Origin of the sequence: Enterobacter cloacae complex sp. IR53041 (assembly GCF_049238285.1) — a bacterium.
Lineage (GTDB): Bacteria > Pseudomonadota > Gammaproteobacteria > Enterobacterales > Enterobacteriaceae > Enterobacter > Enterobacter roggenkampii.
Genome location: NZ_JBMKHB010000017.1, coordinates 1 through 56539, shown reverse-complemented (window position 1 = coordinate 56539; position 56539 = coordinate 1). Strand labels below are relative to the sequence as shown.

The window sequence follows — 56539 nt, the reverse complement described above, 5'->3', positions numbered from 1 at the left end:
AGATCGGCCACCTGGTAAAACTCCAGACGCTGCACGATACCGAAGCGGTCGCGCAGTGGAGAGGTCAACGACCCGGCTCGCGTCGTTGCGCCAATCAGGGTAAACGGCGGCAGATCGATTTTGATGGAGCGCGCAGCCGGACCTTCACCGATCATGATATCCAGCTGATAATCTTCCATCGCCGGATAGAGCACCTCTTCCACCACCGGTGACAGGCGGTGGATCTCATCGATAAACAGCACGTCATGCGGTTCGAGGTTGGTCAGCATGGCCGCCAAATCGCCCGCCTTCTCCAGCACCGGGCCGGAGGTGGTGCGCAGGTTCACGCCCATTTCATTAGCAACGATGTTCGCCAGCGTGGTTTTGCCTAAACCCGGCGGGCCAAAAATCAGCAGGTGATCGAGCGCATCGCCGCGCAGTTTTGCCGCCTGGATAAAAATCTCCATCTGGGAACGAACCTGCGGCTGGCCAATGTACTCATCAAGCAGTTTTGGGCGAATCGCGCGATCCACCACATCCTCTGCCTGAACAGTGCCTGCCGAAACCAGGCGGTCTGCTTCAATCATCCTTTACCTCACAATGCAGCGCGCAGCGCTTCACGAATCAGGGTTTCACTGCTGGCGTCCGGTTTGGCAATTTTACTTACCATGCGGCTGGCCTCCTGAGGTTTATAGCCCAGTGCCACCAGCGCGGCAACCGCTTCCTGCTCCGCGTCATCATCCGCCGCAGGCGCACCTGGCGAGGTCAGTACCAGATCGGCCGCCGGCGTGAAGAGATCGCCATGCAGGCCTTTAAAGCGGTCTTTCATCTCGACAATCAGGCGCTCTGCCGTTTTCTTACCGATGCCAGGAAGCTTAATCAGCGCCGCAGGATCTTCACGCTCAACGGCATTCACAAACTGTGGTGCAGACATGCCGGATAAGATCGCCAGCGCCAGCTTCGGCCCGACGCCGTTGGTTTTAATCAGCTCGCGGAACAGGGTGCGTTCCTGTTTGTTGTTGAAGCCGTACAGCAGCTGAGCATCTTCACGCACCACAAACTGGGTAAAGACAATCGCCTCTTTGCCCGCGTCCGGCAGCTCGTAGAAGCAGGTCATCGGCATATGGACTTCATAGCCCACGCCACCCACTTCCAGCAGCACTAACGGGGGTTGTTTTTCAATGATGATGCCTCTGAGTCTGCCTATCACGTGACGCTCCTGCGTTCTGGAAGAAATTAACTGCCGACATAATAAAAAAAGGCTGGATAAACATCCAGCCTGATTTGTCATTATCGTAACCTGCCTCGCGCCAGATTGAGCCGCGATTCGCTCATTTGCATCGCGTTCTGGCTGACGTGACAGTGGGTAATCGCAATCGCCAGCGCATCGGCGGCGTCGGCCTGTGGGTTCGCAGGGAGCTTGAGCAGGGTCCGCACCATGTGCTGCACCTGACTTTTCTCCGCGCTACCGATGCCCACCACCGTTTGCTTAACCTGCCTTGCCGCGTATTCGAATACCGGCAAATCCTGGTTCACCGCAGCGACAATGGCCACCCCGCGCGCCTGACCGAGCTTTAGCGCCGAATCGGCATTTTTCGCCATAAAGACCTGCTCGATGGCGAAATAGTCCGGCTGAAACTGGGTGATGATCTCCGACACGCCCGCATAGATGAGCTTCAGGCGCGACGGCAGATCGTCCACTTTGGTGCGAATACAGCCACTGCCCAGGTAGGTTAACTGGCGTCCCACCTGACGGATAACGCCATAACCGGTGACGCGTGAGCCTGGGTCAATCCCGAGAATAATCGACATCACGCATCTCCTGTAACGGGTTTACACGCTCTCATCAGAGAGTCGCTGCAACCTCATCAGAGATTTCACCGTTGTGGTACACTTCCTGCACGTCGTCGCAGTCTTCGAGCATGTCGATCAGACGCAGCAGTTTTGGTGCCGTTTCTGCATCCATGTCCGCTTTGGTGGACGGGATCATGGAGACTTCAGCGTTGTCCGCTTTCAGGCCCGCCGCTTCCAGCGCATCGCGCACGGCACCCATCTCTTCCCAGGCGGTATAAACGTCGATAGCGCCGTCGTCGAAGGTCACTACGTCTTCCGCACCGGCTTCCAGCGCCGCTTCCATGATCGCATCTTCGTCGCCTTTCTCGAAGGAGATGACGCCTTTTTTGCTGAACAGGTAAGCAACGGAACCGTCAGTGCCCAGGTTGCCACCGGTTTTGGTGAACGCGTGGCGCACTTCCGCAACGGTACGGTTACGGTTGTCGGACAGGCACTCAACCATCACCGCCGTACCGCCTGGACCGTAACCTTCATAAATGATGGTTTCCATGTTCGCGTCTTCATCACCGCCCACGCCACGTGCGATAGCACGGTTCAGGGTGTCACGCGTCATGTTGTTAGACAGCGCTTTATCCACCGCCGCACGCAGACGCGGGTTAGACGCCGGGTCGCCGCCGCCCAGACGCGCTGCCGTCACCAGCTCGCGAATGATTTTGGTAAAGATCTTACCGCGCTTGGCATCCTGTGCCGCTTTGCGGTGTTTGGTGTTGGCCCACTTACTATGACCTGCCATAAAAATATCCTCAAAGAGCGCGCCTTTTCAGGCAGCGTTAATTACAAATTCTTCAATCGCCTGCCGGTTGCTCCACGACTTGGTCAGTGCGGCGGCATCCGCCGCATTCACCCAGCGGTAGGTCAGGTGTTCGGTAAACACGATCTCCCGTTCATGGGGGAGCGCGAGACAGAACCAGGACTCCGTATTGCGCTCGGTACCCGGCGCGTAGCGATGACGTAAATGGCTAAAAATTTCGAACTCCACCGTGCGCTGACAGTCCTTCAGGGTCAGTTGCTCGCGGGCAACGTCAATGGCGACCTCTTCCTTTACTTCACGCGCGGCGGCCTGCGGCGCGGTTTCCCCCTCTTCCAGACTGCCGGTAACCGACTGCCAGAATTCAGGGTCATCGCGCCGCTGCAACATCAGCACCCGCTTCGTGTCTTCTGCATAAATGACCACCAGGACCGAAACGGGGAGCTTATATGTCATATCAGTTTTTCTCTTCCTTCTTCACCACCTCAATGCCCAGCTCAGCCAGTGCGGCCGGGTTGGCAAAGCTTGGCGCTTCGGTCATCAGACACGCTGCAGCAGTGGTTTTCGGGAAAGCGATAACATCACGGATGTTATCGGTGCCGGTCAGCAGCATGGTCAGACGGTCAAGACCGAAGGCCAGACCCGCGTGCGGAGGCGTACCGTATTTCAGCGCGTCCAGCAGGAAGCCGAATTTCTCGCGCTGCTCCTGCTCGTTGATGCCCAGGATGCCGAACACGGTCTGCTGCATTTCACCGCTGTGAATACGCACGGAACCACCGCCCACTTCGTAGCCGTTGATGACCATATCGTAGGCGTTGGCGACGGCCTCTTCCGGTGCCGCTTTCAGCTCGGCGGCCGTCATGTCTTTCGGCGAGGTGAACGGGTGGTGCATCGCGGTCAGGCCGCCTTCACCGTCGTCTTCAAACATTGGGAAGTCGATAACCCACAGCGGCGCCCATTTGCTCTCGTCGGTCAGATTCAGGTCTTTACCGAGCTTCAGACGCAGCGCGCCCATCGCATCCGCAACGACTTTCTTGTTATCTGCACCAAAGAAGATCATGTCGCCGTCCTGCGCGCCGGTGCGCTCCAGGATCGCTTCCACGATGTCCGCGTTCAGGAATTTCGCAACCGGGCTGGTGATACCTTCCAGCCCCTTCGCACGCTCGGTCACTTTAATATAGGCCAGACCTTTCGCGCCGTAGATCTTGATGAAGTTGCCGTAGTCGTCGATCTGCTTACGGCTCAGAGCCGCTCCGCCCGGTACACGCAGCGCGGCCACGCGGCCTTTGGCGTCGTTAGCCGGACCCGCGAAGACCGCGAACTCCACGTTTTTAACCAGATCAGCTACGTCCACCAGCTCCATCGGGTTACGCAGGTCGGGTTTGTCAGAGCCGTAGCGACGCTCGGCTTCCGCGAAGGTCATGATTGGGAAATCGCCCAGCTCAACGCCTTTCACGTCATTCCACAGGCTACGTACCAGGGCTTCCATCACTTCACGCACCTGCTCGGCGGTCATGAAGGAGGTTTCCACATCGATCTGGGTAAATTCAGGCTGGCGGTCAGCACGCAGGTCTTCGTCGCGGAAGCATTTCACGATCTGATAGTAGCGATCGAAGCCGGACATCATCAGCAGCTGTTTGAACAGCTGTGGAGACTGCGGCAGCGCGTAGAATTTGCCTTTATGGACGCGGGATGGCACCAGGTAATCGCGCGCGCCTTCCGGCGTGGCTTTGGTCAGCATCGGGGTTTCGATATCGAGGAAACCGTGGTCATCCATAAAGCGACGCACCAGGCTGGTGATTTTCGCACGGGTTTTCAGGCGCTGAGCCATCTCCGGACGACGCAGATCCAGATAGCGGTATTTCAGACGCGCTTCTTCAGTGTTGACGTGGTTGGAGTCCAGCGGCAGCGCTTCAGCACGGTTGATGATCGTCAGATCGGACGCCAGCACTTCAATGGCACCCGTCGCCATGTCGGCGTTAACGTTTTTCTCGTCACGCGCACGCACGGTGCCGGTGACCTGAATGCAGAACTCATTACGCAGCTCAGAGGCCAGCTTCAACGCATCTGCGCGATCCGGATCAAAGAACACCTGAACGATACCTTCGCGGTCGCGCATATCGATGAAGATAAGGCTACCAAGATCACGACGACGATTGACCCAACCACACAGGGTGACCTGCTGTCCGACGTGGGACTGACGCAGCTGCCCGCAATATTCTGTACGCATGAGATATCCCTTAATTAGCCGCAGGCTAAATGTCGCCTGGTATGCAGGCTACTATGTCGCAGCTTTCTGTATGTCACAACTGGATGAAAAAAGGCGGCTATTATACTGGAAATTCCGCCGGACGATAAGAGCGAACCACGGCCAGGCGGTCGTTTGCTGCACTCTTATTGCGCATTCTCACAAAAATTAACAAAATTATGCGACCAATAACAGGCCATCGCGTCGTATGGTGTGTGGAAGTGATTCATTTAACGGGAGTAACGATGTTAACCCTTGATGCCAGCAAAACCGCGCTTGTGGTGATTGATTTACAGGAAGGCATTTTGCCCTTCGCCGGTGGCCCGCACACCGCGGACGATGTGGTCAGCCGCGCCGCCCGCCTGGCGGAAAAATGCCGTGCCAGCGGTGCGCCTGTTGTCATGGTGCGCGTCGGCTGGTCTGCGGATTACGCCGAAGCGTTAAAACAGCCCGTTGATGCCCAGGCCCCTACACGCGCCCTGCCTGAAAACTGGTGGACGTACCCGGCCTCACTCGGCAAACGCGACGGCGATATTGAAGTGACCAAACGCCAGTGGGGCGCCTTCTACGGGACCGATCTCGAGCTGCAGCTCCGCCGTCGCGGCATTGACACGATCATCCTGTGCGGCATTTCCACCAACATCGGCGTGGAGTCGACTGCCCGCAACGCGTGGGAGCTGGGCTTTAATCTGGTGATTGCCGAAGATGCGTGTAGCGCGGCCTCGGCGGAACAGCACCAGGGCAGCATGACGCACATCTTCCCGCGCATCGGTCGCGTGCGCAGCACGGACGAGATCCTTAGCGCGTTATGATGTATGTGGGCCTGCCCCAGTGGTCGCACCCGAAATGGGTGCGTCTGGGCATCACCAGCCTTGAGGAGTATGCCCGACACTTCAACTGCGTCGAGGGTAATACCACCCTGTATGCGCTCCCTAAAGCCGAGATTGTTGCGCGCTGGCGGGAGCAAACAACCGACGACTTCCGCTTCTGCTTCAAGTTTCCGGCGACCATTTCTCACCAGGCCGCGCTGCGAAACTGCGGTGAGTTGACCGACGAATTCTTTGGCCGGATGGCGCCTCTGGCAAACCGCATCGGCCAGTACTGGCTGCAGCTTCCGGCCACGTTTGCTCCGCGCGACCTGCCTGCGCTCTGGCAGTTCCTGGATGCCCTGCCCCGGGAATTTACCTACGGCGTGGAGGTTCGACACCAGGACTTCTTTGCGAAAGGCGAAGCGGAAAAAGCGCTCAACCGCGGCCTGCTTGAGCGTTCCGTTAACCGTGTGATCCTCGATAGCCGTCCGGTGCACAGCGCGATACCGCATAACGAGGCCATCATTGAAGCTCAGCGTAAAAAACCGAAAGTGCCGGTCCACGCCATCGTGACCGCGAAGAACCCAATGGTCAGGTTTATCGGCAGCGATAAAATGCCGCAAAACCAGGCAATGTTCGCCGTCTGGCTGGAAAAACTGGCCTCGTGGGAACACACCACCACGCCGTATCTCTTTTTGCACACGCCGGATATTGCCCAGGCCCCTGAACTGGTCGATGCTCTGTGGCAGGCCTTGCAGGCTGCGGTGCCATCCGTGGGCAGCGCCCCTTCCATCCCACAACAATCTTCTCTTTTCTGATATCACCCCCTATCATAGGGAAGTGCCATCTGCCAAAAACAGGGAGTTTGTATGGTCAGCGCGCTGTACGCGGTGTTAGGTGCATTACTGCTGATTAAGTTTTCATTTGACGTTGTGCGCCTCAGAACGCTCTACCGCGTTTCTTACGGTGACGGCGGATTTTCCGAGCTGCAAAGCGCTATCCGCATTCACGGCAATGCGGTCGAATACATCCCCGCGGCCCTCATCCTGCTGCTGTTTATGGAGATGAATGGCGCAGAAACCTGGATGGTGCACATCTGTGGCCTGCTGCTTATCGCTGGCCGCCTGATGCATTATTACGGCTTTCACCACCGCTTAATCCGCTGGCGTCGTTCCGGCATGAGTGCAACCTGGTGTTCGCTTTTGCTGATGGTGCTGGCTAACCTGTGGTATATGCCGTGGGAGTTGGTTTTCTCCCTCCATTAGCGCACAATACGCCACTTTATTTTTCCCGGATTTTTACGTTATGTCAGATCGCGACACGCTTTTTTCCGCGCCTATCGCCAGCCTGGGCGACTGGACCTTCGATGAACGGGTAGCCGAAGTCTTCCCGGATATGATCCAGCGCTCTGTTCCCGGTTATTCCAATATTATCTCTATGATCGGCATGCTGGCTGAGCGCTTCGTTCATCCCGGCACGCAGGTCTATGACCTGGGCTGCTCGCTCGGCGCGGCAACGCTGTCGGTACGTCGTAACGTTCATCACGAAGGCTGCCGAATCATTGCCGTGGATAACTCTCCGGCCATGGTGGAACGCTGCCGTCGCCATATTGACGCCTACAAAGCCCCTGTTCCGGTTGACGTGGTGGAAGGCGATATCCGTGAGATCGAGATCCAAAACGCCTCGATGGTGGTGCTGAATTTCACCCTGCAGTTCCTGGTGCCGGAAGACCGCCAGCTGCTGCTGGACAAAATCTATCAGGGGCTGAATCCTGGCGGCGCGCTGGTGCTCTCGGAGAAATTCAGCTTCGAAGATGCCGAGGTTGGCGAGCTGCTGTTCAATATGCACCACGATTTCAAACGGGCGAACGGCTACAGCGAGCTGGAGATCAGCCAGAAGCGCAGCATGCTCGAAAACGTGATGCTGACGGACTCCGTAGAAACCCATAAGGCGCGCCTGCGTCAGGCCGGATTTGAGCATAGCGAACTGTGGTTCCAGTGCTTCAACTTTGGGTCTCTGGTGGCGCTGAAAGCGGGGAAACCCGCATGATCGCGTTCAGCAACTTCTATCAGCTGATTGCCAAAAATCACCTCTCCCACTGGCTGGAGACGCTGCCTGCGCAGATTGCCGCCTGGCAGCGGGATCAGCAGCACGGTCTGTTAAAGCAGTGGTCAAATGCGGTGGAGTTTCTGCCGGAACTGACCCCGCATCGTCTGGATCTCCTGCACAGCGTCACCGCAGAGAGTGAAGAACCGCTTCCGCCAGGGCAGATCAACCGTATCGAAACGCTGATGCGCAACCTGATGCCGTGGCGTAAAGGGCCGTTCTCGCTGTACGGCGTGAACATCAATACCGAATGGCGCTCAGACTGGAAATGGGATCGCGTTCTGCCGCACCTTTCCGACCTGACCGGGCGCACCATTCTGGACGTGGGCTGCGGTAGCGGCTATCACATGTGGCGCATGATTGGCGCGGGCGCGCATCTGGTGGTCGGTATCGACCCGATGCAGCTGTTCCTGTGTCAGTTTGAAGCGGTACGTAAGCTGCTGGGTAACGACCAGCGCGCGCACCTGCTGCCGCTGGGTATTGAGCAGCTGCCCGCACTGAAAGCCTTTGATACCGTGTTCTCCATGGGCGTGTTGTATCACCGCCGTTCCCCACTGGAGCACCTGTGGCAACTGAAAGATCAGCTGGTCAGCGGCGGCGAGCTGGTGCTGGAAACGCTGGTGATCGAAGGCGATGAACATGCCGTTCTGGTACCGGGCGATCGCTACGCGCAGATGCGCAACGTTTACTTCATCCCTTCCGCGCTGGCTCTGAAGAACTGGCTGGAGAAATGCGGATTTGTGGATGTGCGAATTGCCGATGTCAGCGTGACCTCTATCGAAGAGCAGCGCCGGACCGAGTGGATGATCACCGAATCGCTGGAGCAGTTCCTCGACCCGGCCGATCACAGCAAAACCATTGAAGGCTATCCGGCCCCGATGCGAGCGGTGTTGATTGCGACGAAGCCGTAGCCTGTTAGCCGGGTGGCGGCTGCGCCTTACCCGGCCTACTCCCGATTTCCCAGGTCCGGTAAGCGAAGCGCTACCGGGCGCAGGAGAAAAAAAGGCCCCTGTGTAATTTGCAGGGGCCTGGTACAAGCAAGCATCATATTGGGCGACATGATGCGCGGTAAAAATCGGTACGTTGCTACACGTGATGGCGCTCAATCAGCGACTTCATTTCCGCAACCGACTCTCCCTCTACGCCGTAGCGTGAATACTCATCCGCTTCAGCATCCGTCGACATTGACAATCCTGTATTGCGATAACGCATGGGTGACGGCATCCATTTGCCTGCCGAGCTGTGCAGCTCTTCTACCCCGGCGTTTAAAAACCGTTCCAGATTGCTGGCACGGACTCCCGCACCCGCCATTATTATTGGAACACCGGAATGTGCTTTTAGTTCCGTAATTAATTGCAGTCCTTTTTCAGCGGACGGCTGTTGACCCGATGTCAGAATGCGCGCCACGCCAAGTTCTCCAAGCGTTTCAAAGGCCTGAAGCGGATCTCTACACATATCAAATGCGCGATGAAAAGTGACGGCGAGCCCCTGCGCGGCGCTCATGACCTGACGCATGCGCGGGAGGTCGATATTGCCGTCTTCATCCAGCAGGCCGGTGACCAGCCCGGGGAACCCCAGGTCGTGCACGAGGGCGATATCATCAAGCATGGCACCGAACTCGCCCGCCGTGTAACAAAAATCACCGCCGCGTGGACGAATAATCGGGTGAACGGGAATCGTGACGGCCTGACGGGCAGCCTTCAGCACGCCGTAAGAAGGCGTCAGCCCGCCCTCTTTGGGTGCCGCACACAGTTCAATGCGGTCAGCCCCGTAATTTTGCGCGGTGACGGCACACTCCACGCTGTAACAGCAAATCTCCAGCAGCGCCATGTAATCCTCCTTAAATTCCACCAAACGCACCATCATGACACGCCGTCTGTTTTCAGTCCCGGCGGGAACTCACATCTCTTGCGCCTCACTGGCAACGATCTGCTCAATGGTCCAGGGATGAAACTTCACCGTGACCTGCCCGTCCGTGACGGCCAGCGTCGGGTTGGGTAACCGCTCGCGTTCGCCTTTGGGCGAACTGGTCTTCACAAAAATCCCCGGCTGGCTTAAGCCTTCGTCAGCTAACAGGGCCAGCGCGCGCGCGTTTAATGTTTCCGGCTCACCCGGCAGGACAATTTCAATGTGCTCCCACCCTTCGTGCGGATAGCGCTTCTCGCCCGGCCACGGCAGTTCAACCACGGTGAATTGCCAGTGGGCCACGTTCACCGGCTCACGCAGCCTGAACAGGCAGATGGGGCGACCGTTAATGATATTCTCGGACAGTAACTCGCCGCACTGTTCAAATCCGCGACGCCAGCGCTCTGCGGTAGCATTCTGATGGCAGCGCAAAGAGATGTGATCGGCCTCGAGCGGCGCGATATCCAGGCCGAGACGGGTGGCAAGTTCTGTGAACGCCTGGGTGAAGCGCGGTAAATCTGCGGAAATATCATGCAGTTCGTCAATGGATTGCCAGTTCGCCATAAGTCACTCTCTTTTCGTGTCGCAAAGCCGCTAATTTACTCTGTTGCTCTGTTTTGACCAACCGCAGAATCCGGCTTTTTACGACTGCATGTTTATGCACACCTTCTTAGCCTGGATTCTGAGCGATCTTCAGGCCCCGCGATGCTGACGGCAGAAGGCATTTGCAGTATACTCCCGCCCTAAATTCTCTAACTGGCGCGGGTGGTTGTGAGCCCGCATCAAAAAAGTAAGGTATCCAGGTGAATATTCAGGCTCTTCTCTCCGAAAAAGTCAGTCAGGCACTGATTGCCGCAGGCGCGCCTGCGGATTGCGAACCGCAGGTTCGTCAGTCAGCAAAAGTACAGTTTGGCGACTATCAGGCTAATGGCGTGATGGCAGTGGCTAAAAAACTGGGTATGCCGCCGCGACAGCTCGCTGAGCAGGTACTGACGCATCTGGATCTCGCCGGCATTGCCAGCAAAACCGAAATCGCCGGCCCGGGCTTTATCAACATCTTCCTTGAGCCTGCCTTCCTGGCAAGCCACGTTGACGCGGCGCTGAAATCCGATCGTCTGGGTGTTTCCCAGCCGGAAGCGCAGACCGTCGTGATCGACTACTCTGCCCCGAACGTGGCGAAAGAGATGCACGTTGGCCACCTGCGCTCCACCATCATCGGTGATGCCGCGGTGCGTACGCTCGAGTTCCTCGGTCACAAGGTGATCCGCGCGAACCACGTGGGCGACTGGGGTACCCAGTTCGGGATGCTGATTGCTTACCTGGAAAAACAGCAGCAGGAAAATGCGGGCGAAATGGCGCTGGCGGACCTGGAAGGGTTCTATCGCGAAGCCAAAAAGCACTATGACGAAGATGAAGCCTTTGCCGAGCGCGCGCGCAGCTACGTGGTAAAACTGCAGGGCGGCGATCAATACTTCCTCGAGATGTGGCGCAAGCTGGTTGACATCACCATGTCGCAGAACCAGCTTACCTATAACCGTCTGAACGTCACCCTGACCCGTGACGACGTGATGGGTGAAAGCCTGTATAACCCAATGCTGCCCGGCATTGTGGCGGACCTGAAAGCGAAAAACCTGGCGGTTGAGAGCGAAGGCGCAACGGTGGTGTTCCTTGATGAGTACAAAAACAAGGAAGGCGAACCGATGGGCGTGATCATCCAGAAAAAGGATGGCGGCTACCTCTACACCACGACCGACATTGCCTGCGCGAAATACCGTTACGAAACGCTGCACGCCGACCGCGTGCTGTACTACATCGACTCCCGTCAGCACCAGCACCTGATGCAGGCGTGGACCATCGTGCGTAAAGCCGGGTACGTACCGGACAGCGTTCCGCTGGAACACCACATGTTCGGCATGATGCTGGGTAAAGACGGCAAGCCGTTCAAAACCCGTGCGGGCGGGACCGTGAAGCTCTCCGACCTGCTGGACGAAGCGCTGGAACGCGCCCGTCGTCTGGTGGCCGAGAAGAATCCGGACATGCCGGCCGACGAGCTGGAAAAACTGGCGAACGCCGTGGGTATCGGCGCGGTGAAATACGCGGACCTGTCCAAGAACCGTACCACCGACTACATCTTCGACTGGGATAACATGCTGGCGTTTGAGGGCAACACGGCGCCGTACATGCAGTACGCTTACACCCGCGTGCTGTCGGTCTTCCGCAAAGCCAATATCGACGAAAGCGTGCTGGCGAATGCCACCGTGACCATCACGGAAGATCGTGAAGCGCAGCTGGCGGCGCGTCTGCTGCAGTTCGAAGAGACGCTGACCGTGGTCGCGCGTGACGGCACGCCGCACGTGATGTGTGCTTACCTGTACGATCTGGCGGGTCTGTTCTCCGGCTTCTACGAGCACTGCCCTATTCTCTCTGCGGAGAATGAATCGGTCCGCAACAGCCGCCTGAAGCTGGCGCAGCTGACGGCGAAGACCCTGAAGCTGGGTCTGGATACTCTGGGTATCGAAACCGTAGAACGTATGTAATACAAAAACCCGGCAATCGCCGGGTTTTGTTTTTTTGCAGTCCTGACAATTCAACCGTCAGCGGTAGTTCACGATGACAGAATTACTCTGCACCTTCAGCGCCGGGATCAAACGTCCCCCGCCCGGCACTTCCCAGATGAAACGCAAAGGTTCAATAGCCGGCACGCCGTTGAACGCCTGCGTTGTTCCATTTTCGCCGTCGATTTCCGTGCAGCGCGTCTGAGAGCAGAGGCGCACCCGCAGGCCCGCTGGCGTTGGGCCAATCAGCCGGTAGTTCCAGACCACCAGGCCCATCAGACCGGAAACCTCTTCAGCAGGCGCCAGCGGGTTAGACGACATGGCAACACCGCGGTTGCTGAGGGTCACCCCCATGCTGCTCGCCTGCCAGGCGCCTCCCCCGGCAGCCTGTGCCACCAGCGGGAAGAACAGCAGCCAAAGCCATTTACGCATTATTTTCCTCCAATCGTCGCGGTCATGCGGATATGACGGTTATCCGACAGCTCCAGATTCGACAGCACGACCAGCTGGCTCAGGCTGCGGCGCAGGAAGCGGGACAGCAGCGGACGCAGCGCGTGGTTCACCAGCAGCACCGGCGGCGCGCCGAGCATCTCCTGACGCGCCAGCGCCTCCTGGGTTTGCGCCAGCAGGCGATCCGCCAGGCCCGGCTCCAGGCCGCCCCCACCCTGCAGAGCCTGCAGCAGCAGACGCTCAAGCGGCGTATCGAGGCCGATCACCTGCACCTCCCCGGTTCCCGGGAACCACTGCTGGGTGATTGCCCGTCCCAGCGCCACGCGCACCACCGCCGTCAGCTCGTGCGGATCGCTTTGTATCGGCGCGTGCTCGGCAAGGGTTTCCAGAATGGTGCGCATATCGCGGATCGGCACCTTCTCGTCGAGCAGGTTTTGCAGCACCTTATGCAGCGTGGTTAAGGTCAGCACGCCGGGGACCAGATCTTCCGTTAGCTTCGGCATCTCCTGCGTGACGCGGTCCAGAAGCTGCTGCGCTTCCTGACGGCCAAACAGCTCCGCCGAGAATTGCCCAATCAGGTGGTTAAGGTGGGTTGCCACCACGGTACTGGCTTCAACAACCGTGTAACCCTGGATCTGCGCCTGCTCTTTCAGCGCGCTTTCAATCCAGATCGCGGTCAGACCAAAGGCCGGATCGATGGTTTGCTCGCCCGGCAGCGTGCCTGCGGCGGTGCCGGGGTTAATCGCCAGCCAGCGGCCCGGATAGGCATCACCGCTGCCAATTTCAACGCCTTTCATCAGGATGCGATAGCGCGCGGGCGGCAGGTCCATATTGTCGCGGATGTGTACCACCGGCGGCAGGAAGCCCATGTCCTGGGCGAATTTTTTACGGATACTGCGGATACGGCCGAGCAGCTCGCCGTCCTGCTGGAAATCGACCATCGGGATCAGGCGATACCCGACTTCCATTCCCAGAGAATCCTCCAGCTGAACGTCGTTCCAGGTCGCTTCGACGGCCTGATTATTCTCCGGCATTTTGACCGGAACAGGTTCCGCTGCCGGTTTGGTTTCACGGCCACGCATCCACCAGGCAAGGCCCAGCAGCGCCGCCGTAAACAGCAGGAAGACGAGGTTTGGCATACCCGGCACCAGGCCGAGCAACCCGAGCACCGCCGCGGCCAGCAGCATCACGCGCGGGTTACTGAACAGCTGTCCCACCATCTGCTCGCCAACGTCCTGATCGGTGCTCACGCGGGTCACGATGACACCCGCCGCAGTGGAGATCACCAGCGCCGGGATCTGCGCGACCAGACCGTCACCGATGGTCAGCAGCGTATAGCTTTCCGCCGCGTGGCCCATGTCCATCCCGTGCTGCAATACGCCCACCAGCAGGCCGCCGACCACGTTAATCACCATGATCAGAATGCCCGCGATGGCGTCACCACGCACAAACTTACTCGCACCGTCCATGGAGCCGTAGAAGTCCGCCTCCTGCGTCACTTCCGCACGGCGCTTTTTGGCTTCATCTTCGGCGATTAGCCCGGCGTTCAGGTCGGCGTCGATCGCCATCTGCTTGCCCGGCATCCCGTCCAGCACAAAGCGCGCGCCCACTTCCGCAATACGCCCTGCACCCTTGGTGATGACCATAAAGTTGATGATCACGAGGATGACGAACACCACGATACCGATAGCGAAATTACCGCCCACCAGGAAGTGGCCGAACGCTTCCACCACTTTACCTGCCGCTGCCGCCCCGGTGTGGCCTTCCATCAGGATGATACGCGTGGACGCCACGTTCAGCGCCAGTCGCAGCAGGGTGGTAAACAGCAGAATGGTCGGGAACGCGGCGAACTCCAGGGTACGCTGGGTGAACATCGCCACCAGCAGCACCATAATGGACAGCGCGATATTGAAAGTGAAAAGCAGGTCGAGGATGAACGCCGGGAGCGGCAGTACCATCATCGACAGAATTAGCAGGATCAGAATCGGCCCGGCCAGGATCTGCCATTGGGTCGATTTCAGGTTGCCGGGCAGGCGCAACATTGCCACCAGATTAGCCATCAGTGTCCTTCTCGTTCATAAAATCCAGCGCGGCAGGCACCGGAAGGTTCTCAGGTTTCACAGGCCGTTGACCGCCGGCCAGACGCCAGCGCTTCAACTGCCATACCCAGGCCAGCACTTCCGCCACGGCGGCGTAGAGTTGTCCCGGGATCTGTTGTCCAATATCCGCATGGCGGTACAGGGCACGCGCCAGCGGAGGGGCTTCGAGGATCGGCACGCGGTGTTCGGTGCCAATTTCACGGATACGCAGCGCGATCAGTCCCGCCCCTTTCGCCACCACTTTCGGCGCGCTCATTTTGTTTTCGTCATAGCGCAGCGCAACGGAATAGTGTGTCGGGTTGGTAACGATGACGTCGGCCTTAGGCACATCGTCCATCATGCGGCGACGGGCGGCGGCACGTTGCATCTGGCGGATGCGCCCCTTCACGTGCGGGTCACCTTCCATCTGCTTATATTCGTCACGGATATCCTGACGCGACATCCGCAGCTTCTTGAAGTGGGTATAGAGCTGGAAGATCACGTCAAAACCCACCATCGGGATAATGCTGAGCACCACCAGCAGCGCGCAGAGCCCGACCAGATTCAGCGCGTTGCTCATCGCGGTGAGCGGCGATTCGCTGATAAGACGCATCATTTCCGGCCAGTGGTACCAGAGGTAAAACCCCGCGGAGCTGCCCATCAGCACCGATTTGAGAATGGCTTTGAGCAATTCGGCCCCGGTCTGGGCAGAGAACATTTTCGCAATACCCGGCAGCGGGTTGAGTTTGGAAAATTTCGGCTGCAGCGATTTGGCGCTGAAGACCAGACCGCCGAGCATCACCGGCGAGACCAGCGCGACCAGCACAACCCCGGTAATGAGGGGCAGCAGCGCAACCATGGCCCCTTTAATCAGCTGAATAATCTGGCTGAGGATCAGATTCGGATCGTTGACCATACTGTGGTCAAAACGTAAGCCGGTTGAGAGCATGCCCGCCAGCTTGCGGGCGAGCGACTCCCCGCCCCACCAGATAATGCACACCCCTACGATAAGGATCAGCAGGGAGGTCAATTCTCGGGATCGGGGGATCTGCCCTTCCTCACGCGCCTTTTCTAGTCGGTGGGGTGTGGGGGCTTCCGTTTTGTCGTCGTTCTCTTCTGCCACTGTGCACGCTCAGCCCATTACGTCACGGGTATCATGCCAGCGCAGCGGAAATCCAATGGCGGGAAAAGCCCGTTTATTCGGGCTCTTTTCGGTGATTTTGTCGCAAACCGCCCCAGGCAGCGTTAACCCCCTGAAGCGGAATGGACCATCAGAAGCCGAGGCTGTCCAGCAGGTCGTCCACCTGATCCTGGCTTGCCACCACGCCCGCCTTGCTGGCGTCGAGCTGTGGACCATTGAGCAGGCTTTCGTTCTCGCGTTTTGGACGGGCTGCCGGTTCCGGGATGTTCTCCAGCAGCACCATCAGCAGCTGGCGCTCAATCTCCTGGATCACATCCATCATGCGCTTGATCACCTGACCGGTCAGGTCCTGGAAATCCTGCGCCATCATGATGTCCAGCAGTTGGGCATTGGTGAAGCTGGTGTGACCCGGCACATCCCCCAGGAACTGACGGGTGTCGGTCACCAGTTCGCGGGCATCCGCCAGCTCGATTGGGTTCTCAAACCACTCGTCCCAGCGTTTGGTCAGCGCTTTCGCACCCTTTTCCATCGCATCCTGGTGCGGTTGTGACGCTTCAACGCTGTTCAGCGCACGTTCCGCGGCCTGAGCGGTCATCTGCACGACGTAGTCCAGACGATCGCGTGCATCAGGAATCGCTTCCGCCGCTTCGGCAATTGCCTGATCCAGACCCAGCTCACGCAGGCTGTCACGCAACATGCGCGTCAGGCTGCCGATGCGGACGATAATGTCGCTCGGCGAGTGTTCTTCAACGGGTTTCATAGCAGGTTGCATCATAACCAACACCTCACATGCCGAGTTTCTCGAAGATCTTACCGAGCTTCTCTTCCAGGGTCGCCGCCGTGAATGGCTTCACCACGTAGCCGCTTGCGCCCGCCTGTGCAGCGGCAATGATGTTCTCTTTTTTCGCTTCTGCCGTGACCATCAGAACCGGCATGGACGCCATTCCCGCATCAGCACGAATGGTTTTCAGCAGTTCCAGACCGTCCATGTTTGGCATGTTCCAGTCGGAGATCACAAAACCAAACCCGCCCGCCTGCAGTTTGTTCAGCGCATCCACGCCGTCTTCTGCTTCTTCAACGTTATTGAAGCCCAGCTCTTTCAGCAGGTTGCGCACAATGCGACGCATGGTGGAAAAGTCATCCACAACCAAAAACTTAAGCTCTTTATCCGCCATAAAATAATACTCCTGAGTCAAATACGTATTGCCTGTCCGGCACTGATTTTCGCCAGCATCTGCTGGCTTACCTGGCTAAGATCGACCACTTCGCTCACGCCACCCATATTGATGGCCTCGCGCGGCATGCCGAACACCACACAACTTGCTTCATTCTGCGCAATCGTCCAGGCGCCAGCCTGGTGCATTGCAAGCATTCCGGCGGCCCCGTCGTTGCCCATCCCCGTCAGGATCACCCCAACGGCGTTGCGCCCCGCATGTTTCGCCACCGAATGAAACAGCACATCCACCGACGGACGGTGCCGGTTGACCGGCGGTCCGTCATGAATTTTGATTTGATAGTTAGCGCCGCTGCGCGCCAGTTCCATATGCTTGTCGCCAGGGGCGATATAGGCATGTCCCGGCAGCACGCGCTCGCCGTCTTCCGCCTCTTTCACGCTGATCTGGCACAGCTTGTTCAGGCGTTCGGCGAACGAACGGGTAAAGCCTGGCGGCATATGCTGCGTGATCAGAATACCCGGACTTGAGAGCGGCAATGGCTGGAGTACATGACGAATTGCCTCTGTTCCTCCGGTTGACGCGCCAATGACCAGCAGTTTTTCCGAGCTGAGTAAGGGACCGGCCTTCAGGGTCGCAGGCGCGGCCATCGGCGTATGGGCGGCAAGCTTTGCCCGCGACGCGGTGCGGATCTTCTCGGCGATCATCTCGCTGTACGCCAGCATCCCCTCGCGAATGCCGAGCTGCGGCTTGGTGACAAAATCCACCGCTCCCAGCTCCAGCGCGCGCAGGGTGATTTCCGATCCTTTCCCGGTCAGGGAGGAGACCATCACCACCGGCATGGGCCGCAGCCGCATTAATTTTTCGAGGAAATCTATGCCATCCATGCGCGGCATCTCGACATCCAGCGTTAGCACGTCGGGGTTATATTTTTTAATTAAATCCCGCGCTACCAGCGGATCGGGGGCGGTTGCCACCATCTCCATGTCGCTGTGGCTATTGATAATTTCAGTCATGATCTGACGCATCAGCGCTGAATCATCGACGGACAATACCCTGATTTTACTCATGCTTTTTCCTTACTCAGCGCATATACCGTTTGCCCACGCAGGCTAAACTCACGCACGAGGTTGCTGAAGTTTTCCGAGTGCCCGGCAAACAGTAAACCGTCAGGCTTGAGCAACGGAACAAACCGACGCAAAATGTCCTGTTGCGTCGTTTTATCAAAATAGATCATGACGTTACGGCAAAAAATGGCGTCGAACGGCCCCGGCACGTTGTACTGCTTATCCAGCAGGTTAACGGGCGCGAATTCGACGCAGTTCGCCAGCTCCTGGCGTACGCGTACCAGGCCTTCATGCGGGCCCGTGCCGCGCATGAAATAACGCTGCAGCTGCTGCGGCGACAGCGTTTTCAGTTCATCCTGGCGATAAACGCCGTTACGCGCCTTCTCCAGCACTTCGGTATCGATATCGCTGGCGTAGACCTTCCAGCGTCCCGGCGCCATCCCCAGCGTATCGGCAAGGGTGATCGCCAGCGAGTACGGCTCTTCACCCGTCGAGGCGGCCGCACTCCAGACGCGATACTCCCCGGTGCGACGGCGCGCATGCTCGGCCAGGACCGGGAAGTGGTGAGCTTCACGGAAAAACGCCGTCAGGTTGGTGGTTAACGAGTTAATAAAAGCCTGCCACTCGGCGCTGTTCTGGTTCGCCTCGAGCATGCTCAGATAGCGACCAAAATCATCCAGCCCCAGCGTACGCAAGCGCCGCACCAGACGGTTGTAGACCATGTCCCGCTTATGATCCGCAAGGACGATCCCCGCACGCTGATAGATTAACTGACATATCCGACGAAAATGCGCGTCGGACAGCGCGAGGCGCTGTGTCATCTGCAACAATAATGACGTTTGCCCAGGGGGCATTGGTGATGTCATAGCGCCTTCTTAATTACACTCAGGATACAACTGGCACGGCCTGCGACCGCCCGACTTCTGTTACTGCTTCAACGTGCTCTTTCACATTAAATACCGCGACCAGCCCGGTCAGACGATCCGCCTGGCTGGCCAGCTGATCGGTTGCCGCTGCCGCTTCCTCAACTAACGAGGCGTTCTGTTGCGTCACCTGATCCATCTGGGTGACCGCCTGAGCAACCTGCTCAATCCCGCGACGCTGTTCATCCGACGCCGAGGCAATCTCGCCCATGATGTCGTTCACCCGCGTCACCGAGGTGACGATTTCGTGCATGGTTTGTGCCGCCGTATCCACCAGGGCAGAGCCTTGCTGAACCCGTGACACCGATTCTTCAATCAGCACCTTAATTTCTTTCGCCGCGTTGGCGCTGCGGCTCGCCAGGTTACGCACTTCACCCGCTACCACCGCAAACCCGCGCCCCTGCTCCCCGGCACGCGCCGCTTCAACGGCAGCATTCAGGGCCAGAATGTTGGTCTGGAATGCGATACCGTCAATCACGCTGATGATGTCACCAATTTTCTGTGAACTGGTGGCGATCTCCTGCATGGTGCTGGCGACATGGGACGCCTGGTCGCCGCCCTTCTTCGCCGTCATCGCCGCCTGTTTTGACAGGTCAGACGCCTGACGCGCGTTATCGGCGTTCTGGCTAACCGTCGCGGTCAGCTGCTCCATGCTGGCTGCCGTCTGCGCCAGCGAGGCCGCCTGCTGCTCGGTGCGGGATGAGAGATCGTTGTTACCCGCCGCAATCTCTGAGATCCCGGTGTGCATGGCATAACTGCCCTGACGCACGTCGGATACCGTTTCCCTCAGCGATCCCTGCATCGCCTTCAGGCTGGCAAAAATTGCCGAAATTTCGTTCTTGCCGAACACCGCCACCGGACGCGCCAGGTCGCCTTTCGCAATGCTGTCGAAGTGGCTGCTGATAATCGCCAGCGGCTGCACAATCATTTTGCGTGACCAGAGCAGCGCGGCGCCGGTCAGCAAGCCCGCCAGAATCACCATCACGCCGAAGATGACGCCCGACATGTGATAGCTGGTGCGGCTTGCTTCACCGGCGCGCAGAACAGACTGATTGATATCCTGCTGCCATGCGTCAAAGCTGCCGTCAAACGCCGCCTGCGAGGCCTGAACCGGCGCTGTCATAAAGTCCGACAGCTGGTTGTTCTCAAGCCACGTCGCCTGATGGTCGAGATCGCTGTACCACTGTTCAAAATGGGTCTTCATGGCGGCCTTCAGCGCTTTCTCTTTTTCGCTGCCGGTGGCCTGTGCCGCAAAGGCCTTAAACTGTGCGTCAGCCTGTTTCAGGCTGTCGCGCGCGGTGGCCATCAGCGCCTTAATGTCATCCGGCGGATAACTTAGCGCGGTTAAGGTTCCCGCCTTGTTCAGCGCAGTGCTTGCCTGCAACAGCACGGCACGGGTTTGTGCCAGTGCGGAGCGCTGCTGATTACTCGCCTCAACGTCCTGCAAATTCTGATAGCCATCGCGAAACGCCCAAAAAGACAACCCGTTACTGCCAACCTGCAACACACCGCAAAGGATCAGAATCAAAAACAGTGTGGTCGAGATACGAATACGATTTAACATCCACGCTCCCATCAAGCGGCAAGCAGCCGCGGTTTAATTGTCAGTCAAAATGTTTCCCAGTTTTCATCTTGTCCGGTCGCCGCGGTACGCGTACGGTTGGCAGCCGGTTCAGCGGCTGGCGCGCGGTACGTCGCCTGCGGGGTGACCGTGTTTCCAGCGAGTGAAGCGAGACGAAACGCCGAGACGGCCATCTTCAGACGGCTCGCCTGGTCTTCCAGCGCAGCGGCCGCCGCAGCGGACTCCTGCACCAGGGCGGCGTTTTGCTGTGTCACGCGATCCATTTCCGATACCGCCAGGGCAACCTGGTCGATACCACGACTCTGCTCATCAGACGCAGAGGCGATTTCACCCATGATGTCCGTCACGCGGGTGACGGCATTCACGATGTCATTCATGGTCTCCCCGGCGCTTTCCACCAGCACGGAGCCGGTATCGACGCGGGAGACGGAATCTTCAATCAGCGATTTGATCTCTTTTGCCGCGTTGGCGCTGCGGCTGGCCAGGTTGCGCACTTCCCCGGCCACCACGGCAAACCCGCGTCCCTGTTCGCCCGCGCGCGCCGCTTCCACGGCGGCGTTCAGCGCCAGAATGTTGGTCTGGAAGGCAATGCCGTCGATGACGCTGATGATGTCGGCGATTTTCTTGGAGCTCTCGGCGATGTCGTGCATGGTTTTCACTACGCCATCCACCACGCGACCGCCGCGCTGCGCCGTCTCGGAGGCGCTTTCCGCCAGCTGAGACGCCTGGCGGGCGTTATCGGCGTTCTGCTTCACGGTCGCGGTGAGCTGCTCCATGCTGGCCGCCGTCTCTTCCAGGGCGGACGCCTGCTGTTCAGTGCGCGATGAGAGGTCGTTATTGCCCATCGCAATTTCGCTGGTGCCGGTATAGATGGCATCCGTGCCGCTACGCACGTTGGCGACGGTATCGATAAGCGAACGCTGCATATGGTCAACGCTGTTTGCCAGCTCGGTGATCTCATTGCGCCCGGACACGGTCAGCGTTTTGGTCAGGTCACCGCCGGCAATGTCACGAATATGGGCGATGACGCGACCGAGAGGGTTCAGCAGGATATGGCGAATGCCGTACCAGACCGCGATCAGCACAATGACCAGCGCCAGCGCCAGCACCGCCATCTGCCATTTCGCAAAGCGGTAGTCATTCTGGCTTTCAGCAAACGCGGAGTGATACAGATCGCCACTGACCTTTGCATATTCCCCCAGCGCCGCGCCGAGGGCGTTTTGCATCCCCTGCGTCGGCTGCGCGAAATAGGCGTCCATGTTGCCGCTCTCCAGGAACTGAATCAGCTCTGCCAGACCGGCATGGTAGGCGTTGTATTTTTCGTCGATATTCTGGCTCACCTGCTCCATCGCAGGCTGCGGGGTGATTTTCTTAAAGGCCTCGTAATGCTTTGCGGCATCCGCAAGTGTCGCCCGGGCATTTTTCAGCAGATCGGTTTTCGCGCTGCTCTGCTGATTATTGGGATCCATCATCATGCGCGCGGACGAGCGGCTCAGGTTGATACGCGTTTGCAGCATCAGATCCCACGTTGAGGTGAGTTCACTCTGCTGCAGGCGGAGATCGTTCGAGGCCGCAAAGCTGTCCTGGTTCTGTTTTAATGACGAGAAAAAAAGCCCGCCGGAGATAAGCTGAAGTAGTGCGAAAATGACCAGCACCATCATAAGCATTGTGACAACGCGGATACGGTTCAACATACAACACCTTCTCATAGATTTATTAACGGTGTTATCGGCACAGCCAACAGGAACTTTACATTTGAGAAAGGGAAAAGCGCGGGGTTAGAAAGCCACGTCGACAATCAGCGTATCGGTGTAGGTTCCGGCGGGTGGCGTGGCCTGATTAGTCAGCACTTTCGCGGTGTAGTTGTAGGTACGCAGTAAACCGTCGGTACTGACCTGCGACGACGTCGCGCTGGTCCAGCGTTCGCTGCCGCTGCCGCCCCAGCGGTTACCCGTGGCTTCTTTATAGATGTCATAACTGAGGTAGTTACTGCCGCTTACCATCCGGCGCACGTTATTCAGCGCGTTAGAACCGTTGTTAATGCCGATGGTATAGGTACTGCCTTTGGTACAGGTGACGGCAATCGCCTGTGAGACGGTGGGGAAACTTTGTACCAGCGGCGCGCTGTTGAAGTTGACGTCCGGCGTGGTCATGGCGCTGCAGTCGTTGGTGACGGTCATATCCAACAGGATGGTGGTTGTTGAGGTTCCCGTCTGGGCATTCGTACAAAGGCTTCCAACACCGAAGGCACAGACGCTGTAGCTGATGCTGAAGGTCAACTGCACCTGGTAGGGACCGGCAGTGACGTTTTGTCCAGCGACGGTGCGAAAATAGAGCGGAATGTTATACTGCCTTGTCCCCAGCAGCCCCAGCAAGGTATTCCCGCTCCAGGTATACGTTTTACTTATCTGCACCTCGCTGCTGCTCGCACAAGCCGATAATCCGCACAGCCGGGTGGGGATTACGTCCGTAATGGCGGCATTATCCGTACGTTTCATGGTCGCGCGACTGTTGCCCGAAACTGACGCCGCGGTGTAGCTCAGGGTCACCGAATCGTTGGTCAGAACGTTGAGCACGGTATCACACGCCACAACAAGCCTGCCGGTGGTTTCCACCTCCCCGGTTCCGCTGAGCGCGAACGAGGTGACGCTGCCAAACGACGCATTAACCGTACTGACGGTACACGCCGCCCAGCCGCCGCCGGAGAACAGCAACAGCATTAACAGCAGCAGGCGCTTCATGGCGCCTCCCGGCACACCAGCGGACCGTAGGTTTGCAGCTTGTGCTCCGGGTTGGCTCCCACGGTCAGGGTGACCTTGCAGCGTTTTCCGTCAGGCGCGATCACCTCCAGCGGATTCACATCGCTAAGGTTTTCCAGCCAGGCAATACCGTCATACCCCACCACCGCATTGCTGCGCGAGGCACGCCGGACCTGGCTTCCCACCGGCAGCGCCTGGCCGCGCGCATCGTGGAGGATGACGCTTGCCACCCTCTCCTGCTCCATCGGGAAATCGACCAGATAGCCGCTGTAACGCCGAATCGCAATTCGCCGCTCGGTCTCTTTCAGCCGGGTATCCGCCGGCAGGTTCAGGGTATCAATGCGGTAGCTTGCCGGGTAATACGCCGACACCCCGCTGACCAGCAGGTAACCGTTGTTATTCGTTTTGCCAACGGGCTGGTTCTCATAGCTGACGGGCACGTCCGGATGACCGTCGGTACTGATGACCACAAACGCATCGTTGATCTTATTCGCCGCGAACAGCTCGCCGTCCATCAGAACAATCGCGCCCATCGCCTCGCCCCACCAGGTCATCATGTCCCTTTCGCCGTAGCCGCCGCCCTGCAGTTCAATATTATTATTACGCCAGCCCAGCGTGCCCTGCTGATAGTCACTGGATTTTGACTGGTTGGCCCAGGCCATGTTCCAGCTAAAGCCGCCGTCAGACGGCATGGAATGGTTGTAGTTAATGCGCTGGGTGTTGCCCGCATCCGGGGTGTTTTCGACGGTGAACGCGGCGCTGTCGCGTGCCCCCAGCGGCACCTGTAGCGACAGCGCGACCGTCCAGTCTCCCCGCTGCTGGTCCCGGCTCCCGGCGAGGTAAATACTGCTCGCGCCCCACAAATTACGGCTCCATGAGAGATTAAGCAGCTCGGTTTTTTGACTGTCAAAACTCTCCACGCCAATCCAGGCTGCGCCGATGTTGCCGTACTGTCCCAGGTTGAAGGTCAGAGAATACTGGTCCGTATTGCGGCTGAAGCTGGCGATGGGTTTATCGTTATCGTCATACACCGTAGGCTGGTCGTACAGGGCCAGATTGCCAAAGCCGCGGTCCCGACGCGTGTGCTGGGTGGCCACGCTGAACTCGCTGGTGCTGTACTGGTAACCCCAGTTGATTTGCCCGCCCGCCTCCCCGCGCATGCGGCTTTGCGAGTAAGAGGTATTCACCACGCCAAACTGGCCGAGTTTAATCACCGTCCCAGCCCCGCCCAGCGCCAGTTCCTGCGCCCCTTCGGCATGACCCTCCAGCGTCAGCCAGTCCGTCACCCCGTAGCGATACGAGCCGCTGCCTGCCGCCGGGCCGTAGTCAAAATTCTTGATACCGTAATTACGCCGCAGGCTGCCCAGCGTCACGGCGCCGTCGCTCAGCCCTTTTTTGAGCAGGTCGCTGGAGACGTAAAACGGCAGCGTGGTGCTGACCTGGCGCCCCAGTGCATCCGTCGTGACCAGTACCGCATCCCCGGCGCCGTTGATATAGGGCAGATTGGTCAGGGTGAAGGGGCCCGGCTGAAGCTGGGTTGAGCCGGACCGATAGCCGTTGATAAAGAGATCCACCGAGGTGGGCACCGCCGCTTCCCCCGCGAATTCGGGCAGCGGCCACGTCACCAGGTCAGGGCGCAGGGAAAAATCCCGCCCGACGCTGATCCCTCCCATCCGCACGCTGGAGCTCCAGCTCAGGGCATCGCTGATCACGTCCCCGACGCTCCAGCTCATTGCGTCATCCTCGTTAGTGAACAACAGGGTCGTGTCATAGCGGACATACCCTTCCTGCTGACCGTCGTTACCGGTGAAATTTTCCCGGGCATAGCCCGTGGAGGAAAACGAGCCGTTCTCATTGAAATAGCGGAATTCATGCCAGAGGGACGCCTGTCCGCCGATATGCTCCGTGTGGTTGGTGTAGAGATCGTAATTGAGCAGCGCGCCGCGCCCGAAGTGCGGTTTGGCCTGCGCCGTTTGCGCGCCGAACGGCGTCACGCGGGATGCGACCCAGTCCCGGGGAACGGTCAGCAGCAGACGTTGCCCGGCGCTGTCGTACTCCACCCGAACCTGAGAAAGCGATGAGAGATTCACCTCTCCGGCAGGAACATGTTCCGGGGGCAGTCCCGCGCGCAGCAGGTCAGCGCTGGAGATAAAGAAAGCGCCTTTGCGCTGCGTCACGGGCACGACCAGACCGGTATCGTAGTGGTTGAGCACGAGGGCAAGCTGGAAGACCGCTTCATCATGTATCGCCTGTGCCTGGGGCGGCGGCGGAAGGCTGTCATCGCCGGGCTCAGCCCAGGTCGCGGAACTGACGCAAAGCAGTATCATCATCGCTGGCTTCAGTTGACGGGCGTCGACTGCCATTGTGCGTCCCTGGCATTAATCTGCGCGCTCATCCGCTCTGGCTGACGAACGCCTGCGGGTATCGGCCAGCTGCGGGTGCTGCCGGGAAGTACGTAACCCAGCAATCCCTCCGCGACCGCGCGTTTCTGCCCTCCCTGCTCCAGCGCCACCTGGCTCAGCCTGACATGGACATCCCCCCGATTCCGAACCTCCAGTACCGGCTGCCCATCCGCTCGCGTCACCCGCCAGCTCAGGTTCCGGGTCTCCACCAGCGCGTGATGCGCCCCCTCTTTTATTGTCGGGATCCCCTGGCCATACACAAACAGCGGAATGGAGTAACGCATCTGCAACTTGAGGCCGATGGCGGGTTCTGCTTTGGCATCAGGCTGAGGAATTTCATCCACCACAATAATGCGGTAGGCCTGTTCGACGCCTGCGGGAACGGGGGCCTGCTTAATAAGACGGATAAGCTGCTTGCTGCCTGTGCCAATCGTGACGATGGGCGGGCTGGCGACCACATCCTGCTGCGCGGCGTAGCGTTCGTGTCCGTCCTCCTGCTTCCAGCGCACAATACGCACCTGCATCGTGGTGGCGCTGTTTCCCTGGTTCTGGATCCACAGCTCCGTGGCGTTGGCGTCTGCCGCAAGCCACGGGTCGATAGGCCAGAGCAGAATGGTGGCTGCCGCCTGCGCCTGACCGGTTGCCACAGCCATTCCCAACGCGCCCGCCAGACAAACAGGTCTGAAAACTGGCTTCATCAACACTCTCCCTTCATTACCATGACAAGGTCACGGTGAGCTGATCGGAATACGTTCCTGCCGGGCTAAATCCGGTCAGTAGCGCCACGCCAAAAAGCGGCAGCGCGATGTTATTGCTGTTGCTATAGGTCACCGGTATCGCCTGGTTGACGCCAATTTCGCTGTTCGCGGCCAGCGAGCTGCTGCTGTAAAGCCGGTATCCCACCACGTCGGCGTCGTTCGAGCGCTTCATGCGGCGAACGGTTGAATAATTCTGTCCGCCATTAATGCTCATGCTCAGCGCCACGCCCGGCGTGCAGGCGATAGACAACGCCCCGTTTGGCACAAAGCTGGTGCTTACCGGTGCGCTCTCGACGCCGTTATGGGTGCCAAAATCCAGCGTCCCGAGAACCCCTCCGCTGCCGGTGGCCACCGCGCATCCCGGAACAATCGTCGCGCTGACCTTAAAGGACTGTGACGTCACCGCCTCCGCCGCGGGCGCCATCAGCAATCCGACGATCAGCGCGAAAAAAGGCTGCACGTGTCCCTCTGCGCATATGCGCAGACCAGTAAGAGTTGCCTTCATGGCGGTGCAGGACTAATAGGTGACGCTGACGTTTATCGTGTCGGTGTAGGTGCCCGGGACGACTGTCACGCTGTTACCGCCGCCGGTAATACGCCCGTAGAGGGTGTAACTGTCCACCCCTCCGGCCGTAGAGGCGATCGGCAGCGCGGTGTTATTGGCAATCACGCTGTTAAACCCGCTGTCGCTGTACAGGCTGTATGCCACGCCCTGTGCCGCGTTGGCGGTGTTAACCAGATAGCGCGCAGGGGTTCCCGGGGTGCCGACAACGGTGCCGGGTGCGGTGGAGTTGGTGTTGCCGGTGATCGCCACCGTATAGCTGGCGGTCGTACATTGAATAGTGAAGGTGTTTCCGCCGCTGGCGCCGGTGAGCTGCGTGGTCAGAGTGGAAAACGTTGCGGGATGGGTGCCGAAATCCAGTGTCCCGAAGTTAATGCCGTTTTGCGTGGGCGATCCGTTTATCAGACAACCGTTCGTGAGCGTCAGCGTCGCGCCGATGGTGCCGCTACTGGTGACGGCCAGCGCCTGATGGACCGTTGTCGCAGTCAGTAAGGTGCCTGCGCAGATCAAAAGGAGTTTTCTTTTCATTTACCACCCTCCAGAAGACGTCTCCGTTCCCTTGCCACGTTTTATTTTTGTCGTTCAAGATGTTAGCCCCGCTTAATGTTCCTCTGAGGGGGGTTATTGAGAATTTAGTTTACGGATATCGCTTCGACCACCTGCCCCTTAACGCATAAGCACTTTGTCTTATTGACTTCTTATTGCCTTAAATAACAGAGAGTTAAATTATTTTTTTCAGCATTTTCATGCTATCAGGAGAGAATATATCCATTAAAGTGTGATGCAGATCACAATATATCGTCAGGGCAATAACAACAAAATTAATAAAACTTAAAAAGGAGTTGTATCCCCCTACGCTTTGCGTCAATTTATGTGCCGAATAATTTCCCGCGTCGTAATAAAAAATTTATATGTATCGGTGCGGGCTACATCTGAAGCGCATAGAGGGTCTTTTTTCGTGGCAAGTGCAAACAAACTCACACTCTTCATCGTGATATTCATGCTGGCGGGTATTCTTTCAGGGGCAGCAATTCATGAATATGCATCTGCGGATGCCATCAAAGCCTGGTCGGATAATATTACCCTTCTGACCGATATTTTCCTGCGACTGATCAAAATGGTCATTGCACCGCTGGTCTTCAGTACGCTCACCGTCGGCATTATGAAGCTGGGCGAAACCTCCACCATTGGCCGCGTGGGCGGCAAAGCGATGGTATGGTTTATCAGCTCATCCGTGCTCTCAATTCTGGTCGGCCTGTTTATCGTCACGCTGGAGCATCCGGGCAGCGGGCTGAACCTGACCGTCCCGACCGAAGCGGTGGATACCGGATTAGCCGTTGGGGGGATGACGCTGAAAGCGTTCCTGTCTCACACCATTCCGACCAGCATCGCGGGGGCGATGTCGAACAATGAGATCCTGCAGATTGTGGTGTTCTCAATGTTCTTTGGCATTGGTGGCGCGTCGCTGGGGCAGAAATTCAATGCCCCGCTGGTGGCCGCGCTGGACGTGGTTTCTCATATTATGCTGAAGGTCACAGGCTACGTAATGTACGTTGCGCCGCTGGCCATTTTCGCGGCAATCTCCTCCGTCATCGCCACGCAGGGCCTGGGCATTCTGTTGAACTATGCCTCCTTTATTGGCGGCTACTATGTTGCCATTCTTCTCACCTGCATGGTGCTGCTGGCCGTGGGTTACATGGTGCTGAAAAAAGAGGTGTTCCGCCTGGTCAGCATGCTGAAAGATCCGGTTCTGGTGGCGTTTACCACCAGCAGTTCTGAAGCGGCCTACCCTAAAACGCTGGAGCAGCTGGAGCGTTTTGGCTGCTCGCGCAACATCGCCTCTTTCGTACTGCCCATTGGCTACTCCTTCAACCTGGTGGGGTCGATGGTGTACTGCTCTTTCGCCTCGATGTTTATTGCGCAGGCGTACAACATTCATCTGAGCTTCTCTGAGGTGACGGTGCTGATGCTGACCCTGATGCTGGCCTCAAAAGGGATTGCGGGCGTACCGCGCTCCTCGCTGGTGGTGCTGGCCGCGACGATCCCAAGCTTTAACATTCCGGTGGCCGGTATTCTGCTGCTGATGGGGATCGACCACTTCCTGGATATGGGCCGTTCCGCAATTAACGTTCTGGGTAATGGTATTGCGACCGCCATGCTGTCGCAGAATGAAGGCGCGCGGGACGCGGAAGCTGAAGCTGAACTGGTAAAGCAGGAAGCGTAATGGCATGAAAAAGCCGGGTGGCGGCTTCGCCTTACCCGGCCACCAAATGGCCCGAACGCGTAGACCGGGTAAGCGTCAGCGCCACCCGGCTTTGTTTTTATGCCACGTGACTCGCCGCGATATCCTGCAGTGAAGACGGCCCCCGAGCATTAACGTATGGGTGGCCACGGAAGCTGAGCAGGTGGAGCAGGATGTAAAAAAGCCGGGTGGCGGCTTCGCCTTACCCGGCCTACAAATGGCCCGAACACGTAGGACGGGTAAGCGTCAGCGCCACCCGGCTTTGTTTTAGGCTACGTGACTCGCCGCGCTATCCAGCTGCGAAGACGGCCCCGAGCATTAACGTATGGGTGGCCACGGAAGCTGAGCTGGTGGAGCAGGATGTAAAAAAGCCGGGTGGCGGCTTCGCCTTACCCGGCCTACAAATGACTTGAACACGTAGGCCGGGTAAGCGTCAGCGCCACCCGGCTTTGTTTTAGGCTACGTGACTCGCGGCGATATCCAGAAGCGCCATCTCATCGCTGTTCAGCAACTTCTCAATGTTCACCAGAATCAGCATACGCTCGCCGAGCGCGCCCAGACCGGTCAGGTATTCGGTCGACAGCGTGACCGCAAACTCCGGCGCAGGACGAATCTGGTCAGAGGTCAGGGAAAGCACGTCAGACACGCCATCCACCACGATACCTACCACGCGCTGCCCCAGGTTCAGGACGATCACCACGGTGTTGTCGTTGTAATCAACGTCGCCCTGGCTGAACTTCACGCGCAGATCCACGATGGGCACAATGACGCCACGCAGGTTAGTGACACCTTTAATAAACGCAGGCGTGTTAGCGATGCGGGTAACCTGGTCGTAACCACGGATTTCCTGCACTTTCAGGATATCGATGCCGTACTCTTCATCGCCTAAAGTGAATACCAGAAATTCCTGTCCTGATGGCTCGCCCGCCAGTTTCGTTACATTACTCATACCGGTCATGTTATTACCTTCTACTTAATCAGGCGGCTGTGTACGCCACACGTTGTTCACGATTTAATCCCTGAAGCGCCGACACGTCGACGATCAGCGCCACGCTACCATCACCCAGAATGGTGGCGGCAGAAATACCCGGCACTTTGCGGTAGTTGCTTTCGAGGTTCTTCACCACCACCTGGTGCTGACCGATCAGCTGATCGACCAGCAATGCGTAGCGGCGGCCCGCGCTTTGCAGGATCACCACGATACCCTGCGTAGCCTCTGTCTTCGCCCCGTCCACTTCGAACACTTTCCACAGTTCCACCAGCGGCAGGTACTCACCGCGAACCTCGAGCACACGCTCCCCGCCCGCCAGCGGATGCAGATCTTCCTCACGCGGCTGGAGGGATTCCATCACGGCGTTCAGCGGGAGGATAAAGACTTCGTCCGCCACTTTGACTGACATGCCGTCGAGGATCGCCAGCGTCAGCGGCAGCAGGATGCGAATGGTCGTGCCGGAACCCTGTTTGGACTGGATCTCAACGTGGCCGCCCATCTCCTGGATGTTACGTTTCACCACGTCCATGCCCACGCCGCGCCCGGAGACGTCGGTCACCTGCTCTGCGGTAGAGAAGCCCGGTGCGAAGATCAGCATGCCCACTTCTTCGTCGGTCATGTTTTCATTGACCGCCATTCCCTGCGAAATCGCTTTTGCCAGGATGCGCTCGCGGTTCAGGCCTGCGCCGTCATCGGTCACTTCAATGCAGATGTTTCCGCCCTGATGTTCCGCAGACAGGATCAGATTCCCGACCGGGGATTTCCCGGCGGCAATGCGGTTTTCCGGCAGTTCGATACCGTGGTCGAGGCTGTTACGCACCAGGTGCGTTAACGGGTCAATGATGCGCTCGATCAGGCTCTTATCCAGTTCGGTTGAGCTGCCCATCAGGGTCAGTTCAATCTGTTTATTCAGCTTGCTGGCGAGATCGCGAACCAGACGCGGGAAGCGGCTGAAGACATATTCCATCGGCATCATACGGATGGACATGACCGATTCCTGCAGATCGCGGGCGTTACGCTGCAGCTGGCCCATGCTGGTAATCAAATCCCCGTGGGTGACCGGGTCGAGTTCGTTTGAACGTTGCGCCAGCATCGACTGGGTGATCACCAGTTCGCCCACCAGGTTAATCAGCTGATCAACCTTCTCAACGGCGACACGGATGCTGGTCGACTCGCTGGAGCGCGCGGCAGGTTTTTCACCACGGCCCGGTGCAGCAGCCTCTTTTGGCACCGCCTTGAGCGCCGGAGCCGCGGGCGCCACAGCCGGTGCGGCAGCCTGAGCGACAACAGCTGCCTCTTCCACAGCCGCAGGAACGTCAAACGCGACCGTTTCGGTTTCGAAGGCGATTTGATCGGCTTCAATCACAAAGCACAGCACCGCCACGATATCGTCCTGGCCAATACCGTCATCAAGCGTCGCGGCCAGGCTGTCTTTGCCTTTAACCACGTTGCTTAATTTCGCCAGGTTACCCAGCTCTTCTTCCAGCAGGTTAACTTCATTCTCTTTCAGGCGAGACAGTACCACGCGCAGTTTGCCCGCCGGTGCGTCGGCAGGGGCAGACGCCTGCGCGGCAACCGTATCCACAACGCTCAGTTTTGCGGCAGGAACCACGGCTGCGGCAACCTCACCTTTGGCTTCCAGCGCGAGCTGGCGCAGCGCATTGCAGATGTATTCAAAGCTGGCGGCGTCAGGCTCTGCCGAACTTTTATAGGCGTCGAGCTGTTCCTGCATAATATCTTTGGTTTCCAAAAACAGGTTGATAATGTCGGTATTGAGCTGCATCTCACCGCGTCGTGCTTCATCAAGCAGGTTTTCCATTAAATGGGTCGTTTCCTGCAGGATGGTAAATCCAAACGTTCCGGCTCCGCCTTTAATGGAATGCGCCGCACGGAAGATGGCATTGAGCTGCTCGGAATCCGGTGCTTCGGGCACCAAATCGAGCAAGTGTTGCTCCATATCGGCCAACAATTCGTCGGCTTCATCAAAGAATGTCTGGTAAAAATCGCTAATATCCATGCTCACGCTATCACCTCGGATTGGCTGGTGGCGATGTTGGAACGGCAGCCGAAGGAACGGCCCCAGGCTGTTTTAAATCGTCCAGTGACTCATTCTGACTTTCGGCGTTTTCATGCAGGATGGCCTGCTCCGCCTGCTGGTTCAGCACTAAAAGACTGATACGACGGTTGATGGCATCATCCGGCCCGCGGTCGGAAACGCGCATGGTTGCGGCCATGCCGACTACGCGCAGTACCTTGCCATCATCAAGCCCACCTGCCACCAGCTCGCGGCGCGAGGCGTTGGCACGGTCGGCAGAAAGTTCCCAGTTGCTGTATCCCTTCTCCCCACTGGCGTAGGGGAAATCATCCGTGTGGCCTGACAGGCTGATTCGGTTAGGAATGCCGTTCAGCACCGGTGCAATGGCACGCAGAATATCGCGCATGTACGGTTCGACTTCCGCACTCCCGGTTTTAAACATCGGGCGGTTCTGGCTGTCGATAATCTGGATACGCAGCCCTTCCTGCACCAGGTCAATCTTCAGATGCGGTCGCAGCGCGCGCAGCTTCGGATCCGCTTCAATCAGCTGATCGAGATCGCCACGCAGTTTTTTCAGGCGCGCCTGTTCCATCTTTCGTTTCAGCTCGTCGATGTTCGGCTCTTTTTTCACCTCACCCTTCTGCTGGGTGTAATCATCGCCGCCGCCCGGGATCGGGCTTTCGCTGTTAGAGATACGCGGCCCGCCGGCCACCGCCGTTGCCAGCGGCGTGCGGAAATATTCGGCAATCTGGATCAGCCCTTTTGGGCTGGAGATGGAGATCAGCCACATCACCAGAAAGAACGCCATCATTGCGGTCATAAAATCGGCGTACGCGATTTTCCACGAGCCGTGCGCGCCATGCCCACCGCCCTTGTGCTTGCGTTTTTTTACGATGACGATCGGATGGGACTGGTTTTTCATGCGTCCTCAGTTGTCGTCTGTTGGTTTGGGTTTTTCACCGCACGCACGTGTTCTTCAAGCTCGATAAACGACGGACGCTCGCTGGAGTAAAGCGTTTTACGGCCAAACTCAACCGCGATCGGTGGCGCATAACCGTTGAGGTTAGAGAGCAGCGTGATCTTCACGCACTGCATCATTTTGGTGGTTTCCGCGCTCTTCTGGCGCAGCACGCTGGCCAGCGGAGAGATAAAGCCATACGCCAGCAAAATACCGAGGAAGGTACCCACCATCGCATGGGCAATCAGCGCGCCGAGCTCGGCTGCCGGACGGTCTGCCGAGGCCAGGGCGTGAACCACCCCCATGACCGCAGCAACGATACCAAATGCCGGAAGCGAGTCGCCGACCAGCGCCAGGCTGTTAGCCGGCACTTCCGATTCGCTTTCATGGGTTTCAATCTCTTCATCCATCAGCGCTTCGATTTCGAAGGTATTCATGTTGCCGCTGATGATCAGTCGCAGATAGTCGACGATGAAATCCAGCATCATGGCATCAGCAAGAATGCGCGGATAGCTGGCAAAAATTTCGCTCTCTTTCGGGTTTTCAATATCCCGCTCAAGCGAGAACATGCCCTGCTGACGCGACTTCGCCATCAGGCGATAGAGCAGTGCCAGCAGATCCATATACATGCTTTTGGTGTATTTTGAGCGACGGAACAGCAATGGAATTGCTTTCAGCGTGCCCTTGATCGATTTACCGTTGTTGCCAACGATAAAAGCCCCTACCCCTGCGCCGCCGATGATAATAAGTTCAGCCGGTTGATAGAGTGCTCCAAGGTGCCCGCCGGTCATCATGTAACCGCCGAAAACTGTACCGAGAACTACCAGGTAACCTAATAAGATAAGCACGACATCATCCTTCCGCTAGTGACTATGGCAAAGACGTCCAGCTCGCAGCGTTGACCGTTCGCGGGGTAAAAAAAAGCAGCGGTAATCGCTTACCGCTGCTGGAATCTTTCCCACACGTTCGGGTTAAACAGCTTGTTCGATCTGTTCATCCAGCAGTTGTGGAATAATATCGGCAGCATCCCGGGAAAGTTTACGTCTTTTTACTGCACGGGAAGGAGGCTGACATAAACTACAGGCGAAGCTGCCTGCAGGTTGGTGAGCATGGGTAATAAAATTGCCGTTGCAGCAGTTGCAGCGCGACAGCTCAAGCATTCCGCTCTCAACAAAACGCACCAGCGTCCATGCGCGGGTCAGCGCCAGCAGAGGACCTTCTTCCTGCTGTGGGCATTGTTCAAGGTAAAGTTTGTAGGCTTTGATCACGGCGTTAACGCCGCTACACAAACCGGTTTTGAGAAGATACTGCCAGGCATTACAGAACATGGAAGCGTGAATATTCTGCTCCCACGTCATAAACCAGTCGGTAGAAAACGGCAGCATGCCTTTCGGCGGGGGACTACCACGTAACTCTTTGTACAGTTTGATGAGACGACCACGGCTCAACTGCGTCTCGCTTTCCAGCATTTGTAAACGAGCACCCAGTGTAATCAGCTCCATGGCCAACTGTATGTCACGCGCTTCCTGAACAATGCTTTTCTCGCTCATTGCTAGGCCCTTTTCTTACGGGCTACGTCATCAGGCTGGCTGATTTCGTTAAGCAAGCGAGTAGAGAGAAGAATACCGGTATGGATCTGTTGAAGATCGTCTACACGGGACTCCTGCGTCAGACGCGTTATTGTCTGTGAATCATCGAAACGGAACTGGCAAACCAGTTGATTCGTTTCAGCCAGTTTAACCATCTGCGGGAGGGTTAAACCGCCCAGCATGGTTGCCATCTCTTCGTTAATACCCAGACGAAACATCGCGGACGCCTTGTCCTGACTAATCAAACGCTGCGCGAGCAGTAAATACGACAAATTGATGTCATAGATATGTTTTAGCAACTCGGATGTATGCATTGTTCCCATCCCGAATAACCAACTATTATTTTTATGCGGAAAGACCGCACCCCGTGATGTCGCCGGGAAATCACCCGGTATAAAAAAGAAAAGGCTAAATGCATAGTTGAATTTAGGTTTGTATTCATCGAAACGCGTAAGAGAGGAAACGCGAATACGTCTCTTACATGTTTTATCATTTTTTACAAATAACTAAGATTTTTCCTAATTCGACGCAAACTCTACTCGTCAGTTTTGACACATACAATCCAGCCATCCTCAAATTTAAAAAAAATGTGATCTACGTCACACAATTTAAGTGAATATGACCCATAAATCCATCAGTATGACTTGTAATTTGTTCAATTATTAACCAATCGACACTGTTTTGTATTCTTAATTGACGAATACTCTTGCAGAAGGGGGATCAGAACTGGCATGCAACGTGCTTTTCCTCGGGTGGGCGTCGCGCGGAAACATTTACATCATTCACCCCTCCGGGAAACATTTTTCTTACTGTGAAAAAACATAGAGTTATGCAGGCAGCCCAAAAAAGATGTTTCAGATCGTGATCATTCGAAATGATTTTGTAACGCATCAAAACGATTCAACAGTCAAGGCATAAAATTGTGTGATTTACGTTAAGTTGTTAATTTTTTTCATTTAGGCGCATTTTTCAGTTATTCTTCTTATAAGAATAATTATGATAAGCTTCACACTAATGTCGTAATCAGCCCTTGCAGAACCCGGAAAATCGCGGTAAAGGTGATCAAACGCTGTCAGTCAGACACCCAAGGAGTGCGCCATGAGTTACTCCCATCTACTTGTTTCTGTTGCCGTTTCCCCAGAAAGCCATCAACTCGTCGCCCGGGCAGTTTCCATTGCCAGACCTCACAATGCCCGCATCAGCCTCATCACGCTTGCGGCCGAACCCGAGATGTATAATCAGCTGGCTGCCCCCATGCTGGAGGATATTCGTGAGGTACTTCAGGAGGAAACGCAGGAATTTCTGCGCGAGCTGGTCGAAAAGGCACACTATCCTGTCTATGAAACCGTAATTGCGACAGGAGAACTTAATGCCCATATTCTCGACATGTGTCGTAAACAGAATATTGATTTAGTGATATGCGGGAATCATAACCACAGCTTTTTATCGCGCGCGGCCTGCGCGGCGAAATCCATTGTCGCATCAAGTCAGGTTGACGTGTTATTAGTGCCGCTTGGGGGGCGTTAACCCCCCAGGGAAATATCAGGCAAGTTTAGGGAAAGTTGCGATCTTTTTTTGTAAATCGCCTTCATGGCTTTGTGGGGCGATATCGCGGAGATCCTGAATAAAACGCGCCTGCCAGTGGTTAATATCGTTCTTCCGGATCGTCTCCATCATTTCAGCATGGCGGGAAATACGTTCCGTGAGAGGCATGGTCAGCGCGCGGTTCAGGGCATTCGCCACGTCATCGCGATCGTAAGGGTTCACAATCAGCGCCGAGGTAAGCTCATTTGCGGCCCCGGCAAACTGGGATAGCACCAGAACACCCGGATCGGCGGGGTCCTGCGCTGCCACATACTCTTTCGCGACCAAGTTCATCCCGTCGCGCAGCGGCGTCACCAGGCCAACGTCCGCATAGCGGAAGACCTTCATCAGGATCTTGCGGTCGAAGTGCTGATTCAGATAAAACAGCGGCGTCCAGCCCAGCTGCCCGTAGCGGCCATTAATGCGCCCGGCTTCTGTCTCCAGCTGATGGCGAATATCCTGATAGGCCTGAACCTCACCGCGCGACGTCGGCGCAATCTGGGTATAGCGAATTTTACCGTGATGCTCCGGATATTTATCCAGCAGCGTCTCATACGCCAGGAAGCGTTCCGGCAGCCCTTTAGAATAATCAAGACGCTCGACCGAGAAGATATTTTTCACGTGTTTGAGTTCATTCTTAAGCTGCGCCAGCTTCGGCGGCAGCGGGCCGGAGGCCTGCTCCGCGATTTCGTCAGGTTCAATCCCTATTGGATACACTTCGGTGTGGAACGTTTTTCCCCACGCCGTATGGGTTTTCCCGCCTTTGGTCACCAGACGCGCTTTCCCTGACACGGAGTCAAGGAATGCCAGGCGGTCATTTTCCGTCTGGAAGCCCAGCAAATCGTAGTCACACAGCGCTTCCAGCAGCTCTTCATGCGGCGGCAGCGCGGTAAAAATTTCCGGCGTCGGGAACGGGATGTGCAGGAAGAAGCCAATCCGGTTATTCACTCCCCTCTTTCGCAGCTCTCTGGCGAACGGCAGCAAGTGATAATCGTGGATCCATAAAATATCGTCTTCTTCTATTAAAGGCAGCAGTTTATCCGCCAGCAGCGCATTCACGCGCGCGTAGCCTTCGAAGGATTCACGCTGGAATTTGACCAGGTCAAGACGATAGTGAAACGCCGGCCACAGGACGGCATTCGAGAACTGCGAGTAATACTCGTCGTAGTCTTTCTCTTTCAGTGCAAACGACGCCCACGTGATATTCCCGCGCGTCACTTTTTTTAGCGGTTTCTCTTCTTCACTGATTTCTCCGCTCCAGCCAAACCACAGCCCGCCAGCGGCTTTCAAGGCACCTAACACCCCTACCGCCAGGCCACCCGCACTGGCTTTTTTATCATCAGGCGGTGCGATTCGGTTAGAGACGACGACTAAGCGACCCATAATGGTTTCCCCCTTTGTTTTGCGCTATTTGTTGTTGTTGCTGGTTAGCGATATCAGATACCCACTGCCAGACGCTGGCGACATCCGCCAGCCGCCATTCGGCGACAGTGTCACCAGGCCCTACCTTAACGGCGATCCCTCCGGCCTGATTAACCACACGGAAACCGGCCTCGTCGGTCAGGTCATCCCCTAAGAAAACAGGCGTCCGGCCCTTAAATGGCGCCTCCGCCATAAATGCGGCGATGGCAGCGCCTTTATTAATCCCCTTTGGTTTTAACTCCACCACGCATTTACCCGGCTGCAGCGCCAGCTGTGGATGCGCATCCGCAACCGTCTGAGCAAGCGCGAGCACGGCATCTCCGTGCTGCGGTGCCTGGCGATAATGCAGGGCAAAGGCCATGCCTTTGGCTTCCAGCTCGGTGCCAGGCAGGTCGGCCAGCGCAGCAGAGAGCCGCTTCTGGAGCGTTTGCGTAAGTGCGTCGGGGAGTGAAACGATATGCGTTTGATCATGGATGTCGCGGCGCTCCGCTCCGTGTACACCGGCCAGCGGAAAGTGGTATGGACTGGCGAGCAGATCCAGCTCGGCCATTGAGCGCCCTGATATCAATGCCAGTGCTCCCTCATTCATGAGCGAGAGCTGATGCAAATCCTGTAACACCGCCTCCGGAATAGACACCTGATCGGGGTGCGGTTTTATCCCGGCGAGCGTGCCGTCGAGATCAAAAAAGAAAGCATAATGTCCGGGCAGTACAGGCGGTGCGGTTAACAAGTCAGCCACCCTTTTCCTCCTTACGGTTGACGAGAGGTAAACGCCTTTACCTCTTTCATAGCCATGTAAGTATAGACAGTGTGACGTCGCTCGCCATTTGACAACCGCCCCGCCAGTTTTACTGGCGGGGCGGTGAAGGGGTCAACTATGGTTATAAATTGAGCAATAAAAGAGGTACCAAACGGTTACACGGTACGCTTCGCTTTTTGCTTGTAACGGTCGAAAATCACCGCTGCCAGCAGGATCAGACCACGCACCACGTACTGCGAGAACGGCGAAATATTCAGCAGGTTCATGGCGTTCTCTACCGTGCCCAAAATCAGGATACCGGCCACCACATATGAGATTTTTCCGATGCCGCCCTTGAGGGAAACGCCCCCTAACACGCAGGCCGAAATAACGATCAGCTCATAACCGATAGAGGTCATTGGCTGGCCGCTGGTCATACGCGACGCCAGAATAATCCCCGCCGCGGCAGAAACGAGCCCCGAGAGCACAAAGATAATAATCTTGGTGCGCACCACCGGCACCCCGGCCAGACGGGCGGCCTCTTCGTTACCGCCAATCGCCAGCGTATTACGGCCAAAGGTGGTCCGGTTAAGCAGGAAGCCGAACAGGATCAGGCAGGCCACGGTCAGCCAGATAGGCGCAGGCAGACCCAGCCAGTTGGCGTAACCCAGCGTAAAGAAACGCTCGTCTTCAATCCCCACCGCTTTACCGTCGGAGATGATATAGGCCAGCCCGCGGACAATTTGCATTGTCGCAAGCGTCGTGATCAGGGCGTTAATCTTCAGGCGCGCGATAACAAAACCGTTCACCAGGCCGCTGATGACGCCGAGTAACAGACCGGCAAAAACGCCAATCCACAGGCTCTCCGTCATGTTGATCACCACGGCCGTCGTAACGCCTGCACAGGCAATCACCGACGCCACCGACAGGTCAAAATCGCCGGAGGCCAGACAGAACAGCATCCCGCAGGCCACCATCCCGGACATGGAGATGGCGAGACCCAGCCCCTTCATATTAATGAAGGTGGCAAAGTTGGGGACAAAGATCGCGCAGGCGACGAACAGTGCGGCAAACACCACCAGCATGCCGTACTGATCCCAGATACGCCCAACGCTCAACGCCGACTTCGACTTCGGCACTCCGGATGTAGTAACAGAGGACATCATTAACTCCTTACTCAGGCGACGGCCTGGCTAACTTTAGGCATGGCGAGGTTCAACGCCTGTTGTTCATTCGCCTGTTCATGAAGTAATTCGCCGGCAATTTCGCCTTCACGCATCACCACAATGCGGTCGGCCACGCCCAGCACCTCCGGCAGATCGCTGGAGGCGAAAAGCACCGCCACGCCGCGTTTTGCCAGCTCATAGATCACGTTATAAATCTCGTGTTTTGCCCCCACGTCGATACCGCGCGTCGGCTCATCCAGTAAGATGACCTTCATGTCCTCCGACAGCCAGCGGCCCAGAATGGCCTTCTGCTGGTTTCCGCCTGACAGATTCATGATCAGCTGTTCCGGACCCGGCGTTTTGATATTCAGTGAACGAATATGGTGGTCGGCATTGCTCGACTCCCAGCTATCGTTTATCAGGCAACCTGCGCGAATAAACTTACGGCGGGCGGAAATATTGATGTTGTCGCGTACCGAGTGCACCGGAATAATGCCCTCTGCTTTCCGGTCTTCCGGACAGAGCATCATTCCCGCCCCGATCGCGTGGGCCGGTTTCTGAATGTCTACCCGCTCGCCGTCAATGGAGACCTGCCCATCGGTAATACGGGTACCGCCGAACAGCCCTTTCATCAATTCGCTACGCCCCGCGCCTACCAGACCAAACAGGCCGACGATTTCACCGCTGCGTACGGATAACGAAATCGGCGTTCTGACGCCCGGCGCTTTTACGCTATCGAGGCGCAGACGCTCAGGGCCGTACTGGCGAGGCTGCCAGTGATAGATATCACCCAGATCGCGTCCGACCATCGCCTGAACAAGCTGGTCATGGTTCACCTGCGACATGTCGGTAAAGGTGCGCACGTAGCGTCCATCTTTAAACACGGTGATGGCATCGCTGAGAGCAAATATCTCTTCCATGCGGTGCGAAACGTACAAAATCGTCCGGCCTTCCTGACGCAATTCGCGGATCACGCGGAACAGATTTTCGATTTCACGCTTCGAGAGCGAACTGGTGGGTTCATCGAAGGCAATTATTCTGGCGTTACGCGCCAGCGCCTTGGCAATTTCAACCATCTGCCACTGGCCGATGGAGAGATATTTCAGCGGCGTCTGGGGATCGACGTCCAGCCCCAGGTGTTTTAGCTGCAGCCCCGCTTCATAATTAAGTAGCGAACGATTCACCACGCCGCCTTTGTGCGGGAGCTGTCCTAAATAGATGTTTTCCGCCACGGTCATCTCAGGGATGAGGTGCAGCTCCTGATAGATAATGGCCACCCCGGCATTGAGCGCCGCCGTGGTATCGGCAAAAGAGACCTCTTCGCCGCGGATCGCCAGCGTGCCGGTTGTTGGCGAGTAGTTGCCGCTGAGGATTTTCAACAGCGTGGATTTTCCCGCACCGTTTTCCCCCATCAGGGCGTGAACCTGGCCGGCATAGCAGTCGAAGCTGATATCGGTCAGCGCGTTCACACCGGGGAAGGTTTTCCCGATGCCGCGAAAAGAGAGATACGGATCAGACTGTCGCATAACGTCTCCGTGATTCCTGTAGTGTGTACGTCAGGCCCCTCACGCAGGATGAGGGGCACAATCACCGCGTATTACTTCCCGCCCAGTCCTTTTTTCGCCAGCTCCTCTTTGAAGTTGTCTCGGGTGATGAGCACCACGTCGGTCACTTCGGTAAATTTCGGCGGTTCAGCCCCTTTGGTGACCCAGTTGTAAAGCATCTCGCTGGATTTATAGCCGTGAACGTCCGGGCTTGGCAGCAGTGAGCCGTAGAAGCCGGTGGCCTGCGCTTTGGACAGCTCGCTGACGGCGTCAACGCCGTTGATGCCAATCCCGATTACGTCAGGTGCCTTGAAGCCCTGACCTTCCGTCGCGCGCACGCCGCCCAGCACGGTGTTGTCGTTCATGCCGACCACCAGCCAGTGTTTGACCTCCGGATGCTGAACCAGCATGGAGTTGGCGGCGTCGAAAGCGCCCGGGATATCGTTAGATTTGGTTGGGACTTTGTAGATTTGTTTTTCCGGGAAACCGGCCGCCTTCAGCGCGTCCATTGACCCGGTTGTACGACGACGCGCCGTGTCCAGCTCATCCGCTGTAATAGCCATCACTGCGGTCTCTTTGACGTCCCAGCCGCGTTTTTGCATCTCTTTATAGAGTTCCTGGCCCTGACGTTCGCCGATTTTTGTCGCGGCCATCATTACCAGCGGGACGCTGTCCATCGGCTTGCCTTTGGCGTTCACGAACTGATCGTCAACGGCAATGACCTTCATGTCGTAACCGCGGGCTTTTGCCGCGATGGCCGAGCCCAGCTTTGGATCCGGCGTACAGATAACGAAACCTTTCGCACCGCTGGCCGCCAGGCTGTCGATGGCGTTCAGGGTTTTCTCACCGTCAGGCACGGCGATTTTAATCACTTCAAAACCTAAATCTTTCCCGGCCTTATCGGCGAATTTCCACTCCGTCTGGAACCAGGGCTCTTCGGGCTGTTTTACCAAAAAACCGAGTTTTAAATTCTCAGCAATAGCGGATTGTGACATAACGGCAGCCAGACCGATGGCCGCCAACGCTTTAGTAAATTTGTGCATGGTAAACTCCAGCTTTAGCTTTCTTTTCTGTAGGGAATATGTGCGTGCTTCTTATTTAATCGGACTTAAAACAAGGCATTAGCGCTTACCTCGTTATAAGCGTTATTGCTGGTGATAGTTTTAGCGGGAAATTAATCATCCATAAGAGAGCCCCATCACACCTCAGAATTACAGTAATTGCGTACATAAATTCAGCGAAAAATGACATAAAAAAGGCATTATTTGTCAGACAAATGAAATGAGGGTAAGCAGGATTATCCATAAGATTAGCTAAGATATCCCTGATGCCCCGGATCGGGCACGAGAACCCCGGACGTCAGAAAAGTGCAGTATGTTTTCCATCAAAAATGCCACACGCATTGAAAATTATTTACTCCACAGAATTTGATTTAGCGCAATTTTATTAATGCACCTGATATACGGAATAATTAATCCGTGATTCATTTTTTTACAGAGCATTATTACGGTTTAATATTCCCGAAAGAGTAACAGCATATCTCTTCGATAAAAAATGTTGATTATCAGAGGATTATCTAAACACTGATCTATGGCGAGCTAATTGTATTTCTGTACTATATTAAAGTTTGTAATGTATGGTAAACACAGCCAATTTAAGAGTTTTCTTAAACCAAAGACAAGGGTATGCTTATTTATATCGAACACAGGAAGTGAATTTCGGTCGACTTCGTTTACTGCAGAAAGCGTATTTCTGCTCTTTTTCTTCGTACTTGCCTGGTGCTCAGGTTAAGCAACGGACATCACGTCCCACCGTCAATAAGGATATGAGTATGGCTACCCAAACGATGATGCAAAAACTTAACGCGCAGATGAACCTTGAGTTCTACGCCTCCAACCTGCACCTTCACTTAAGTGCCTGGTGCGCTGAGAATAGCCTCACGGGCTCTGCCACCTTCTTTCGCTCTCAGGCACAAAGTAACGTCACCCATATGATGCGCGTTTTTAACTTCCTGAAAGCTGCCGGGGCAAACCCTGTCGTTAAAGCCCTTGATGGGATAAACGAGAGCTACTCTTGTCTGGAAGAACTGTTTCAGAAAACGCTTGAAGAGTATGAACAACGCTGCAGCACCCTCAACAAACTGGCCGATGAAGCCAAAGCGCAGCAGGACATTACGACGCTCAGATTCTTACGCGATATGGATAAAGAGCAGCAGCAGGATGGCCTGCTGCTGAAGACGCTGGCGGATGAGCTGCATAACGCGCAGCAGGCAGGCTTATGTCCTGAGCAAACCGACCGTCACCTGCTCGACATTGTGGCGGTGCAGCACCACTGAGTTTTTGGCCTGCTTCCGTCCCGGGGAGCAGGTCCCCTTCCCCTCTCCAACCTTCTGCTTTTGCTGAAATTTAACAAATCAGATCTGGCTCCCAATGATTAACCATACAACGTGTGATGATTTATTTAATTACATAATCATTGACGAGGGAGCATCATGATCACCATTGAGTTTGTTGTCATTCTCCTCTGCCTGCTGACGGGTACGCGTTTCGGCGGTATGGGGCTTGGGTTAATCAGCGGTATTGGTCTTTTTATTTTATGTTTCGTCTTTGGTCTGCAGCCGGGTAAACCGCCGGTTGACGTCATGCTGACCATCCTCGCGGTGATCGGCTGTGCCGCTACCCTGCAAACGGCGGGCGGTCTCAACGTCATGATGCAGTTTGCGGAACGCCTGCTGCGCAAACACCCGCAGCACATCACCCTGCTCGCCCCGGTTACCACATGGATGCTGACCTTTCTGTGCGGCACCGGCCATGTGGTGTACACCATGTTCCCGATTATTGCGGATATCGCCCTGAAAAAAGGGATCCGCCCGGAGCGCCCTATGGCCGTAGCATCGGTCGCGTCGCAGATGGCGATCACGGCCTCCCCCGTTTCCGTTGCCGTCGTGTCGCTGGTGTCCATCCTGGCGGCCCAGCATGGGATCGGCCACGCGTGGGGAATTCTGGAAATTCTCGCCGTGTCGGTTCCCGCTTCACTTTTCGGCGTGGCTATTGCTGCACTGTGGAGTTTACGGCGCGGGAAAGATTTGGCGGACGACATGGAGTTTCAGGAAAAGCTAAAAGATCCTAAGCAGCGCGAGTTTATCTATGGCGGAACAGAGACGTTAATGAATCAGCGTTTCCCAAAACAGGCCTACTGGTCCACGTGGATTTTCTTTGCCGGCATTGCCGTGGTCGTTCTGCTGGGGGCCTTCCCTGAGCTGCGCCCCGCCTTTGAACTGAAAGGCAAAATGACGGCGCTGTCGATGAACCTTGTCATCCAGATGATGATGTTAATTGCGGGTGCCGTGATGCTGATGGCCTGTAAAGTCAATGCCTCCGCGATTTCCAACGGCGCGGTGTTCAAGGCCGGTATGGTTGCGATCTTCTCGGTATTCGGCGTGGCGTGGATGAGCGATACCTTTTTCCAGGCGCATCTCGACGAGTTAAAGCTGGCCCTGGAAGGCGTGGTGAAAAGCCACCCGTGGACATATGCGATTGTGCTGTTTCTGGTGTCAAAACTGGTGAACAGCCAGGCGGCGGCGCTGACGGCGGTTGCGCCGATGGGGTTGATGTTGGGCATCGACCCGAAAATGCTGATCGCCTTTTTCCCGGCGTCCTACGGCTATTTTGTCCTGCCGACCTATCCCAGCGATTTGGCCTGCATCGGCTTTGACCGGTCAGGCACGACCCGCATCGGTAAATTTATCATCAACCACAGCTTTATTTTGCCAGGGCTGATTGGGGTAAGCTGCGCGTGTGCCGCGAGCTACCTGCTGGTCCAGACGTTCTTCTGATAACATCAAAGGGCGACGCACGCCGTCGCCCATTTCCCTGCGTCAGTGGGACTCACCCTGCGGCGTGAATCGCAGCTCGATCAGCGCGATGGCTTTCTGGATCGCACGAAGCGTTACCGGGTCAGCGGCAGCAGGATGGCTGGCGAAATCGATGTTTTTCAGCTGGGTAGACATCTTCTCGCGCACTTCAACCGGCGCAATCACGTCCAGAACATCCAGGATTTGTTTGATAACCAACTGGCAGGCGACAACGTCAGAGACCAGTTCCTGATCGGCGCTCAGGTTTTGTGACATGGGGTTTCTCCTTATTTAAAGGCCGCCATAGTATCAAAACACGCCCCCTGACATCTTCCCTTCAACGTCTGCAGGTATAAAAAAACCTGCCGAAGCAGGTTTTTTTATCAGAACATGGCGCCCGGCGGCACGTCTTTGAACGTGCGGCAGTAATTGGCCCACATACTTTTCAGGATTTTGCGCAGTTTCACAGTGATGCTCCATCAACTTGTTATACAACTTTATCGTCAATGCGCTTATAATATGACCACCATCACAAAAATCAATGTTTTCGTGATAGAAATCACAATTTAATCAGGGTGGGGTCTGATCGCGTTCACCATCGACCCGTTGCGAAGAGTGAGGGCAGATTGTCCGGCTATTCCAGCCATTGCGGCGGGCATCTGCGGGTACGATAACGTATTTCCATCCACTCAGAGCGAACCATGAAAAGAGTCATTGTAGCCGGCACACTCCTCCTGCTCGCGGGGTGCAGCATTAACCGCCAGGCTGAAGTCAGCAGCCTCGATGCGCCGAACGGCATCGTCCGCCTTAACTACGGTCAGGCAGCGCTGCAAAATGCGTATTCCGATGAGTATGTGAATAACGGTACGGCGGCAAAAGCGTGTCAGAGCATGGGGTATGCCACGGCCTCAGCCTATGGTCAGCCCATTAAAACCTGCACCCTCATTAGCGGCTCGTTGTGTCTGAACGAGAGCGTGACTATCCAGTATAAATGTATGGGTTATGCCGTGAACCCTAAGTCAAACAATCCGTGGTATTAATCCAGACTGCCAGCGCAGGCTGGCAGTTTATTTCATTACGAACAAAAACAATTCTCATTAATAAATGATAAAATCGCCAATGCGTTTTATTCCCATTCGTATTATAAATAAATAAAATAAATATTTTACGTTTTGCAAATAATTAAATAACAAATTATAGTGTCGCTCATTGTGAACCAGAAATAATAACCCGGAGCGCCACCATGCTGAAAACTGAAATGATCGACAAGCTCAACGCACAAATGAATCTTGAGCTGTATTCATCCCTTCTCTACCAGCAGATGAGCGCCTGGTGCAGCTATCACAGCTTCGAAGGCGCTGCCGCGTTTCTGCGTCGTCACGCGCAGGAAGAGATGACGCACATGCAGCGTCTGTTTGATTATCTGACGGATACCGGCAGCCTGCCGCGCATTGAAACCGTGGCATCCCCATTTGCTGAATATAATTCTCTCGATGAACTGTTCCGCGCCACCTACGAGCACGAGCAGCTGATCACCCAGAAAATTAACGAACTGGTTCATGCCGCGATGACCAGCCAGGATTATCCAACCTTCAATTTCCTGCAGTGGTATGTCGCCGAACAGCATGAAGAAGAGAAGCTGTTTAAATCCGTGCTGGATAAATTATCTCTGGTGGGGAAATCAGGCGAAGGTCTTTACTTTATTGATAAAGAACTTTCCACGCTGGATACGCAGAATTAATTTCAACGCGGTGCGGGTTCCCTGCACCGCGTTAATTTACATACACCCAGCGCAGCTGGTACAGCGCCAGTCGTGGGGATTCACGGCCTGGTAAAAATAGCGGTAGCTGGCCGTCTCCAGCGCAATACCCCTCTCGTAATACATATCCGTCAACCAGTCGACATTCGCTATGATCCACTCATCTTCCTGTAAGCCTTGTGCAAAGGTCTCATCCTCAGGATCAATAACCGAATAGATTCCCCAGGTGCCCATATCTTTTTCGCGGCGGGACTCCGGAAGTATCAGGGGCTGGTTCTGCCAGTGGATTATCCAGTGGCCATGGCACAACAGGTTGCCTCCACGGCTCCATGCCGCGGTAAAAGGATTCTCCCCCGCCATAAAACCCTCACTTTATTTGATAATTTATATTTATTGTTTACGTTACGCCGAAATGTTGCTCAGCAACATTGCCCTCATGTAGTAGGCGGAAGCCTATAAAGGGTCAGAGGAATATTAATGTGTAAAATATTCATTACACTTCTTGTAACGGTGATTTGACGAGTTACGGCTTTTCCCTTACTCTGCGCCGCAGATTTTGTCGCGGTTAAGAAGCGTTGTAGAGGAAAGCGTGAAAAACAGAACTCTGGGAAGTATTTTTATCGTCGCCGGAACGACGATTGGCGCAGGAATGCTGGCAATGCCTCTGGCAGCCGCGGGCGTGGGATTTGGCATGACCCTGCTGCTGCTGGGGACGCTCTGGGCGCTGATGTGCTACACCGCCCTGCTGTTGCTTGAGGTTTACCAGCATGTGCCCGCCGATACCGGTCTGGGTTCCCTCGCGGCGCGCTACCTGGGACGCTACGGCCAGTGGATAACCGGCTTCAGCATGATGTTCCTGATGTACGCCCTGACCGCCGCCTACATCAGCGGGGCCGGGGAGCTGATCGCCTCAAGCGTTAACGACTGGTTTGACTCTGACATTACCCCGGCGACGGGCGCCATCTTCTTTGCGCTCATCGGCGGCGGCGTGGTCTGCGTTGGCACATCGCTGGTGGATCTGTTTAACCGTTTCCTGTTCAGCGCCAAAATTCTGTTCCTGATTGTCATGCTGGTCCTGCTGGCACCGCATGTTCATCAGGTCAATCTGCTGACGCTACCGCTGGAAAAAGGGCTGGCGCTTTCCGCCATCCCGGTCATTTTCACCTCGTTTGGCTTCCACGGCAGCGTGCCGAGCATCGTCAGCTATATGAACGGCGATATTCGCAAGCTGCGCCGCGTCTTTGTTATCGGCAGCGCGATCCCGCTGATTGCCTACATTTTCTGGCAGCTGGTGACCCTGGGCAGCATCGACGCTTCAACCTTTATTGGCCTGATGGCACAGCACGCAGGCCTGAACGGTTTTCTGCTGGCGCTGCGCGAGGTCGTCACCTCCCCGCACGTGGAGCTGGCGGTACACCTCTTTGCCGACCTGGCGCTGGCTACCTCGTTTCTGGGCGTGGCGCTTGGCCTGTTTGACTATCTGGCCGACCTGTTCCAGCGCCGCAATACCGCCGCAGGACGGTTACAGACCGGGGCCATCACCTTCCTGCCGCCGCTGGCCTTTGCGCTGTTTTATCCACGCGGGTTTGTGATGGCGCTGGGGTATGCGGGGGTGGCGCTCTCGGTCCTTGCCCTGCTCCTCCCTTCCCTGCTGGCGTGGAAGAGCCGCCAGCAGCATCCGCAGCAGGGTTACCGCGTGGCGGGAGGAAAACCGCTGCTGTGCATTGTGTTTGGCTGTGGGGTGGTGATTATTCTGGTGCAGGTACTGATTGCGGCGGGAATGCTGCCGGAAGTGGGTTAATGAAAAAAGGGGCTGTCATCAGCCCCTTTTTTATCAGTGCAAACAGCAGCTCTTGAACTTCTTCCCGCTGCCGCAAGGACACGGATCGTTACGCCCAACCTTCGTGCCGTTCACCATCGGCTTCTTCACCTCCGGCTGCTGCGGATTGTTCACCCAGTAGTTATACAAGCGCAGCGCCGCAGGCTGAATACGTTCAATGCTGGCGGTATATTCTTCTTCGGTCAATTCATCCAGCTGGTCGCCGATCTCTTCGCTACCGTGCAGCGCAATCACATCCAGATCGGCCCTCAGCTCGTCCGGCAAGGCTGACCAGTCCGTCAGCGCCACGCCGCGCATGTAGCCGTAGCACCACTCTTCCACCACGGTATAGCTCTCACCGTCAATGTCGTTATAGCCAAACATCGGTTCAAACTGGTCCGGATATTCGCTCAGGCGCTCGGCAATATCGTTCATATGCTTAAAGCAAAGATCGATAAAACGGTTCATCTCGCGATCGTTTTTCCAGCGCGGAATGTATTTCTCGCCACCCCACACCGCCACCAGCCAGGTATCTGGCTCAACGACAACAGGACCGGAAAGCACTGCGGTAAACATGCCGTCCAGTTCAGACACGTCAAGCACGGACGCATCGTCATGACCGTAAGACATTAACGTCTCTTCAAGCCACGCCATTTCGCTTTCATTTAATGGGCCTTCAGTCATCGCTGACACTCCTGATAAAAAGGAAACGATCCTAACACATATCTCACGCCTCTCCGGGCTGAAGTTTAGGTCTTTATTGCTGCAAAAACGTGCAAATCGTGACCTTTGCACAACTTATGGGCTTTATTGTTAACGATATGTGATCTCCGCTGTAATTTCTTCTCCTCCCGCAAGGCGGCATAACGCGGCGCTCTATACTCAAACATGTCACAGGCCCGTCAATGGGTTAACCATTCTGGCAACGTTTTTGCTTAATGTTCTTCGCGCGACGCTGCGCAGGGAAACCTCGCCGTATATGCAGGATGCCGTCTGTATCTTGTTCGTTTAGTGCATTTTGTTCTTGCTCGTGTTTCGGATTGGCTGCGCCGTCGGGCGTTCGGGTTTACGCCGTGGTGCAAAAACCTCTTTGCTAAGGAACATAATAATGTCGCTGAAATTTATCAGAACTCCGCTTTCTCTCGTGTTGGCCGGTTGCCTGGTGACGGCGTTTTCCGCCAGGGCAGATATCGTGATTGGCGTGGCCGGGCCGTTCACGGGTCCTAATGCCACCTATGGCGATCAGTACTGGCACGGCGCAACGCAGGCCGCTGAAGACATTAACGCCGCCGGCGGCATTAACGGCGAGAAGATCAAACTGGTTCAGGGGGATGACGCCTGCGAGCCTAAGCAGGCGGTGGCGGTGGCCAACCGCTTAGTCGACCAGGATAAAGTCAACGCCGTGGTCGGTCATTTCTGCTCCTCTTCCACCATGCCCGCCTCCGAGGTTTACAGCGATGCGGGGATCATCGCTATTACCCCCGGTTCAACCAACCCGCTGATCACCGAACGCGGCATGAGCGACATGTTCCGCATGTGCGGCCGCGATGACCAGCAGGGCCAGGTGGCCAGCGACTTCATCATCGACAAGCTGAAAGCCAAACGGGTGGTGATTATTCACGATAAAGATACCTATGGTCAGGGCCTGGCTGACGCCACCAAAGCGGCGCTGGCGAAACGCGGGGTTCAGGATGTGATGTACGAGGGGTTATCCCGCGGTGAAAAAGACTTTAACGCGCTGGTCACTAAGATCGGCGCGCAAAAACCAGACGTCGTGTTCTTCGGTGGCTGTCATCCGGAAGCCGGCCCGCTGGTTCGCCAGATGCGTGAGCAGGGCGTGCAGGCGAAATTCTTCTCCGGGGACTGTATCGTCAACGAAGAGATGGTGACCGCGGCGGGCGGCCCGCAATATACCAATGGCATCTACATGACCTTCGGTAAAGATCCGCGCCTGATCCCGGACGGCAAAGCGGTAATCGAGAAATTCCGCGCCGGTAAATTCGAGCCGGAAGGTTACACCCTGTACTCCTACGCCTCGGTACAGGCGATTGCCGCCGCCTTCAAGGCCACCGGCGGCAAGGACTCTGCCAAAGCCAGCGAGTGGCTGAAGGCCAATTCCGTCGACACGGTGATGGGCAAAAAAGCCTGGGACAGCAAAGGCGATCTGAAAGTCTCTGACTACGTGGTTTACCAGTGGGACGACAAAGGAAAATATAAGGAAGTTGAGTAACGGGACGGAGTCACGCTCAACGTCGATGGGCTCGCCCGTCGGCGCGTAATAAACATCAGGCTGCACGGCTCGCGCAGCCTATAAAACGAGCGCGCTAAAATGAGTACATTCTTCCTGCAACAGTTAATCAATGGCTTAACGCTGGGTTCCGTCTACGGCCTGATCGCCATCGGCTACACCATGGTGTACGGCATTATCGGCATGATTAATTTCGCCCACGGCGAAGTGTATATGATTTCCGCCTATCTCTGCGCCATTGGCCTGGCGCTGCTCTCATTCTTCGGCCTGCAGTCCTTCCCGCTGCTGATCCTCGGCACGCTGGTGTTCACCATTGTGGTCACCGGGGTGTACGGCTGGACCATCGAGCGTATCGCCTATAAGCCGCTGCGCAACTCCACGCGCCTGGCACCGCTGATCTCCGCCATCGGGATATCGCTTATTCTGCAAAACTACGCGCAGCTGAGCCAGGGCCCGCGCCAGCAATGGGTGCCAACCATGCTGGACGGCGTGATTCGCCTGCATCTGGGCGAAGGGTTCGTGCAGATAACCTACACCAAAGTGTTTATCCTGGTGGCCTCGTTTGCCGGCATGCTGGTGCTCACCTGGATAATCAACCGTACCCGGCTGGGGCGGATGTGCCGAGCGGTGCAGCAGGATCGCAAAATGGCCTCCATTCTGGGGATTAACACCGACCGGATTATTTCGCTGGTCTTCGTCATCGGCGCGGCGATGGCGGGCCTGGCGGGGGTGCTGATCACCATGAATTACGGCACCTTTGATTTCTACGTCGGGTTCGTGATCGGCATTAAAGCTTTCACGGCGGCGGTACTGGGCGGCATCGGTTCCCTCCCCGGCGCTATGCTCGGTGGCCTTATCCTGGGCGTGGCGGAAGCGCAGTTCTCGGGCATGGTGAACTCGGACTATAAAGATGTCTTCTCGTTTGGCCTGCTGGTGATGATCCTGATTTTCCGCCCTCAGGGGCTGCTCGGGCGCCCGATTGTGGCCAAAGTGTGAGGGAGATAATGATGACATCACACGGTTTTTCACTTAAACGCTGCATTCTGGATTCAATTTTTTCCGGGCTGATTGCGCTGATTATCTTCGGCCCTATCGCGGGCGTGGTGCTGGACGGGTACAGCTTTACCTTCGCCGGGCAGCGCCTGGCCTGGATGGTCGGTATCGTCATGGCGGGGCGTTTTCTGTTGAGCGCTTTTTTAGGTACCGCTTCCGGGGCCCGCTTCCAGGCGCGCTTCGAGGCCGACAGCGCGGGTGTTTATGTCCGGCCACCGGAATATAAAAGCCGCATGCGCTGGATCATTCCTCTGGTGATTACCCTTGCGATTTGCTTTCCGTTTGTCGCCACCAAGTATGTTCTGACCGTCGCCATTCTGGGGCTGATCTACGTGCTTCTCGGTCTGGGGCTGAACATCGTCGTGGGCCTGGCCGGTCTGCTGGATCTGGGGTATGTCGCGTTCTATGCGATTGGTGCGTACGGCCTAGCGCTGGGATACCAGTATCTCGGCCTGGGCTTCTGGAGCATGCTGCCGCTCGCGGCAATCATGGCCGCTGCCGCAGGTGCCCTGCTCGGCTTCCCGGTACTGCGCATGCACGGTGACTATCTGGCCATCGTCACCCTCGGCTTCGGGGAGATCATTCGCCTGATACTGAACAACTGGCTGACCTTCACCGGCGGCCCCAACGGCGTGTCTGCCCCTCCCCCCACCTTTTTCGGTCTTGAGTTTGGGCGACGCGCAAAAGAAGGCGGCGTGCCCTTCCACGAGTTTTTCCACCTGACCTACAACCCGAACATGAAGTTTATCTTTATCTACGCGGTGCTGTTTCTGGTGGTGATGCTGGTGCTTTATATCAAGCACCGCCTGACGCGCATGCCGATTGGTCGGGCGTGGGAAGCCCTGCGCGAAGACGAAATTGCCTGCCGCTCAATGGGGTTGAATCATGTTCTGGTTAAGCTTTCTGCCTTTACGCTGGGCGCGTCCACCGCAGGCATTGCCGGGGTATTCTTCGCCACCTATCAGGGGTTCGTGAATCCGACCTCCTTTACCTTCTTTGAATCGGCATTGATCCTCGCCATTGTGGTGCTGGGCGGGATGGGCTCGACGCTTGGCGTGGTGCTGGCCGCCTTTGTGCTCACGGTCACGCCGGAGCTGCTGCGCAGTTTTGCCGAGTACCGCGTCCTGCTGTTCGGCATGCTCATGGTGGTGATGATGATCTGGCGTCCACGCGGTTTGATCCGCATTAACCGCAGCGGGTTTGCCGTGCGTAAGGGCGTCGCACCATGAACGAAACGATATTACGCGTTGAGCATCTGATGATGCATTTTGGCGGGATTAAGGCGCTAAACGACGTCAACCTGGACGTGCAGCGCGGCTCCATTACCGCCCTGATTGGCCCCAACGGGGCGGGAAAAACAACCGTGTTTAACTGCCTGACGGGGTTCTACAGAGCCTCCGGCGGCAACATTTTGTTTAATACCCGCCATAAAACGACCAACGTGATTAAGGTCCTCGGTCAAAAATTCCAGCCCGGCGACTGGATTAACCCCGCGCAGTTCGGGCAGCGTCTTTTCTACAAAATGTTCGGCGGAACCCACCTGGTCAACCGTGCCGGGCTGGCGCGCACGTTTCAAAATATCCGCCTTTTTCGCGAGATGTCGGTCGTGGAAAACCTGCTGGTCGCGCAGCATATGCGCGTTAACCGTAATCTGCTCGCCGGGATCTTAAATACGCCGGCATACCGGCGGGCGGAAAGCGACGCCCTGGACAGAGCCTTTTACTGGCTGGAAGTGGTGGATCTGGTGGAGTGCGCCAATCGCCTGGCGGGAGAGATGTCATACGGCCAGCAGCGGCGACTGGAAATCGCGCGGGCAATGTGTACCGGGCCGGAAATGATCTGTCTGGATGAACCCGCCGCCGGGCTTAATCCGGTTGAAACGCACAAGCTGAGCGGCATTATTCGCTTTCTGCGGGATCATCATGACATCACGGTATTGCTGATTGAGCATGATATGGGGATGGTGATGGACATTTCGGACGACATTATCGTGCTCGACCACGGCGATGTAATTGCCAGGGGGAAACCCGAGCAGATCCAGCATGATGAAAAGGTGATTGCCGCCTACCTGGGCACGGATGAGAGCGAGGTGTCCCTATGAGCGAACCGCTGCTGGCTTTTCGCGAGGTGGACGTGTTTTACGGCGTCATTCAGGCGCTGAAGCAGGTCTCTCTTGAGGTGAATAAGGGGGAAACCGTGGCGCTGATTGGCGCAAACGGCGCGGGTAAATCGACATTGCTGATGTCCATCTTCGGCCAGCCCCGTATCCGCAGCGGGCAAATCCTGTTCTGTGGTGAAGACATCAGCCATCAATCCACCCACTACGTTGCGTCCGGCGGCATTGCGCAGGCACCGGAGGGGCGACGAATCTTCCCCGATATGACCGTGGAAGAGAACCTGCTGATGGGGACCATTCCCATCGGCAATCAGTTTGCGGCTGAAGACATGCAAACCATGTTTGACCTTTTCCCTCGCCTTAAAGAGCGACGTAAACAGCGCGCGATGACCATGTCCGGCGGAGAACAGCAGATGCTGGCGATCGCCCGGGCGCTGATGAGCCGTCCGAAGCTGCTGCTGCTGGATGAGCCCAGCCTGGGCTTAGCCCCGATTGTGGTGAAGCAGATCTTCCAGACGCTGCGCGAGCTGGCCCGCAGCGGCATGACCATTTTTCTGGTGGAGCAGAATGCTCACCATGCGTTGAAGCTGTCTGACCGCGGGTATGTGATGGTGAACGGACAGATCCGGCTGAGCGGCAGCGGTGAGGAATTGCTGGGGAATCAGGAAGTGAGAAAGGCGTATTTGGGCGGGGTGTGATGTGACACCTGCCGAATGGACTTATGCCGTGATGGATCATTTCGGCACATACGGGATAGATGAACTGGAGGATACGTTAGTCGATATCGCCTTATTATTTGGATTGCTTCCGGCAATTCTTACAGGTTTGTTAGTAAGAAAAATAGTAAAAAGAATGTGATTTATGAGCCTTCAGGCTTAGCCTCAAAGGTTTTTTTGATTCAGAAACGCAAAACCCCTAATCGTTGGATACCCAACTTTCGGGGTTCACTTCATTTCTGTGGTTTCACGATAACGTCGTTAAATAAAACTATCGTCGTCATTGCTGTAGTCGTCATCTACATCGTCGTTCTGCCAGACGTCGTTATTACTGCCGAACGGATCGTTCTGGTTGAGGAAACGGGTGTCAGAGACGTTATTAACATCGCCGTATTGATTACCGACAAACGGTTCACCACCGACGGGCATTGTCGGCTCTTCGATGATGTTCACGATCTCTTCCGGCCGCGACTGATGGAACATGCTGGTAAGCATCTCAGCAAGCGCGATGCCACCGGCCACGCCAGCCGCTGTCTGGAGCGCGCCAGCCATAAAACCGCCGCCGCGAGTAGCCGACACTGGCGCCCGAGAGTAATCCTGCGCCGGCGGCTGTTGCGGCTGGGCATTCCAGCTGTTGTCAGGCTGCGGGTTACTTTTCCCGCTACCAAACAGGCCGCCGAGGAAACTGCCGCCCGTCGAGGGTTTGCTTTTTTGCGCGGCTAATTCGCTTTCAAGCTCCTGAACCCGGGCCTGCAGGCGTTTCAGCGCCGCTTCCTGAATCAAAATCGACTGCGCCATATAGTAGGGGGCCGCAGGCTGCTGTCTGACAAATTCAGCGATCTGACGCTCTGCATCTGCATCCCGTTGGCTGTTTTGTTGTCCGGCCTGTTTAAGACGCTCGAAAAGGCCGTTGATAAGCTGCTGTTCTTCATATTGCATGACAATAACCTTCCGCTCTCCAGGGTGGATACCAACCAGCTTATCAGCAGCGGCAACCTGTGTCTGGCGAGTGAAATGTTTGTTTAAGATTGGTTGCAGGTTAGCTGAAAATCGCCCTGCTTTCCGGGCTTGATATTAGAAAGTTAGGCTTAACGTTCTGGTATGGCAGCAAATTCCCGGGCACAGCACGATCGTGATGACGATGAGGTACGCTCACTTCGCGCTAAACTGGAGGCACAAAAAAACCGCCTTTCGGTGGTTTCACGACACTGCTTATTGCTTTGATTATTCTTTGTTTCCCATGGTAGCCGGAGTGGGACTTGAACCCACACAGCTCGAACGCCGAGGGATTTTAAATTCTATTTAGAATCAATTAGTTATATAGCGATGCATTGCGAAACTTTGCTGTAATTGTTTATTTATTTTTTGTAATTGGCAGTAAATAGATAGACTTGGATAACGTTGAGCACAGAAAAAGCACAGGAGAACAGTTTCCTGCCTGAGAATCTTTTAAAGAATGATGATGTGAAGCGCCATGGGGCTACCAGCGTTGCAAGGTGATGTGTAATCTAAGGTAATGACTCCAACTTATTGATAGTGTTTTATGTTCAGATAATGCCCGATGACTTTGTCATGCAGCTCCACCGATTTTGAGAACGACAGCGACT

Annotated in this window: 58 protein-coding genes and 1 pseudogene (1 of these 59 cut by a window edge); 20 read left to right on the top strand and 39 right to left on the bottom strand. The window is 56.3% G+C overall.

Translation table 11 applies throughout. From position 1 onward, the window contains the following. The 6 genes from ruvB to aspS form a co-directional block, all read right to left on the bottom strand. Window positions 1–566 carry the 5' portion of a Holliday junction branch migration DNA helicase RuvB gene (gene ruvB / locus ACOTXF_RS13610; protein ID WP_008500449.1) on the bottom strand. It extends 445 nt beyond the left edge of the window, so the window shows 566 of its 1011 coding nt (coding positions 1–566); its start codon is at window positions 564–566; its stop codon lies beyond the left edge, outside the window. Between the two features lie 8 nt (window positions 567–574). Then, complete coding sequence (gene ruvA / locus ACOTXF_RS13605; RefSeq protein WP_008500448.1) at window positions 575–1189, bottom strand: Holliday junction branch migration protein RuvA; 615 nt, start codon at window positions 1187–1189, stop codon at window positions 575–577. An 80-nt stretch (window positions 1190–1269) separates the two neighbouring features. Next, the gene (gene ruvC, locus ACOTXF_RS13600; RefSeq protein ID WP_003859749.1) at window positions 1270–1791 is read right to left on the bottom strand and encodes a crossover junction endodeoxyribonuclease RuvC; all 522 of its coding nucleotides are present in this window, start codon (window positions 1789–1791) and stop codon (window positions 1270–1272) included. 34 nt (window positions 1792–1825) lie between these two features. Beyond that, window positions 1826–2566, bottom strand: a complete 741-nt coding sequence (locus ACOTXF_RS13595; protein ID WP_008500447.1) for a YebC/PmpR family DNA-binding transcriptional regulator — start codon at window positions 2564–2566, stop codon at window positions 1826–1828. Between the two features lie 27 nt (window positions 2567–2593). Continuing rightward, complete coding sequence (gene nudB, locus ACOTXF_RS13590) at window positions 2594–3037, bottom strand: dihydroneopterin triphosphate diphosphatase (protein ID WP_008500446.1); 444 nt, start codon at window positions 3035–3037, stop codon at window positions 2594–2596. 1 nt (window position 3038) lies between these two features. Next, complete coding sequence (aspS, locus tag ACOTXF_RS13585; RefSeq protein ID WP_008500445.1) at window positions 3039–4811, bottom strand: aspartate--tRNA ligase; 1773 nt, start codon at window positions 4809–4811, stop codon at window positions 3039–3041. A 263-nt stretch (window positions 4812–5074) separates the two neighbouring features. Here aspS and ACOTXF_RS13580 point away from each other — a divergent pair, with 263 nt between their 5' ends. Genes ACOTXF_RS13580 through cmoB form a run of 5 tightly spaced genes read left to right on the top strand, consistent with a single transcriptional unit; the run spans window position 5075 to window position 8655 of the window. Then, entirely contained in the window at window positions 5075–5641 is a 567-nt protein-coding gene (locus ACOTXF_RS13580) for a hydrolase (protein ID WP_048962831.1), read from the top strand. Continuing rightward, window positions 5638–6456 (top strand): DUF72 domain-containing protein, encoded by an 819-nt coding sequence (locus tag ACOTXF_RS13575; RefSeq protein WP_047747374.1) that lies wholly within the window; start codon window positions 5638–5640, stop codon window positions 6454–6456. The genes ACOTXF_RS13580 and ACOTXF_RS13575 overlap by 4 nt, the downstream gene beginning before the upstream one ends. Window positions 6457–6507: 51 nt before the next feature. Continuing rightward, window positions 6508–6903: an MAPEG family protein gene (locus ACOTXF_RS13570; protein WP_021240443.1), complete on the top strand. Its 396-nt coding sequence runs from the start codon at window positions 6508–6510 to the stop codon at window positions 6901–6903. A gap of 40 nt (window positions 6904–6943) precedes the next feature. Beyond that, complete coding sequence (gene cmoA / locus ACOTXF_RS13565) at window positions 6944–7687, top strand: carboxy-S-adenosyl-L-methionine synthase CmoA (protein ID WP_047747372.1); 744 nt, start codon at window positions 6944–6946, stop codon at window positions 7685–7687. Beyond that, window positions 7684–8655 carry a tRNA 5-methoxyuridine(34)/uridine 5-oxyacetic acid(34) synthase CmoB gene (gene cmoB, locus ACOTXF_RS13560; RefSeq protein WP_032652494.1) on the top strand — a complete coding sequence of 324 codons (972 nt, stop codon included), beginning with the start codon at window positions 7684–7686 and terminating at the stop codon, window positions 8653–8655. Before cmoA ends, cmoB begins: the two co-directional genes overlap by 4 nt. A gap of 175 nt (window positions 8656–8830) precedes the next feature. Here cmoB and cutC read toward each other — a convergent pair whose 3' ends face one another. Together cutC and ACOTXF_RS13550 are read right to left on the bottom strand one after the other, a co-directional pair. Continuing rightward, entirely contained in the window at window positions 8831–9574 is a 744-nt protein-coding gene (cutC, locus tag ACOTXF_RS13555; protein WP_047722443.1) for a copper homeostasis protein CutC, read from the bottom strand. 69 nt (window positions 9575–9643) lie between these two features. After that, window positions 9644–10213, bottom strand: a complete 570-nt coding sequence (locus ACOTXF_RS13550; protein ID WP_039266608.1) for a VOC family protein — start codon at window positions 10211–10213, stop codon at window positions 9644–9646. A gap of 239 nt (window positions 10214–10452) precedes the next feature. Between ACOTXF_RS13550 and argS the strand changes: the two genes are divergently transcribed. Beyond that, entirely contained in the window at window positions 10453–12186 is a 1734-nt protein-coding gene (gene argS / locus ACOTXF_RS13545; protein ID WP_008500436.1) for an arginine--tRNA ligase, read from the top strand. A 57-nt stretch (window positions 12187–12243) separates the two neighbouring features. On the opposite strand, the gene flhE is transcribed toward argS, so the two are convergent. The 14 genes from flhE to ACOTXF_RS13475 all read right to left on the bottom strand — a co-directional run bounded on the left by flhE (window position 12244) and on the right by ACOTXF_RS13475 (window position 27626). Further along, the gene (gene flhE, locus ACOTXF_RS13540; protein ID WP_045418914.1) at window positions 12244–12636 is read right to left on the bottom strand and encodes a flagellar protein FlhE; all 393 of its coding nucleotides are present in this window, start codon (window positions 12634–12636) and stop codon (window positions 12244–12246) included. After that, window positions 12636–14714 carry a flagellar biosynthesis protein FlhA gene (gene flhA, locus ACOTXF_RS13535; protein ID WP_047747368.1) on the bottom strand — a complete coding sequence of 693 codons (2079 nt, stop codon included), beginning with the start codon at window positions 14712–14714 and terminating at the stop codon, window positions 12636–12638. Before flhA ends, flhE begins: the two co-directional genes overlap by 1 nt. Further along, window positions 14707–15855, bottom strand: a complete 1149-nt coding sequence (gene flhB / locus ACOTXF_RS13530) for a flagellar biosynthesis protein FlhB (protein WP_021240449.1) — start codon at window positions 15853–15855, stop codon at window positions 14707–14709. Before flhB ends, flhA begins: the two co-directional genes overlap by 8 nt. Before the next feature lie 148 nt (window positions 15856–16003). Then, window positions 16004–16648, bottom strand: a complete 645-nt coding sequence (gene cheZ, locus ACOTXF_RS13525) for a protein phosphatase CheZ (RefSeq protein ID WP_008500432.1) — start codon at window positions 16646–16648, stop codon at window positions 16004–16006. Between the two features lie 10 nt (window positions 16649–16658). Further along, entirely contained in the window at window positions 16659–17048 is a 390-nt protein-coding gene (gene cheY, locus ACOTXF_RS13520) for a chemotaxis response regulator CheY (RefSeq protein WP_008500431.1), read from the bottom strand. 17 nt (window positions 17049–17065) lie between these two features. Then, complete coding sequence (locus tag ACOTXF_RS13515; RefSeq protein ID WP_008500430.1) at window positions 17066–18115, bottom strand: protein-glutamate methylesterase/protein-glutamine glutaminase; 1050 nt, start codon at window positions 18113–18115, stop codon at window positions 17066–17068. Continuing rightward, window positions 18112–18978 carry a protein-glutamate O-methyltransferase CheR gene (gene cheR / locus ACOTXF_RS13510; RefSeq protein ID WP_008500429.1) on the bottom strand — a complete coding sequence of 289 codons (867 nt, stop codon included), beginning with the start codon at window positions 18976–18978 and terminating at the stop codon, window positions 18112–18114. The genes ACOTXF_RS13515 and cheR overlap by 4 nt, the downstream gene beginning before the upstream one ends. A gap of 19 nt (window positions 18979–18997) precedes the next feature. Beyond that, window positions 18998–20599 (bottom strand): methyl-accepting chemotaxis protein IV, encoded by a 1602-nt coding sequence (gene tap / locus ACOTXF_RS13505; RefSeq protein ID WP_023344434.1) that lies wholly within the window; start codon window positions 20597–20599, stop codon window positions 18998–19000. A gap of 44 nt (window positions 20600–20643) precedes the next feature. After that, window positions 20644–22311 carry a methyl-accepting chemotaxis protein II gene (tar, locus tag ACOTXF_RS13500; RefSeq protein ID WP_048962829.1) on the bottom strand — a complete coding sequence of 556 codons (1668 nt, stop codon included), beginning with the start codon at window positions 22309–22311 and terminating at the stop codon, window positions 20644–20646. A gap of 84 nt (window positions 22312–22395) precedes the next feature. Then, window positions 22396–23358 (bottom strand): Csu type fimbrial protein, encoded by a 963-nt coding sequence (locus ACOTXF_RS13495; RefSeq protein ID WP_048962828.1) that lies wholly within the window; start codon window positions 23356–23358, stop codon window positions 22396–22398. After that, window positions 23355–25739, bottom strand: coding sequence for a fimbria/pilus outer membrane usher protein (locus tag ACOTXF_RS13490; RefSeq protein WP_047747358.1), 2385 nt, complete (start codon window positions 25737–25739; stop codon window positions 23355–23357). Before ACOTXF_RS13490 ends, ACOTXF_RS13495 begins: the two co-directional genes overlap by 4 nt. Beyond that, complete coding sequence (locus ACOTXF_RS13485; protein WP_234115276.1) at window positions 25715–26476, bottom strand: fimbrial biogenesis chaperone; 762 nt, start codon at window positions 26474–26476, stop codon at window positions 25715–25717. The genes ACOTXF_RS13490 and ACOTXF_RS13485 overlap by 25 nt, the downstream gene beginning before the upstream one ends. A gap of 16 nt (window positions 26477–26492) precedes the next feature. Next, window positions 26493–27041 (bottom strand): Csu type fimbrial protein, encoded by a 549-nt coding sequence (locus ACOTXF_RS13480; protein ID WP_202324061.1) that lies wholly within the window; start codon window positions 27039–27041, stop codon window positions 26493–26495. A gap of 12 nt (window positions 27042–27053) precedes the next feature. Further along, window positions 27054–27626 carry a Csu type fimbrial protein gene (locus ACOTXF_RS13475; RefSeq protein WP_008500422.1) on the bottom strand — a complete coding sequence of 191 codons (573 nt, stop codon included), beginning with the start codon at window positions 27624–27626 and terminating at the stop codon, window positions 27054–27056. A gap of 430 nt (window positions 27627–28056) precedes the next feature. Between ACOTXF_RS13475 and ACOTXF_RS13470 the strand changes: the two genes are divergently transcribed. Next, window positions 28057–29322, top strand: a complete 1266-nt coding sequence (locus ACOTXF_RS13470; protein WP_008500421.1) for a dicarboxylate/amino acid:cation symporter — start codon at window positions 28057–28059, stop codon at window positions 29320–29322. 472 nt (window positions 29323–29794) lie between these two features. Here ACOTXF_RS13470 and cheW read toward each other — a convergent pair whose 3' ends face one another. The 6 genes from cheW to flhD all read right to left on the bottom strand — a co-directional run bounded on the left by cheW (window position 29795) and on the right by flhD (window position 35227). Beyond that, on the bottom strand, window positions 29795–30298 hold the full coding sequence (cheW, locus tag ACOTXF_RS13465; RefSeq protein WP_008500420.1) for a chemotaxis protein CheW: 504 nt from the start codon (window positions 30296–30298) through the stop codon (window positions 29795–29797). Between the two features lie 19 nt (window positions 30299–30317). Next, window positions 30318–32354: a chemotaxis protein CheA gene (cheA, locus tag ACOTXF_RS13460; protein ID WP_234115277.1), complete on the bottom strand. Its 2037-nt coding sequence runs from the start codon at window positions 32352–32354 to the stop codon at window positions 30318–30320. Window positions 32355–32358: 4 nt separating this feature from the next. Then, a complete protein-coding gene (motB, locus tag ACOTXF_RS13455; RefSeq protein WP_202324062.1) occupies window positions 32359–33288 on the bottom strand; it encodes a flagellar motor protein MotB in 930 nt (309 codons plus the stop codon). Beyond that, window positions 33285–34172: a flagellar motor stator protein MotA gene (gene motA, locus ACOTXF_RS13450; RefSeq protein WP_008500417.1), complete on the bottom strand. Its 888-nt coding sequence runs from the start codon at window positions 34170–34172 to the stop codon at window positions 33285–33287. The genes motB and motA overlap by 4 nt, the downstream gene beginning before the upstream one ends. Before the next feature lie 123 nt (window positions 34173–34295). After that, on the bottom strand, window positions 34296–34874 hold the full coding sequence (flhC, locus tag ACOTXF_RS13445) for a flagellar transcriptional regulator FlhC (RefSeq protein ID WP_234115278.1): 579 nt from the start codon (window positions 34872–34874) through the stop codon (window positions 34296–34298). Window positions 34875–34876: 2 nt separating this feature from the next. Then, complete coding sequence (flhD, locus tag ACOTXF_RS13440; protein ID WP_008500415.1) at window positions 34877–35227, bottom strand: flagellar transcriptional regulator FlhD; 351 nt, start codon at window positions 35225–35227, stop codon at window positions 34877–34879. 784 nt (window positions 35228–36011) lie between these two features. Here flhD and uspC point away from each other — a divergent pair. Continuing rightward, window positions 36012–36440: a universal stress protein UspC gene (gene uspC / locus ACOTXF_RS13435; RefSeq protein WP_202324063.1), complete on the top strand. Its 429-nt coding sequence runs from the start codon at window positions 36012–36014 to the stop codon at window positions 36438–36440. 15 nt (window positions 36441–36455) lie between these two features. Here the strand turns inward: uspC and otsA are convergent, their stop codons facing one another. The 5 genes from otsA to araF all read right to left on the bottom strand — a co-directional run bounded on the left by otsA (window position 36456) and on the right by araF (window position 42411). Next, on the bottom strand, window positions 36456–37880 hold the full coding sequence (gene otsA / locus ACOTXF_RS13430) for an alpha,alpha-trehalose-phosphate synthase (protein ID WP_021240457.1): 1425 nt from the start codon (window positions 37878–37880) through the stop codon (window positions 36456–36458). Beyond that, window positions 37855–38658, bottom strand: coding sequence for a trehalose-phosphatase (gene otsB / locus ACOTXF_RS13425; protein ID WP_032652519.1), 804 nt, complete (start codon window positions 38656–38658; stop codon window positions 37855–37857). The genes otsA and otsB overlap by 26 nt, the downstream gene beginning before the upstream one ends. Window positions 38659–38834: 176 nt before the next feature. Beyond that, a complete protein-coding gene (araH, locus tag ACOTXF_RS13420; RefSeq protein WP_171843394.1) occupies window positions 38835–39824 on the bottom strand; it encodes an L-arabinose ABC transporter permease AraH in 990 nt (329 codons plus the stop codon). An 11-nt stretch (window positions 39825–39835) separates the two neighbouring features. Then, complete coding sequence (araG, locus tag ACOTXF_RS13415; protein WP_202324064.1) at window positions 39836–41350, bottom strand: L-arabinose ABC transporter ATP-binding protein AraG; 1515 nt, start codon at window positions 41348–41350, stop codon at window positions 39836–39838. Window positions 41351–41421: 71 nt separating this feature from the next. Continuing rightward, a complete protein-coding gene (gene araF, locus ACOTXF_RS13410; protein ID WP_008500409.1) occupies window positions 41422–42411 on the bottom strand; it encodes an arabinose ABC transporter substrate-binding protein AraF in 990 nt (329 codons plus the stop codon). A gap of 788 nt (window positions 42412–43199) precedes the next feature. Between araF and ACOTXF_RS13405 the strand changes: the two genes are divergently transcribed. Further along, window positions 43200–43703: a non-heme ferritin-like protein gene (locus ACOTXF_RS13405; protein WP_008500408.1), complete on the top strand. Its 504-nt coding sequence runs from the start codon at window positions 43200–43202 to the stop codon at window positions 43701–43703. Window positions 43704–43859: 156 nt separating this feature from the next. Then, window positions 43860–45203 carry an anaerobic C4-dicarboxylate transporter gene (locus ACOTXF_RS13400; RefSeq protein ID WP_165556639.1) on the top strand — a complete coding sequence of 448 codons (1344 nt, stop codon included), beginning with the start codon at window positions 43860–43862 and terminating at the stop codon, window positions 45201–45203. Window positions 45204–45245: 42 nt separating this feature from the next. On the opposite strand, the gene ACOTXF_RS13395 is transcribed toward ACOTXF_RS13400, so the two are convergent. Together ACOTXF_RS13395 and azuC are read right to left on the bottom strand one after the other, a co-directional pair. After that, window positions 45246–45497, bottom strand: coding sequence for a DUF2766 family protein (locus ACOTXF_RS13395; RefSeq protein ID WP_008500405.1), 252 nt, complete (start codon window positions 45495–45497; stop codon window positions 45246–45248). A gap of 107 nt (window positions 45498–45604) precedes the next feature. Further along, on the bottom strand, window positions 45605–45688 hold the full coding sequence (gene azuC, locus ACOTXF_RS13390; protein ID WP_014884364.1) for a stress response protein AzuC: 84 nt from the start codon (window positions 45686–45688) through the stop codon (window positions 45605–45607). A 234-nt stretch (window positions 45689–45922) separates the two neighbouring features. Between azuC and yecR the strand changes: the two genes are divergently transcribed. Then, window positions 45923–46261, top strand: coding sequence for a YecR family lipoprotein (gene yecR, locus ACOTXF_RS13385; protein WP_021240460.1), 339 nt, complete (start codon window positions 45923–45925; stop codon window positions 46259–46261). Between the two features lie 203 nt (window positions 46262–46464). After that, window positions 46465–46962 (top strand): non-heme ferritin, encoded by a 498-nt coding sequence (ftnA, locus tag ACOTXF_RS13380; protein WP_008500403.1) that lies wholly within the window; start codon window positions 46465–46467, stop codon window positions 46960–46962. 36 nt (window positions 46963–46998) lie between these two features. Here ftnA and ACOTXF_RS13375 read toward each other — a convergent pair whose 3' ends face one another. Then, window positions 46999–47340: a hypothetical protein gene (locus tag ACOTXF_RS13375; protein WP_234115279.1), complete on the bottom strand. Its 342-nt coding sequence runs from the start codon at window positions 47338–47340 to the stop codon at window positions 46999–47001. 229 nt (window positions 47341–47569) lie between these two features. Between ACOTXF_RS13375 and tyrP the strand changes: the two genes are divergently transcribed. After that, a complete protein-coding gene (tyrP, locus tag ACOTXF_RS13370; RefSeq protein WP_202324065.1) occupies window positions 47570–48781 on the top strand; it encodes a tyrosine transporter TyrP in 1212 nt (403 codons plus the stop codon). A gap of 33 nt (window positions 48782–48814) precedes the next feature. Here tyrP and ACOTXF_RS13365 read toward each other — a convergent pair whose 3' ends face one another. Continuing rightward, a complete protein-coding gene (locus tag ACOTXF_RS13365; RefSeq protein ID WP_087450107.1) occupies window positions 48815–49483 on the bottom strand; it encodes a YecA family protein in 669 nt (222 codons plus the stop codon). A 424-nt stretch (window positions 49484–49907) separates the two neighbouring features. Here ACOTXF_RS13365 and ACOTXF_RS13360 point away from each other — a divergent pair, with 424 nt between their 5' ends. The 6 genes from ACOTXF_RS13360 (at window position 49908) to ACOTXF_RS13335 (ending at window position 55074) form a co-directional block, all read left to right on the top strand. Beyond that, entirely contained in the window at window positions 49908–51029 is a 1122-nt protein-coding gene (locus ACOTXF_RS13360; RefSeq protein WP_008500398.1) for a branched-chain amino acid ABC transporter substrate-binding protein, read from the top strand. 99 nt (window positions 51030–51128) lie between these two features. After that, a complete protein-coding gene (locus ACOTXF_RS13355) occupies window positions 51129–52043 on the top strand; it encodes an ABC transporter permease subunit (RefSeq protein ID WP_316937060.1) in 915 nt (304 codons plus the stop codon). An 11-nt stretch (window positions 52044–52054) separates the two neighbouring features. Then, entirely contained in the window at window positions 52055–53329 is a 1275-nt protein-coding gene (gene livM / locus ACOTXF_RS13350; protein WP_234115284.1) for a high-affinity branched-chain amino acid ABC transporter permease LivM, read from the top strand. Next, window positions 53326–54201 (top strand): ATP-binding cassette domain-containing protein, encoded by an 876-nt coding sequence (locus ACOTXF_RS13345; RefSeq protein ID WP_202324067.1) that lies wholly within the window; start codon window positions 53326–53328, stop codon window positions 54199–54201. Before livM ends, ACOTXF_RS13345 begins: the two co-directional genes overlap by 4 nt. Continuing rightward, complete coding sequence (locus ACOTXF_RS13340; protein ID WP_008500393.1) at window positions 54198–54914, top strand: ABC transporter ATP-binding protein; 717 nt, start codon at window positions 54198–54200, stop codon at window positions 54912–54914. The genes ACOTXF_RS13345 and ACOTXF_RS13340 overlap by 4 nt, the downstream gene beginning before the upstream one ends. 1 nt (window position 54915) lies before the next feature. Next, on the top strand, window positions 54916–55074 hold the full coding sequence (locus ACOTXF_RS13335) for a hypothetical protein (protein WP_202324069.1): 159 nt from the start codon (window positions 54916–54918) through the stop codon (window positions 55072–55074). A 119-nt stretch (window positions 55075–55193) separates the two neighbouring features. On the opposite strand, the gene ACOTXF_RS13330 is transcribed toward ACOTXF_RS13335, so the two are convergent. Beyond that, a complete protein-coding gene (locus tag ACOTXF_RS13330) occupies window positions 55194–55871 on the bottom strand; it encodes a DUF2076 domain-containing protein (protein ID WP_202324070.1) in 678 nt (225 codons plus the stop codon). Between the two features lie 151 nt (window positions 55872–56022). Between ACOTXF_RS13330 and ACOTXF_RS13325 the strand changes: the two are divergent. Next, window positions 56023–56238 (top strand): annotated as a pseudogene (locus ACOTXF_RS13325) (hypothetical protein); the annotation flags it as partial. Between the two features lie 221 nt (window positions 56239–56459). Here the strand turns inward: ACOTXF_RS13325 and ACOTXF_RS13320 are convergent. Then, window positions 56460–56539: IS1 family transposase (locus ACOTXF_RS13320; protein ID WP_001401901.1), on the bottom strand; the 80-nt coding region annotated here is incomplete at its 5' end.

Excerpts from the sequence above, each read along its gene's own strand:
- araG (WP_202324064.1), bottom strand. The coding sequence starts at position 41,350 with ATGCGACAGTCTGATCCGTATCTCTCTTTTCGCGGCATCGGGAAAACC.
- ACOTXF_RS13495 (WP_048962828.1), bottom strand. The coding sequence starts at position 23,358 with ATGAAGCGCCTGCTGCTGTTAATGCTGTTGCTGTTCTCCGGCGGCGGC.
- otsA (WP_021240457.1), bottom strand. The coding sequence starts at position 37,880 with ATGGGTCGCTTAGTCGTCGTCTCTAACCGAATCGCACCGCCTGATGAT.
- flhC (WP_234115278.1), bottom strand. The coding sequence starts at position 34,874 with ATGAGCGAGAAAAGCATTGTTCAGGAAGCGCGTGACATACAGTTGGCC.
- ACOTXF_RS13355 (WP_316937060.1), top strand. The coding sequence starts at position 51,129 with ATGAGTACATTCTTCCTGCAACAGTTAATCAATGGCTTAACGCTGGGT.
- ACOTXF_RS13405 (WP_008500408.1), top strand. The coding sequence starts at position 43,200 with ATGGCTACCCAAACGATGATGCAAAAACTTAACGCGCAGATGAACCTT.
- ACOTXF_RS13375 (WP_234115279.1), bottom strand. The coding sequence starts at position 47,340 with ATGGCGGGGGAGAATCCTTTTACCGCGGCATGGAGCCGTGGAGGCAAC.
- yecR (WP_021240460.1), top strand. The coding sequence starts at position 45,923 with ATGAAAAGAGTCATTGTAGCCGGCACACTCCTCCTGCTCGCGGGGTGC.
- ACOTXF_RS13515 (WP_008500430.1), bottom strand. The coding sequence starts at position 18,115 with ATGAGTAAAATCAGGGTATTGTCCGTCGATGATTCAGCGCTGATGCGT.
- tar (WP_048962829.1), bottom strand. The coding sequence starts at position 22,311 with ATGTTGAACCGTATCCGCGTTGTCACAATGCTTATGATGGTGCTGGTC.
- ACOTXF_RS13485 (WP_234115276.1), bottom strand. The coding sequence starts at position 26,476 with ATGAAGCCAGTTTTCAGACCTGTTTGTCTGGCGGGCGCGTTGGGAATG.
- ACOTXF_RS13570 (WP_021240443.1), top strand. The coding sequence starts at position 6,508 with ATGGTCAGCGCGCTGTACGCGGTGTTAGGTGCATTACTGCTGATTAAG.
- ACOTXF_RS13365 (WP_087450107.1), bottom strand. The coding sequence starts at position 49,483 with ATGACTGAAGGCCCATTAAATGAAAGCGAAATGGCGTGGCTTGAAGAG.
- cheZ (WP_008500432.1), bottom strand. The coding sequence starts at position 16,648 with ATGATGCAACCTGCTATGAAACCCGTTGAAGAACACTCGCCGAGCGAC.
- ACOTXF_RS13575 (WP_047747374.1), top strand. The coding sequence starts at position 5,638 with ATGATGTATGTGGGCCTGCCCCAGTGGTCGCACCCGAAATGGGTGCGT.
- livM (WP_234115284.1), top strand. The coding sequence starts at position 52,055 with ATGACATCACACGGTTTTTCACTTAAACGCTGCATTCTGGATTCAATT.
- cheR (WP_008500429.1), bottom strand. The coding sequence starts at position 18,978 with ATGACATCACCAATGCCCCCTGGGCAAACGTCATTATTGTTGCAGATG.
- tap (WP_023344434.1), bottom strand. The coding sequence starts at position 20,599 with ATGTTAAATCGTATTCGTATCTCGACCACACTGTTTTTGATTCTGATC.
- ruvC (WP_003859749.1), bottom strand. The coding sequence starts at position 1,791 with ATGTCGATTATTCTCGGGATTGACCCAGGCTCACGCGTCACCGGTTAT.
- ACOTXF_RS13400 (WP_165556639.1), top strand. The coding sequence starts at position 43,860 with ATGATCACCATTGAGTTTGTTGTCATTCTCCTCTGCCTGCTGACGGGT.
- ACOTXF_RS13475 (WP_008500422.1), bottom strand. The coding sequence starts at position 27,626 with ATGAAAAGAAAACTCCTTTTGATCTGCGCAGGCACCTTACTGACTGCG.
- flhA (WP_047747368.1), bottom strand. The coding sequence starts at position 14,714 with ATGGCTAATCTGGTGGCAATGTTGCGCCTGCCCGGCAACCTGAAATCG.
- uspC (WP_202324063.1), top strand. The coding sequence starts at position 36,012 with ATGAGTTACTCCCATCTACTTGTTTCTGTTGCCGTTTCCCCAGAAAGC.
- ACOTXF_RS13550 (WP_039266608.1), bottom strand. The coding sequence starts at position 10,213 with ATGGCGAACTGGCAATCCATTGACGAACTGCATGATATTTCCGCAGAT.
- cheY (WP_008500431.1), bottom strand. The coding sequence starts at position 17,048 with ATGGCGGATAAAGAGCTTAAGTTTTTGGTTGTGGATGACTTTTCCACC.
- cheW (WP_008500420.1), bottom strand. The coding sequence starts at position 30,298 with ATGACCGGTATGAGTAATGTAACGAAACTGGCGGGCGAGCCATCAGGA.
- araF (WP_008500409.1), bottom strand. The coding sequence starts at position 42,411 with ATGCACAAATTTACTAAAGCGTTGGCGGCCATCGGTCTGGCTGCCGTT.
- ftnA (WP_008500403.1), top strand. The coding sequence starts at position 46,465 with ATGCTGAAAACTGAAATGATCGACAAGCTCAACGCACAAATGAATCTT.
- cmoA (WP_047747372.1), top strand. The coding sequence starts at position 6,944 with ATGTCAGATCGCGACACGCTTTTTTCCGCGCCTATCGCCAGCCTGGGC.
- ACOTXF_RS13490 (WP_047747358.1), bottom strand. The coding sequence starts at position 25,739 with ATGGCAGTCGACGCCCGTCAACTGAAGCCAGCGATGATGATACTGCTT.
- ACOTXF_RS13395 (WP_008500405.1), bottom strand. The coding sequence starts at position 45,497 with ATGTCACAAAACCTGAGCGCCGATCAGGAACTGGTCTCTGACGTTGTC.
- ACOTXF_RS13340 (WP_008500393.1), top strand. The coding sequence starts at position 54,198 with ATGAGCGAACCGCTGCTGGCTTTTCGCGAGGTGGACGTGTTTTACGGC.
- cutC (WP_047722443.1), bottom strand. The coding sequence starts at position 9,574 with ATGGCGCTGCTGGAGATTTGCTGTTACAGCGTGGAGTGTGCCGTCACC.
- flhE (WP_045418914.1), bottom strand. The coding sequence starts at position 12,636 with ATGCGTAAATGGCTTTGGCTGCTGTTCTTCCCGCTGGTGGCACAGGCT.
- ACOTXF_RS13360 (WP_008500398.1), top strand. The coding sequence starts at position 49,908 with ATGTCGCTGAAATTTATCAGAACTCCGCTTTCTCTCGTGTTGGCCGGT.
- ACOTXF_RS13480 (WP_202324061.1), bottom strand. The coding sequence starts at position 27,041 with ATGAAGGCAACTCTTACTGGTCTGCGCATATGCGCAGAGGGACACGTG.
- ACOTXF_RS13580 (WP_048962831.1), top strand. The coding sequence starts at position 5,075 with ATGTTAACCCTTGATGCCAGCAAAACCGCGCTTGTGGTGATTGATTTA.
- araH (WP_171843394.1), bottom strand. The coding sequence starts at position 39,824 with ATGATGTCCTCTGTTACTACATCCGGAGTGCCGAAGTCGAAGTCGGCG.
- cmoB (WP_032652494.1), top strand. The coding sequence starts at position 7,684 with ATGATCGCGTTCAGCAACTTCTATCAGCTGATTGCCAAAAATCACCTC.
- ACOTXF_RS13330 (WP_202324070.1), bottom strand. The coding sequence starts at position 55,871 with ATGCAATATGAAGAACAGCAGCTTATCAACGGCCTTTTCGAGCGTCTT.
- aspS (WP_008500445.1), bottom strand. The coding sequence starts at position 4,811 with ATGCGTACAGAATATTGCGGGCAGCTGCGTCAGTCCCACGTCGGACAG.
- ACOTXF_RS13595 (WP_008500447.1), bottom strand. The coding sequence starts at position 2,566 with ATGGCAGGTCATAGTAAGTGGGCCAACACCAAACACCGCAAAGCGGCA.
- nudB (WP_008500446.1), bottom strand. The coding sequence starts at position 3,037 with ATGACATATAAGCTCCCCGTTTCGGTCCTGGTGGTCATTTATGCAGAA.
- ACOTXF_RS13345 (WP_202324067.1), top strand. The coding sequence starts at position 53,326 with ATGAACGAAACGATATTACGCGTTGAGCATCTGATGATGCATTTTGGC.
- motB (WP_202324062.1), bottom strand. The coding sequence starts at position 33,288 with ATGAAAAACCAGTCCCATCCGATCGTCATCGTAAAAAAACGCAAGCAC.
- flhD (WP_008500415.1), bottom strand. The coding sequence starts at position 35,227 with ATGCATACATCCGAGTTGCTAAAACATATCTATGACATCAATTTGTCG.